The following is a 57,671-nucleotide window of genomic DNA, read 5'->3' on the forward strand; positions in this document are numbered from 1 at the left end:
CTCCATGATTAAACTGTTGGGTTTGCTATTGTTTGGCATGGGCTCACCTTCTTTCTATTAATATTTGTATGTTTAACATACCACAATCCTCTAAAAAAATTCATACACTCAACTTTGTGAACCAAACCCAATTCATTAAAAAAGGAGAACTGCTTATGACTCTATTTTCAGGGTTAAACTTCATCCACCTTATTGCTTTTTAGATAAGAAATAAGGATTTAAAACCTTTATCATTTTATTTACTGTTAGATAGGTGAAACACACCCCGGCGACTGTAACCATCCCGCCTGTCAGTGCAATAAACGCAGGTACCTCACCTAACCACACCCAAGAAATGGCCAAGGCTACGGCTGGTGTTAAATAAAGTGAAATGGCTGCTTCTGAAGCACCGACGAGTGAAGTTACATACGCAAGTGCAAAGTAAGGCACAACCGTTGGTAATAAACCTAAGTAAACGATAGACAATGTTGAGTTCATTGAAGCGTTCAAAAACTCTTCCCCTAAGCCAGGCAGAAATACAAGCATAGGTATTGTCCCGCCCCAAATAGTGAATGTAACGAATGGAATAAATCCATATTTTTTTATATAGCGAGCTTGAAAAACGAAATAAATACTCTCCGAAAAAGCTGCCAGCAGGATTAACAAAATGCCGTTCACTGAATTTGTATAGTTTCCTGCCCCAAATGAAATGATCGACACACCCAATAAACTTATGATAGAGCCAATCCATTTATAAAGCCCAAAATGTTCACCAAAAAACAGACGAGATAACATGGCAGAAAAAATAGGTGTCATGGTCACGAGTAAGCTTGCTGTCCCTGCACTGACTGTTTTTTCTCCGATATTCAGCAAAATGTGATATAGTGCAAAACCTAAAAATCCTAACGATAAAATAGCAGGGATATCCTTCATGTCAGGTAAACGCATATGAGTCAAAACAGCAAAAACCAACAATGCCATTGACCCAATCAACAAGCGAAACAAAGCGAGGTGTTCCGGCGTGTAACTCTCCAAACCCGCGCGAATTCCCGGGAAAGCTGATGCCCACAACCCAATCATCAGAATGTAAGCTATGCCGATTCGAACTGTTTGCTTTCTCATCTTTCTCACTCCTCTTTACAAAAACCAACCAGTTATTTAATGTGTTTCTATATTAATAAAGATTTGATGATATGACTTCAACCAGTTAAATAGATTTTGACCCAACCACTTTAAGGAGGATCCTTTTTATGAGCGCTCCAGAAGAAAAAAAGATGAAAAAGCTTCCTAAGTACATACAAATCATTCAATTTATAAAAGAGAAAATAGGAAATGGAGAATGGCCGATTGGAAGTAAGATTCCAAGCCAGCGCACGCTTGCTAAACAATTTGAGGTGAACAGGAGCACAGTCATTACAGCTTTAGAGGAATTGACGGCGGATGGATTAATCGAAGGCAGAATGGGCAAAGGGACAGTTGTTACGAACAATACATGGACACTTTTGGCTAAGAATTCCGCCCCCGATTGGGATCAGTATGTAACCTCCGGAATCCAGCAGCCAAGCCAAAAAATCGTTCAAGAGATCAATAAATCAGAATCGAATTCTGATCTTATACAGCTCAGTAAAGGAGAACTTTCACATGAGATTTTTCCTTTAGCTGTTATGAAAGAGATCATGGGAAAGGTATCTCAAAACATAGAGGCATTCGGGTATGAGGAACCAAAAGGCTATTTGCCTTTGAGAGAGGCATTAAGCGGCTATTTAAGAACAATCGGGATTCAAGCTTCTCCTTCTTCCATTCTTATTGTTTCGGGCGCACTGCAAGCCTTGCAGCTGATATCAATGGGGCTTTTGCAAAGGGGATCGACCGTTTATCTTGACCAGCCGTCCTATCTTTATTCATTACACGTATTTCAATCAGCCGGTATGAAGCTGACTGGAGTTCCTATGGATAACGATGGGCTTTTGCCGGAACACATCCACATGGCAAGGGGGGAACGGGGGAGGGCTATCTTATATACAAATCCTTGTTTTCATAATCCGACAGGTATTTTAATGTCAAAAAAGAGACGGGAAGAAATCCTTGCGGCAAGTGAGAATGCACAGCTTCCCATTATTGAAGATGACATTTATCGGGAGTTATGGATAGATGAGATTCCTCCAGATCCTATTAAAACAATAGATAAAAATGGGCATGTGCTTTACATAGGCAGTTTATCGAAAACGTTAAGTCCGGGTTTGAGAATTGGATGGATCGTCGGTCCGGAACCAGTGATTGAACGTTTATCCGACATAAAAATGCAAACAGATTACGGCTCCAGTTCGTTATCTCAGAGAGTAGCGGCAGAGTGGTTTACATCCGGTGAATACCAGCAGCATCTAGAACAGGTGAGAAGTCAATTAAAGGTGAGAAGGCAATTGGTCATGAGTCTCTTAGAAACCAATTTGAAGAATGTCGCTGCATGGAATATGCCGAAGGGAGGATTCTTTGTCTGGGTAAAAATATTGCCTTCACTATCTATGAAATTACTTTATACAAAAGCTTTGACAAAAGGGATACTTCTCAATCTCGGCAGTATCTATGCTCAAGAAAAAGGGAATTATATTCGCTTATCATATGCTTATGCATCTCTTGAAGACCTTCAAAAGGGAATTTATGAATTGGGTTTGATGATTAAGGAATTGGCAAGCAGATAAATATATAAAAGACATGCTATCAATGACAAGAATCGGCTTGTTTTCGCGTTTCGCTTTTTCAAATGCTTCTTTCCCCCCTCATGAAAACCAGTAAAAAAGCCGCCAACAAAGCGGCTTTTCTTAAGTTAAGATGCCGAATGTCAAAAAATGTTAATTACTGCTCTCCTTGTTTTTATTCAAACTTCAATCTGTATGGCTATGTCTCTCCTAGAAGAACAGCGGCTTGGTTCTTGAAGAGTAAATCATTTAATCCAAAGCGCTATGACTCCTGCAGATGAAATTCAGATCATTGGGCCGTATAACCGCCATCCATTACGACTGCCTGCCCTGTAACGCCTTTCGCTTTGTCACTGGCGAGGAATACTGCGTAATCAGCGATTTCTTGCACGGCTAACAAACGTTTTTGAGGAACCAAGGGGTAAATGACTTCTTCAAACACCTTTTCTTTAGAAATGCCTCTAGTCTCTGCAATATCTTTTAACTGGTTTTGCACCAATGGAGTGTCGATATATCCCGGACACAAGGCGTTGACGGTAATTCCGTATTCCGCTCCTTCCAATGCTGATACTTTAGTTAAACCGATCAAACCGTGTTTAGCGCTGCAATAAGCCGCTTTCCCTGCAAAACCAATTAAACCATTTATGGAAGCCATATTGATGATGCGGCCAAATTTTTGTTTTTTCATCAAAGGGAATACTCTTTTTGTCGCACTAAAAGGAGCAGTAAGCATTAATTTCAGCATAAATTCAAACTTATCAGTCGGGAAGTTTTCTATATCCGACACATGCTGAATCCCCGCATTGTTTACCAGAATATCCAATCGTCCAAAGGTTTCAAGTGTCTTAGAGACACTTTTTTCTACTTGTTCTTCGTTTGTTACATCACAAACCGCAGAGAGGACTTCGTATCCTTGTCCCTTAAGTTCCTCAGCTGCATGATGCACGGCTTTTTCGTTCAAATCGGAAATTACCACTTTTGCGCCTTCTTTAGCGAATTCTCGTGCAATTTCTAAACCAATTCCACTCGCCGCGCCTGTAACAAGAGCAACTTTACTTTCCAATAATTTACTCATAGTAACCCCTCCAGGATTCATTTTGGTCTCCTAAAAGTTTACACCCAGCAGTTGTATAAGTAAAATGAATAAAAAGAATATAATGTATTCGTTAAACTTATGGAATGGAGATCATACGATGGATATACGCCAAATCACTTACTTTCTTGAAGTTGCTAAATCCAACAGTTTTACTAAGGCATCAGAAAATTTGCATTTGTCACAGCCTGCCTTAAGTAAGATGGTGAAAAGTTTGGAAGAGGAATTAAAGGTTGAGCTCATTGATCGTTCAGCTAGACAAATCGCTTTGACAGATGCAGGCGAAATTGTATTTGAGCAAGGCCAAATGATTATGAAGTCAATAGATGACTTGTCGACGAACTTATACGATCTTTTACATTTAAAAAAAGGAAAAGTGAAAATTGGAATACCGCCGCTTATCGGTGTCTTGTTTTTTCCTAAAATCATTAAAGGATTTAAACAATTGTATCCTGATGTGAACATCAAGCTGATAGAACATGGGGGAAACAAGGTGAAACAGGAGGTTGAAGATGGGGTACTGGATCTTGGCGTGGTTATTGAACCAGTGGACGAAGAGCAGTTTGATATCATTCCATTGCTTAATGAAGAACTGATGCTCTTCGTTCATTCCGCTCACCCGCTTGTTCATAAAGAGATTGTGGAAATGCAAGACTTGAAAAATGAGCCTTTCATCCTGTTTAGTGAAGACTTCTCTCTTCACGATCGGATTATTCAAGAGTGTATTAGAGCCGGTTTTCGTCCAAATATCGTTTATGAAAGTTCTCAATGGGATTTTATCAGCGAAATGATTGGAGAAGAACTAGGTATTTCCATTTTTCCTCAGTCTATAGTGAAAAAGACTGATCAAAGTTTAGTTAAGGCAATTTCCATTGTCAATCCATCAATTCCTTGGAAAGTGGCGATTATTTTAAAAAAAGGCAAATATGTTTCACACGCAGTACGCGAATTTATCCGGTATATTTCATTTTTTTGTAAGAGTAATTACGTAAATCAAGATAACTCATGAAAAAAATGAATGATTTTTATAGTTTTTATGTATTTTACGGTTAGAGAGGGCTGCGATATATTATCTTATGTCAGAAAATAAGTACCTTTCAGGAGGAAATTCAAATGGATCAAAGCCGTTACCAACAAGGTTTAGACAAATTAATGGAGTACACTTTAACAAGCGATGATAAAATCTCTACGCATTTAAAGATTTCTGAAGACTTGAAAGATATCGCCCCAGATGTAAGTAAGTACATGATAGAATTTGCTTATGGAGATATATATTCACGACCGGGGTTAACCAATCAACAACGTGCGCTTGTTACCATTTCATCCCTTGTAACGCAAGGAACCGAGCCGCAGCTTGAACTTCATATCAATACAGGGCTTACATCCGGATTAACGCCGACTGAGATTGTAGAGAGTATCACCCAATTGGTTCCTTATACAGGATTCCCGCGTGTACTTAATGCTCTTTCAGTGGCTAAGAAGGTGTTTGCACAACGACATGTAGAAAACCATTGAGAAATAAAGAGCTTGTATGGAATGCGGGTTGAATTAGTATAAACTCATCAATAGAACATACACAAAACGACAGCCTATAAGGCTGTTTTTTAATAGTCTCGCTTATCATAAAAAATGTCGTGCCAGACCTATATATGGTCTCTTTTTTGTTTTCGGTTGATCATATGTAAAAGCGATTATATTAATCGCTTTTTGATACTTCGAAACATGCTAAGCTTTGACCTCTTTATCAGTAAGAACTTTTAAAGCATCTCTCACTTTTAAGGCGAAGTTGACAGGTTTATCAATCGCTTCGAAATGAATATACATCAGTCTCGGTTTATCAAACAGCCAGTGATTGTGAAGTGACGTTACAATCAGATCATGTTTCCGAAGGACGCTGATAAATGGATTGATTTCTTTTTGCAGAATGACAGTTTCTCCGCTGCAAAGAGCACGGCCGTCTTTTGTCATTGATTCAAATGAAAACATTTGCGGAATGAGCAAGAATGATCTTCCGGGCCGTCCCAGTACTACTGGTTTTATATTCGTTCGTGATCTCATTACTGTACAAATTCCATTTTCAAACGTATGCATGGTTCCGCCTAGAATATCGTTGAACTCGTCACAAAGACCATGCCGTTCAATCATTTCCCCGTCAGTTTTTGGTACCGCACGCACAGTTTTAGTAGTTAGAACTCTCAGGGCCTCTCTGACTTTTCTTGCAAAATTGAGAGGTTTATCAATTGATTCAAAATGCATAAACATCAGACGCGGTTTATCAAACAGCCAATGGTTATGAACGGCAGTTACGATGATACCGAATTTGCGCAGCTCACTCATTAACGGGTTCACTTCTTCTTGCAGTAAAACAGTCTCACCTAAACATAAAGCTCTGCCTTCCCGATCCATGCTTTCAAATGAAAAGGCCTGAGGAATAAAAGGAAATGCCTCGGCTCTTCTTCCGAGTACCACCGGATGAATGTTGCTTCGAAATCTTGTCGCCGTACATACGCCATTTACGACACTGGGCGTTGAATTGAGAATTCTAGCAAATTCTTTGCAGAGCCGTGATGGCTCCATACTCGTTTCTTCCACTTCATATCTCCTCCTGGAATCTATTTATAACGTACGTAGTATTAAAGATATGTGAAGATAGAAAAAATGTAACGCGTCAGCAGTCCATATTAGAGAGAATCAGCCTTTCTTGTATAATTTGAGATTTTCTTCCCTTTTTATAATCTCTTTAACTGTTAATTTTTAATAGATTAAAAGCTTAAATTGGTAGTTTTATTCCAGCTTTGATTTTTTTGTGGCGGTCATTTGTGACAAGCACCGGCTGAGCACACATACCTTTTAATTTGAGTTTCAGGCTAAGAAAAAAAGCCTTTATACAAGGCTTTCGGTAAATAATTCATACAGCCGTTTGGCTGCTCATTCAGTGACAGCTCACAGCTCTTTTGTCATCAAGACATGCGGGATGCCGTCTTCCATAAATTCCGGTGAATCTGTCTGATAGCCCAGTTTGTGATAAAAGCCTTCCGCATGTGTTTGTCCATGCAGTTTACATTGGGTGATGCCTTTTTCTTTTACCATGTTTTCTAATTCGCTTATGATTACTTTGCCCAACCCGTATTTACGGTAAGGCTTCAGGATGCAGATTCGTTCGAGCTTGCCTGTATGGTTTACGATGCGGACGCGTCCTGTGCCGGCAGGCTGATTTTCATGATAAACCAAGACATGCCCGCACTGATCCTCAAGCGTATCGAACTGATCAAATTCATCGGTTTCAGGTACTTGCTGTTCCTCAATGAATACTGCTTTTCTAATCTCAAGCGCTGCTTGTAAATCAATTTCCGTTGTTATTCTTTTTATCCTCATAATCAACCAATCCTTTTCACATGTTAGTCTGGACTGCACGGCTTGCTTGTGGTCTTATAGAAGTAACGATAAAATAATTATATTGTAAATGCAACAAAAAATGAAGGGTTTGAAAAGATATGACTGATATTTTGCGGGAAATCGGCATGATCGCACGGGCACTGGATTCCATCAGCAATATTGAATTTAAAGAATTAGACTTAACAAAAGGGCAGTATCTCTATCTTGTGCGTATATGTGAAAACCCGGGAGTGATACAGGAAAAAGTGGCGGAAATGATTAAAGTCGACCGAACAACAGCGGCGAGGGCAATCAAAAAACTGGAAATACAGGGGTTTATTGAAAAGCGTCCTGATGATCAAAATAAAAAAATAAAAAAACTGTTTCCGACTGAAAAAGGGAGAAAGGTTTATCCGTTATTGCAAAGAGAAGGAGAGCATTCTGCGGAGGTAGCCCTGTCCGGCTTTACATCTGAGGAAAAAGAAACCATTTTCAGCCTTCTTCAGCGGGTGAGAAAAAATATAGAACATGATTGGGAATATGTGAAGAAGGGGAATAAAAGAGATTATTAATGGTTATTAATTCCTTTTAATGAATGATTACGTTGTGAATGATTAAAGTCATAAATGGATACGTTATCTGTGACATCTCCTTCCTCGGTTCCTGCTTCAACATAGCCGATAGGCTTATTTTTAACGAAAAGTATCAATTATGGTATATTTAAATAAGAAAAAATAATTGAAGCGGGGAATGATATGAGTACAATCGAAAAACAAAGACGTAAGAAATTCAGAGTGAAATCAATCGTACGGGCCATCATGGTCATCATCGGCGGAATTATTGCCGCGTATGGACTGGAAACCGTATTGATTCCGAATAGTGTATCTGACGGCGGTGTAACCGGACTCAGCATTGTCGGTTCACAGCTGTTTCATTTGCCTCTTGGGATCTTAATTGCGGTGATCAATATACCGTTTGTCTGGTTAGGATATAAGCAAATCGGTAAAGGTTTTGCGTTTCTATCAATTATCGGTATTGTCTCACTTGCCGCAGGCACGAGTTTTTTCCACCACACACCGGCTATCATAGAGGGAGACACCCTGTTAATCACCGTTGTCGGCGGGATTATTCTCGGCTTTGGAATGGGATTGGCATTGCGCAACGGCGGCGCATTAGATGGAATTGATATGCTGGCTGTGCTTCTGTCACGGAAATTGCCGTTTGGCACGAGCGACCTCATTTTATTTTTAAACATGTTTGTGTTTATTTTTGTTTCTTTTGTATTCGGGCTGCAAGGCGCATTGCTTTCCGTCATTGCTTACTACATTGCGTCTAAGGTGATTCATGTGGTTGAGGAAGGCTTAAGCGGTTCTAAAACATTTCAGATTATCACCAATGAGCCTGCATTAATGGTAGAGACCATTCGTGAAGAATTGGGCCGGAGCGCTACGTATAAAGAAGCATACGGCGGTTTTTCTCATGAAAAATTCAAAGAAATCACGTGTGTTATCAACCGTTTAGAAGAAACCAAACTGAAAGAAATTATTAATGACATTGATAAACAAGCCTTTGTGACGGTATATGATGTCGCAGAAGTAAAAGGCAGTAATTTCAGAAAAGTCCATAATCATTAAGAAGCGAGCTGCCGTTAATCGGCAGCTTTTTTTAAAAAAGGAGAAAAAACTTGCAAAAATAGAATGACGGCTGTATATTATTGATATATCAAACGTTGACTAGTCAATTAATTGCGCAAAAGAAAGTGGGGATGGGTTTTGACAGCATGTTGTTCAGAGGAAGGCGAGATTTTATATCAGCTCCAATCACTGCATAAAGTGATCGGCACGAAGTTTGAAGCGTGCACCGGAATCAGCCAATCCCGTCTTGAGCTTCTCGCCGTGCTTTTTTACGTCGATGAGATCAGCCAAAGCGATCTTCAGAAAAAGGTGAATATTGATGGTGCAGCTGTTACGCGACACTTGAAACAGCTTGAAGCCAAAGAAATGGTTACGAGAAGGCGGAAGCCCGAGGACAACCGAATTATACTTGTCCGGCTTACTGAACAGGGGCGGGAGAGAATTGAGGCTTCCAAAAAGGAGAAGGAGCGTTTCATAAAGGAAATGCTTGCCGGTGTCAGCGCGGAAGAACGCAGTATGTTAAAAAACGTATTGTCACAGATGCAGAATAATATAGAAAATATGAAAGCATAGGAGTGTTTTACACATGAAAACAGAACTGAAAACAAACGACTTTATGGACATTATGAAAGGCCGCCGTTCCATTCGGAATTACGATCCGGCTGTTAAAATCAGCAAAGAAGAAATGACTCAAATCCTGGAAGAAGCAACGACAGCACCGTCTTCAGTCAACGCGCAGCCGTGGCGTTTTCTCGTCATTGACAGCCCTGAAGGAAAAGAAAAACTCGCGCCGCTTGCCAGCTTTAACCAAACACAAGTCAGCACATCATCTGCGGTGATCGCGGTTTTCGCAGATATGAACAGTGATGACTATTTAGAAGAAATTTATTCAAAAGCGGTCGAACTGGGCTACATGCCGCAGGAAGTAAAAGACAGACAAATCGCTGCGTTGACGGCGCATTTTGAAAAACTGCCGGAGCAAGTGAACCGTGAAACGATTCTGATTGACGGAGGACTCGTTTCCATGCAGCTGATGCTTACGGCACGCGCGCACGGCTATGACACAAACCCGATCGGCGGCTACGATAAAGAAAAGATTGCCGAGGTTTTCGGAATGGATAAAGAGCGTTATGTACCGGTCATGCTGCTATCAATCGGAAAAGCGGCAGACGAAGGATATGCTTCCTACCGTCTTCCTATCGAAACAATCGCACAATGGAAATAAGGTTGAAGTGAAGCTGAGGGGAGAGGGACAGTGGGGATTATTGCAGCTGTTTTCGTCGGAGTTGTAGCTTTAGAACATGTATTTATCATGATACTTGAAATGTTTTTTATCAATTCGAAGGCAGCTAAGCGGTCCTTCAAATTGCCGAAGCATTTAGAAGGTGATCGGAATGTAGCGGTCATGTTTGCAAATCAAGGTCTGTATAATGGATTTCTGGCTGCCGGCCTCATTTGGGGGCTGATCCTCGGAGCTGATCCGATTGGCCATATGATTCAAACGTTTTTCGTCATCTGCGTGGTCATCGCGGCCATTTTCGGAGGCTTTACTTCAAACAAATCAATTATCGTAAAACAAGGACTTCCGGCTGTTTTAGCGCTTATTTTTCTTTTATTGGCGTAGCAGACGGAAAGAGGGCTTCCGGAAAGGAAGCCCTCTTTTTTTATTCTGTTTTGAAAATCATTCCTTAGGCGGATCTTTTTTGAATTACAGATAAATGCTTACCGCAGAATAGATGAGCAGCAGACACATCACGATGCGAAACGCTTTATCGTGTTTCTCAAAGAGATGTTTAAAAACAGAGCCGAACGCCGACCACAGCAGTAAAGCCGCCCAGCCCAGGAGAATAGCCGACGCGAGCCAGAACGCAATCAATGGATACGTGTGCTGAAATGGCAATATAAAAGCGCTCATTAAGGTTAAAAAGAATAAAATACTCTTTATATTGATCATTTGAAACAGAAATCCCGATAGAAAAGACGATCGGGTTTTTTCAGAATCGCCTTTTGATGTTTTGGGCAGCGAGATCTGCCAAGCCAAATAGAGCAAATAGACGGCTCCGGCAATTTTAAAGTAAGGTTCCACGACGGGAATCCAATGATAAACACTCATGGTAAACAGACCGCTGAGAATGCCGAGCACTGCAAATCCCGTCAGGATGCCGCCGTTAAAACGCCATGAACCGATAAAGCCGGCTCTGCGCGCTTCATTCATCATTAAAATATTGCTCGGCCCGGGCGTAATAGATGTCATCAGGACATAAGAAAGAAAAGCTATGATACTCATTAAATCACCTTCATTTGCTAATGTGATGGAGCCGTTTTTTATTGTATGATAAGAATAGGTATAAATAAAATTGAAAAATAAAATCGCATTATTGATTTTTTCGATACATCTTAGAGGTGAATTCATATGGAGATCAGACATCTTATTACATTTCAGGCCATTGTAGATAAGGGAAGCTATACAGGGGCGGCGGCGAAGCTGGGATACACGCAGTCGACGATTACGACCCATATTCAGGCGCTTGAACAGGAGGTCGGCGGCGCATTATTTACGTACGAAAAAAGGCGTCTGAAACTGACACCTTTAGGGAGAGAGCTGATACCGTTAGCCGAGGATTTACTTTCCGCCCATGACAAGATCAAAAATATGCAAAGCATTCACGAGGTGAAGGGCGTTTTAAAAATTGCGGCGCCGGAGTCTTTGACCATTTCCAGACTGGGGCCGATTATCAGAGAATATTCAATGAAGTATCCGAACGTCAATATCATATTGAGCAACGGAACATGCGGGCAGAATCAGGTGGAATTAGTAAGTGGCCGCGTGGATATCGCATTTATGGTGTATCCGGAGATACAAATGGAAAAATGCATACATCATTCTTTATTGGAGGAACGCATCGTCCTCGTGGCGGGCAGTGACGCACCGGAACATTTTGACGACTATCAACAAAGCGGCAAGCACTTTTTTATTACAAATGAAGAAGGATGCAGCTATCGGACTATGTTTGAACGATTTCTCGTCAAGCATGATATCAGTCATTTACAAACAATGGAATTGTGGAGTATAGAAGCCATTAAGCAGACGGTGATGAGCGGACTCGGTTTCTCCGTTTTACCTTATATTACGGTAAAAGAAGAGGTAAAAGCGGGGAAGCTGAAAATTCTTCAGCAGTCTGAGCCGTTCGAGCGGCTTTATTCTCATATGCTGGTCAAAAAGAAAAAATGGCAGCTTCCGGCCGCTGAAGCTTTTGTTTCGCTTGTTCTTGAGATGATAGGTTAATTTGAAAGCCGATGCCTGCGCGCATCGGCTTTTGTTTTTGTCCGGAATCTTAATGACATTTTCGATGTCAGCCAGCTGTTTTTTGACTCCATACCTACCTTTTTTAAAAAAAAGAGAGCTGATCAGCAAATATGGTATGATTTACATAATCAGGGAGTGAGAAGATGAATATGAAGAGAGCGTATTACGCTATTTTATACAGCCAGACCGCTATCAACTTGGGGTTCTCACTTTATACGATGGCTGTCATCTTGTTTTTGTTTACAAAAACCGGTTCGACGGCGATGGCCTCTCTTATGACGTTCGTCAGCATTGTATGTCGCGTATTGGGCAGCGCCGTTTTGCCGCTGGTCACCGGCCGGTTCACGCTTCGGTCTTTGTTAATCGGTTCTCAATTGATACAGATCACACTGTTAGTCTGTTTGTTTTTTGTCATCCAAATCGGTTCATCCGCATTCTTTTTACTGCTGTTTTGTCTGATCGGAGGCATTTCTTTTTGCAACGGATGGTTTGCTCCGATAAAAAGCGCGCTGATTGGGGAAATCATTCCTCCTGATCGAAGGGCGAAAGCGAACGGTTTATTATCTGCGGCCGATCAGACCGTTCAGTTTGCGGGGTGGTCTCTGGGCGGCGTCATCATAGCGTTCTTGGGAGAGAGCGATACAATGATCGTCACTGTCATGTTATTGGTTTCTTCGGTTTTGGGCATCATTCTGTTTCTTCAAGTACGCTTGTGTGCGCCGGCAGCAGTCAGGGAACGTTCCCTTTTTGCAGATGCGGCAAGCGGCTGGGTGTATTTATTTCAGCAAAAACAGCTCAGGGTTCTCATTGTGATGGATGTGATCGAATCGTGGGCAGGCATGATATGGATTGGGTCTGTGTCCTTGACTTATGTGCATGACGTCCTTCATAAAGGAGAGGCTTGGTGGGGGTATGTCAACGGAGTCTATTATGCAGGGACGATGATCGGCGGACTGATCATCTATAAGTTATCCGGTAAGTTTCAGCATCATCTCATTCCGCTTATGCTGACGGGAGCCTTGGCATATGGAATGTTCACGTTTATTTATGGGTTGATCACAAGCGCCGTTACGGCCCTTTTTCTGGTGCTGTGTATGGGGCCGGCTTGTGTATTACGAGATCTCACGCAGGAAACATTCCTTCAAAACATCACGACCGAAAAGACACGGGTCAATATATTAGCGGCGAGATCAGCTTTAGTTCAGTTCATTTTTATGTTTTCCATTATCGGAACGGGGGTTATCTCGGATGTATTCGGCGTGCGGTTTATTTATATTGGCGCAGGCCTCCTCTTATTAATTTCGGCTTTTATCGGATTTTCTCAGCTGCGAATGAAGAAGATGGTACAAAGCCGCATGTAGTGTAGTATAATGAGGAACGTACGTTCTATATCGAGAGAGGAGAGGGTAATGTGGGACATCTGGCACTGCAATTGTATGATTATCATCTTTGGGCAAATCAGCAAATATTCACCCGGCTTAAAGAGCTTCCGGAGGATGTGTATCGTAAGGAGATTCAAAGTGTCTTTCCGTCGATAGCCGGTGTATTGACTCATGTGTATCTGTCGGATAAGGGGTGGTTTGATGTGTTCTCCGGAGAGCGTCTGGAGGATACGCTGAAATCAGCTGAACAGCAAAAAGAGGACATCTTGTCTAAAGAGATAGAAGAGCTGGAAGATATGTTCTCGGAATTATCAGACCGGTATCAATTATTTTTGCAAAAGGAAGAAAATATCAGTCTCCCTCTTGAAATAGAGCATCCGTCAGGTGACATCATGAAAACCGCAGCGGCCGATATGATCCTCCATGTTGTGAACCACGGAACGTATCATCGCGGGAATATAACAGCCATGCTCAGACAGATGGGGTATGCTTCTGTGCCGACGGATTACGGTATGTATTTATATATAAACAATAAGTAAACAAGACAGCCAACGCGGCTGTCTTGTGATATCCGTAAAAAAGCCAAATCATATGAGTGATTTGGCTTTTTCGTTTGCTATGCCATGTTCTGCAGCCGTTCTAAACTGTTTTTCCAATTCGCTTCAAGCGCTGTAAAAGCAGCGGCGGCATCTTGCTGTTCTAATGCGTGAATGATATCAGAGTGTTCATTATATGATCTGTTTAAAGCGCCGTTTTCACTGAAATAGCAGATTTCCAGTCTCTGAATTTTGACTTTCAGGCTTACTAGCAATTTGTGAAGTTCAGCGTTGTCCGCAAGCAGAATGATGCGATGGTGAAATGCATTGTCCGCTTCCAGGATAGCCAGTTTATCGCCGTCTTTCATTGTTTGAAGAAGATTTTCATTCAGCTGTTTCAATTCCTGAATCACGGCATCGTCCACATGCGGGAGAGCTTGCTGCAATGCGAGTTTTTCAAGCGTCCAGACGATGGAATACAAGTTTTCCGCTTCTTTTAACTCAATCGGAGCGACAAGCGTCCATCTGTTCGCTTTTGTTATCACCAAGCCGTCATCTTCCAGCCGCAATAAGGCTTCCCGTATCGGGGTGCGGCTGATTCCCAATGTTTCCGACAAATCCTTGTCCTTTAACTTTGTTTCCGGTTTGAGCTTGCCCGTTATGATCCAGTTTCTGAGTGTGCGATACACTTCGTCCCGCATGATGGTTCTTTTCAGCACAGGTTCTTTGTTTTGATTATCCAATGGAACACCTCATGAATCGTAGTATACATATTTGCATTTTACCACAGTCCGGGCGCTGGTTAGAAATGAAGAGGGACGTCTAAGAATGAATCGAACCGAGATGCTTCATCTCAATATGCTGAAAGTCAGCGGAGCCGCCTTCAGAAAAGAGCGTGATTCCCTGATCTTCGTGTTTTGGGAACACTTCATTTGTCAAAACGGTTTTTCCGTCGTCTGCAAATACTTCAATACTTGTTTTATCCACGAGAATTTTCAGATGGACGCGCCCTTTGTTTCCGTCAAATGGGGCTTTGCTTTCGGCGTATGCACCGGTTTTATCAGGCTGGTCTGTAAACGATCTGTTCACATAGGCATAGCCGTCTTCTGCCGAAATACCGACATCAATATGCCGACTTTGGTCTGCTGATTCTCTGAGTCTGACGCCTGCATTTTTGATATCTGACCAAGCGATATCCATATCAAGCTGATATGTATCACCTTTGATCGGCAGTGTCTCTGAACCGTTCACCTGTTTGTGTTCTATGCTGTCAGTTGAAGAGGTTAATTGGTTCAATGCTTCAACCGGCTCTGACACAAGGCTGTATGTGCCGCCGTCCTGCTGCTGAAGGCGGATTTCACGGACGATAGAATCCGTGCCGTTAAAGCCGTTTTTTAGTGTCGGTGTTTCATTCGGATAATCCCAATTGTTCATCCATGCCAGCGCATAGCGTTTTGTCAGCGGATCTTCGCTTTTACCGTCTTCAAATGTGACGCCGCCGTACCAGTCAAAGCCGTAATCGAGCCATTGCGGTTCTTCTTGATCGGCGGTAAATTCCTTCCCGTCAAAGTTTCCGGTCCAATACGCGTACGTATTCGGTTTGCCTGCGGGTTTGCCGTTTGCGCTTACGCCTAGAACCCATTTGGCTGTTCCGTCATCTGCACGCATCATATAAAGGTCGGGGCATTCGACGAGGCCGATCTGCTGAGTGATAAAACCGCCCGTGTATGTCCAATTTTTTAAATTGGGTGATTCATAAAAACCGATTTTTTCGCCTTCGGCCATAGCCATCACCCATTTGTCATCCTGTTCATCCCAGATCACTTTCGGGTCCCGGAAATCCTTAGTTCCCGGGTTTTTCATCACGGGCTGATCACTATAGGAAGTAAACGTTTTTCCTTTATCCGTGCTGTACCATAAATATTGTTCCTGGGCTTTTGTTTTGGCTGTCGGCTGCGTTGTGACGGCGACCAGCGCGTTTTTGCCGAAGCCCGCGGTATTGTGTTTATCAATGACGACAGAACCGGACCATATATCGCCGTTTTCGTTGGTGTATTTCGGAATAGCCGTGCCTTCGTCCGTCCAGTGCACCAAGTCCTCTGATACGGCGTGCCGCCATTCTGTGCCGTTGCCGTTCGGGTAATCCCGATTATAAAGATAGTAGTAATGATATTTCCCCTCGAAAAAAATGGGCTTTTGAGGGTCGTTTTTCCATTTGTCCGGGGTCGTAAAATGATACGCCGCCCGGTAATCCTTCTTGTGCTCCGTGTTTGTGTCAGAGGAATTGTGGCTTTTGTTCGGCAGTAAGCCGACAAACAGGAACGCACCCAAAAAGATCAATATTACAACGGGCCATTTTCGTGCCATGATTGAGTTCACCATCTTGTTGAGAAATAAAAGAAAATGCCAATGAAGTATCGGCATTTTCTTTTTGTTGTTATTAGTTGTTAACCGTAAGCTGTCCTTGTTCAAGGATGCTGTTTTTAACAACGGATGTTTTCTTGCCTTTGATGTTCATTAAGAAGCTTGGCGCAAATGTTGCCTTTTTATCCTCAAAGAAGCCTCTGTTTGTCATGTAGCTTGTGATCACGACATTGTTGCCTTTGGCTTGCGGCACTGCGAAGTGAGAGTAAGTGAACGTTACATCGTTAGGATCAAGACCCATTTGCAGTACAAGACCAGTTTTGTTCAGCGGCTTGTAAGGACCTGTTAAAGAGTTTGATACATAACCAAGCATGTAAATATCGTTTGAGTTAATACCGTCGATCGTCATTTTTGAACCGCGTGAATCAGTGAACAGGTACCATTTGCCGTTCATTTTGAAAACATTCGCGCGCTCGATTTCATCAGTTACCGTGTTTGAAGTGATCAGCGGCTTCATGACTTTTTTCAATGTGTAGTCATTGTTTAATTCTACGATACCGAGGGCGCCGTTCGCTAATTCAGCATCGCGTTTTTTAGCACTTTGCTGAAGCTTCTGACTTTCTTTACGGAAGAAGTTTGTGCTGCCGCCGTAGTACGCTTTGTTAAATAAAGATTCTTCGCCTTGGTATCCGTTATCTGTTCCCGTGTTGGCTTCGAATACAAGGTATTTATGGCCTTTGTCTTCAACGTAGTGAGGGTCTCTCAGCGTATGGTTGTCGCCGGATGTATAGTTCCCTTCATCGATAAACTGCTGAACGTTTTGATATGTTTTTCCGTCACCGTCAAAAATCGTTTTATGATCTTCCACTCCGTTGATCTTGAGCGTGTCATCAGATTTTGACACATTTACCTGCGCCGTTGTCAGGCTTTGTTTGCCGTAATGTTTACCGGAAAAGTCAGTGTAGAATAAACGGATTTTTCCGTCAGATGTAAAGGTTGCAGAACCGGACCATTCTTGTGTCTGTTCTTTCAGGATTTCATCGTTGGCGTCGAACTTATCGCTGTCTTTAAAGACACGGCCCGCGTTTTTCCAGCTGTCGATCGAGTTGTCGCCGACTTTTTGATAAAACATGTAGATGGATGTGTCATCAGCGTCTTTCGGGCTTCCGGCAAGAGCAAACACGACGTGATAGCCGTTGTATTCAGCTACTGTTCCGTCAGCGTTTTGGAGCGGCCAGCTGTCCCACACATCCAGTCCTTTCGCGGACTCGATATTTTTAATTGTTGATTGGTCGAATTGAGGCACTTGGTATTTTTCATTTTGCTGCTGTTTAGGGATCTTCAGCATATCATGGCGTGTGATATGAGAGACGCCGTACGTTTCTTTGTAAGGTTTTTGGGTATTTTCTTTCGCGAAGGCTTGAGTCGCTCCCCCTGCCAGAAGTGCAGTCGTAAAAGTTAGAACTGTGGCTTGTTTTGCAAATTTTTTGATGTTCATGTTCATGTCTCCTTTTGTATGTACCTTTTTTTGCGATCTGCCGATTCGGTCCTCCTGCATTCATGGATGGCAGGTTTGTTACAGAAAAAAAGACCTAAAATATGTAAGGGGTGACGCCAAAGAATACACTTTGCCCTTAACACATTTTAGGTCTTGCCTGCTTTATCAGTAACAATCCTGCGTAATTTACTTTTCGACATCATTCTATTAGACTCTGATTCTATTGACAACTGGTCTATTTTCCTCTTTTGGATGATAGCAAAATGAAAAAAGGCCTTTTAATATATGGGTAATTGAGACTAAGGGGTGCTCTGGGCCCAGGAAAAAACCTCTCTAAAAAAGAGAGGTTATTTTTTCTTGATAGATAATAAAGCGATGGTGGCTAAAATCAGCAAAGTACCCAGCCATTCTGATATTCCGAAGGGAACATGCAGCCAGATAACAGCTAAAAAAGCTGCCGACAGCGGCTCTGCACAGGCGAGCAGGCTGGTTTCAGAGGCACTCAGATATTTCAGGCTTTCCAAGTAGCAATAAAAAGCGATGAGCGTTCCGAAAATGATGATAAACACGATTGCGGCATATGCCGGCAAGGACCACTCGCCTTCAAATTTCCAGGGCGGGCGGATCAAGCTGAGGGCGGCTCCGCCGATCAGCATGCCCCATCCGACAATAATGGCCGATCCCCATTTCTTCAGCAGACGATGCGGCTGAAGGGTGTAAAACGCCAATGCAAACGCCGAACTGATGCCCCAAAAGACAGCCAGACCGGATATGGACAGGCTTCCGACATTCCCGTGCGTGACCAAAATGAATGTGCCGGCAACCGCCAATAAGACGGCGAGAAGCTCTTTTGCTGAAGGAATTCTCTTTGCGCGAATCGCTAAAAAGCATGTAATGATCGCTGGTCCTAAATACTGAAGAACGGTAGCAGCGGCCGCGTTGCCGTACTCAATTGCCGCGAAGTAGGTGTATTGAACGCCTAACATTCCGAAAATCCCGAATAAAAGAAGGGGAATTCTGTCCCGTCTGTCTTTCCAAACAGCCCATATCCGTCCTTTTTCTTTGCGGTACGCAATGCCGAGCAGAAGCGCCCCTGACACTAGAAGGCGCACCGAAGTCAGCCATTCTGTATTAAAATGGCGGTGCTGGAACAGATACTGGGCAACCGTTCCCGAGACCCCCCATAAGATAGCTCCTGTCAGCACAAGCCAAATGCCTGTTGTTCGTGAATAAGAAAGAGCAGCGTGTTTTTCCAGGATAGACACCCCCGATTCTGACGTTGTGATAGTAACTAACAATAATTAGGAAATGAACGTCCTCCATGTGATATATTATATATTGTATATTAAATTCCGTCAAAATGATTTTCGGAGGAAAGCGCTTACGAAACGGCCGTCTGATGAATGAGCAATAAAAAAACACCCCGGCTGGTTTCCGGGGTGTGTTGGTTATTCTGCAATCGCGTCTGTTAAAACAGGAACGACTTGTTTCTTTCTGGATACGACGCCTTTTAAAAGAGCCGTGTTGTTTTCTAAAGTCACGTTGAATGCTTTTTCCACTTTTGACGCTTGATCACCGATGGCAAGCGCAAGGGAATCGTTTTCCAGAATATCCGTAATCACGAGAAGGAACAGGTCAAGGTTCTTCTCAGCAATTACTTTTGAAAGAGCCGCTTCTAATTCCGGCTGCCGCTTTTTAACATCTTCAATATCAACTGTGTTGACTTGGGCGATTTCGACTTTTTTGCTGCCGAGCGTGAACTCTTTCGCATCAAGAGAAATCAGTTCTTCCACAGTTTTTTTGCTTAAGTCGGCGCCCGCTTTCAGCATGTTTAAGCCGTACTCTTCCGCATCTACGCCGGCAATTTCAGCAAGCTCTTTTGCCGCTGCGATATCTTGCTCCGTGCAAGTCGGAGATTTAAATAACAGAGAGTCGGAAATGATTGCTGACAGCATGAGGCCCGCAATTTCTTTCTCGATTTTCACGTTATTTTCTTTGTACATTTTGTTTAAGATCGTAGCCGTACAGCCGACCGGCTCAGCACGGTAGTAAAGAGGTTCCGCTGTTTCGAAGTTGGCGATACGGTGGTGGTCGATAACTTCAAGAACCTGAACGTCTTCGATATCCTTGATGCTTTGCTGGCGTTCATTGTGGTCAACAAGGATGACGCCGTTTACTTCGTTTGCGGCTGTTTCCACCAAACGCGGGCTTTCCTGCTTAAAATAATCAAGCGCGTATTGTGTTTCGCCGTTGACTTGTCCGAGGCGGACGGGCTCAGCATTGAAGCCGAGTTTATTTTTTAGATCAGCGTAGGCAATGGCAGAGCAAATGGTATCTGTGTCTGGGTTTTGATGTCCGAAAATAAGAATTTTTTCCATAATAACTCCTTGTCCTTTTTTGTAGTGTAAACAATCTTTTTATAGTTTAACACGTCTTGAGGAGGGTGTAATCTTCAAAACCTTAAAAATTGATGTGAAAAAGAAGCATTTTTGTTGAGAGGTGGGGAGGGTTGCGAGTAAAATACTGGGTAAGTCAGATGCTAATCAGCATATAGTATCAAAAAAGGTACTATGGAGGATGAAAAATGAACATATATCCGAATAAAGAAGGTTGTCCGGTTGAACTGACGCTTTCCGTTATCGGCGGAAAGTGGAAGGGTATTTTGTTTTATCATATGATCGGCGGAAAAAAGCGGTTTAATGAGTTTCGGCGCATTTGCCCCAGCATTACGCAGCGTATGCTGACGCTTCAGCTTCGCGAGCTTGAGGCGGACGGCATCGTGCATCGGGAGGTATATCAGCAGGTGCCTCCAAAGGTGGAGTATTCTCTTACCGAATTCGGCAGGTCGCTGGAACCGATCGTTTTGCAAATGAAGAAATGGGGAGATGCCAACCGGGAGTTTCTCGAGGCATACCGGGAAAAAACGTCTCCTCAAGATCAGTCCGCTCAAAAATAAGAAGCAGCAAAGGATTAAATTCCTTGCTGCTTTTTTTTATTTCATCGCGATGGCTTTTCTGGCATTGCGTACATCATTTTTCAGCAATTCGCTCAGGTTGTAAGCCGGATATTGACCCCGTTCTTCCATATACTCAAAGACCATTTGGTGCCACTTGATGGCCGCGTTTAAGTGCTTGACGAAGACGTGTCTTAATTGAGGTGTGGCCGTCTCTGTAATGGCTCCGGCATAATTGCGGACAGATGTTTTGGCCAGAATGAGCAGGCCGCCGCTGTAAAAGGAGGAATCAGCGCGCTCTTCTGTTTCATCCTCACGAAAAGCGGGAGCTTCAGGGAAGAAAGGAAGCAGTTCACGCAGATTTTGTTCCAGCGAATGGATGGAAAATCTGTAGAGCTGTTTTAATCTGGCATCGCTTACGTCCCGCTCTGTTCTTTTTAATTTCACAAGTCCGTTTGCCTGGAAAGCTACTAACTCATGCAGTTCTAACGTTTCATGCCATGCTAATGTTCTCCGCTCAGTCATGGTGTAAGAATCTCCTTTATCCTTCATTTTCACTTTCAGCATATGCCCCGGTCCCGATGTTGTTCCTGATGTTTTGAAGTTTCCAGAAAGGGAAACTCAATGTAAAGGAAATACGAAATAGAGGTGAAACTATATGTGGGACATGATAAAGAACTTCTTCCTTTTCAGCAGCGGGGTTTTGCAGGCGACCACTCTCTTACTTATCGTTATCGTCTTGTTATATGTACGAAAAACCAAAAAGAAAAACAGAGATACTTCTGGTTTCATGGATGATCAGGATCACTGATACAACGGGCATTCTTTCACTGGGATGTCCGTTTGTCTGTTTTCATGTTTCACATGGAACATTGCGGCTGTCCGCGCTCATTTTACTTGCGATTTCGACTTATGTTAAAATATATACGTGTATTTTGGAGAGTTTATGGAAAATTCAGGTCTTGAAAGAGACATTGCGGCGTCAAAAGAGCAGTCGTCTAAGCTGCTCTTTTCTATTCGTATGTTCGAATGATACAAGGTTTGAGGTGAGTAAGTGAAAAATACAAGGGCTCTAATAGAAGGCGCCATTTTGATCAGTATTTTTGCAATCATTTCCCTTTTGGTCGTGTACCTCCCTTTACTGGGGGCAATTCTTCTCTTTGCTTTGCCGCTGCCGATCATTCTTTACACCATTCGGCACGGTCTGAAGCCCGGGGTATGGATGGGGCTTGCCAGCCTTCCTGTCAGCTTTATTGTAAGTTCGTTTACCGGGCTTACAGGCGCTTTTACGGCGGCCTGTACGGGAATCGCCATGGGATATTATTTTAAAAAGAAACAGCCCGGCTATGCGGTTGCTGCCGGCGCTATGGCGTATGTGCTGTGCGGCGTCGTTTTTTTTGTGGTCAGCATCGTGTTCCTTAACATGAATGTGGTTGATACCACCATGTCCCAGCTTCGGGAGTCGCTGTCTGTGGCTGATACCATGTCAAAACAGTTCGGTTACGGAGACCAGTTCGGGAAGCAGATCAAGCTGATGGAAAGTCAGCTGAGCACGGTTCAATATCTTTTTCCGACAGTGCTCGTATTGACCGGCATCGTTTTTTCTTTCCTCAGTTATGCTATGGCAAGGCCGCTTTTACGGCGATTTTCCCCTGATCTTCCGAAGATGAAGCCTTTTAGAGAGCTCAAACTCCCGCAAAGCGTTGTCATTCTGTATTTTATTGTGACGATATTAGGGTTTCTGCCTTTAGAAAAAGGGCATATGCTGTATTCGGTTTCATTGAATGGGGGATTTATTCTCAGCTTGCTGATTTGTATTCAAGGATTAGCGTTTATTTTTTTCTATTGCCGCGAAATGGAGATGCCGAAAGCCGTTCCTGTATTAGCAATTGTGCTGGGGGTGCTTTTTCCGCTCATCTTGTCCGTGTATCTCCTCTTAGGCATCATTGACATAGGCTTTAACATAAGAAATAAGGTGACGCGAAATTGAGTGTGACTTACAGGTGGGGAGTTGATAGAAATGCCTAGTTTTTATGAAAAACCGTTGTTTCGGTATCCCATCTATGCATTGATTGCATTGTCAATCATCATAATTCTCATCAGCATTTACTTTAACTGGCTGATAGGAGCCATCGGCGTTGTACTGCTCGCCGTGATCTTGTTTTTCATTAAGCGTGCGGATTCTCTGATCAGAAAAGAAATTGACGATTATATCTCCACGTTATCGTATAGATTGAAAAAAGTAGGCGAAGAGGCATTAATGGAAATGCCTATCGGAATTATGCTGTTTAATGATCAATATTACATTGAGTGGGCGAATCCGTTTTTGTCTTCCTGTTTTAATGAAAGCACGCTCGTCGGACGCTCACTGTATGACACATGCGAGGCCGTCGTGCCGCTGATCAAGCAGGAGGTCGATTCGGAAACGATCACCTTGAATGAGCGGAAGTTTAAAGTAGTGATTAAAAGAGATGAGCGCCTGCTTTATTTCTTTGATGTGACAGAACAGATTCAGATTGAAAAGCAGTACGAAAATGAGAGAACCGTGCTGGCATATATCTTCTTAGATAACTATGATGACGTCACACAGGGGCTGGATGACCAAACGAGAAGCACGATGAACAGCCAGGTCACCTCATTATTAAATGCGTGGGCGCAGGAGTACGGCATTTTCCTGAAACGGACGTCCTCGGAGCGGTTTATCGCGGTGTTAAATGAACACATTTTAACGGAGCTTGAAAACGCGAAATTTTCGATTTTGGATGAAATCCGAGAAAAAACATCCGTTCACACTGTATCTTTGACCCTCAGCATCGGGATCGGCGCATCGGTTTCTTCCTTGAAGGAGCTTGGAGATCTGGCGCAGTCCAGCCTCGATTTGGCTCTCGGCCGCGGAGGCGACCAAGTGGCGATCAAAATGCCGAACGGCAAGGTGAAATTTTACGGCGGCAAAACGAATCCGATGGAGAAGCGCACAAGGGTGCGCGCCCGGGTGATTTCCCACGCGCTCAAGGAAATTGTCTCAGAAAGCAGCAATGTCATTATCATGGGGCACAAATTTCCTGATATGGACGCAGTCGGAGCCGCAATCGGAATATTGAAGGTGGCGCAGGCCAACGGCAAAGAAGGCTACATCGTCATTGATCCGAACCAGATCGGATCAAGTGTTCAGCGTCTGATTGAAGAAATTAAGAAATATGAAGAGCTGTGGTCGCGGTTCATCACGCCGGAAGAGGCGATGGAAATTTCAAATGACGACACGCTGCTTGTCGTCGTTGATACACATAAACCATCCCTTGTGATGGAAGAGCGTCTCGTGAACAAAATCGAGCACATCGTTGTGATTGACCACCACCGCAGAGGCGAGGAATTTATTAAAGACCCGCTGCTCGTTTATATGGAGCCATATGCTTCATCCACCGCAGAACTCGTGACGGAGCTGCTTGAATACCAGCCGAAGCGGCTCAAAATCAATATGATTGAAGCGACGGCCCTGTTAGCTGGTATAATAGTGGATACGAAGAGCTTTTCCCTTCGCACGGGCTCGCGGACGTTCGACGCCGCTTCTTATTTGAGAGCGAAAGGCGCAGATACGGTTCTGGTGCAGAAAGTTCTCAAAGAATCGGTCGGTTCTTATATCAAGCGGGCGAAGCTGATCCAGCATACGTCTCTTTATAAAGAACATATCGCGATTGCTTCTCTTCCTGAGAACGAAGAGGAGTACTTTGACCAGGTGCTGATTGCGCAGGCGGCTGATTCCCTCTTATCGATGAGTGAAGTGGAAGCTTCATTTGCGGTAGCCAGACGGGATGAGCATACGGTGTGCATCAGTGCGAGATCGCTGGGCGAGGTCAATGTGCAGATTATTATGGAGGCGCTGGATGGCGGAGGGCATTTAACCAATGCGGCAACCCAGTTATCGGGCATTTCTGTCTCAGAAGCGCTCGTCCGGCTGAAGGAAGCCATTGATGAATATTTTGAGGGAGGCGTTCAGAGATGAAGGTTATTTTCTTACAAGATGTAAAAGGTAAAGGAAAAAAAGGCGAAATGAAAAACGTAGCAGACGGTTATGCACATAACTTTCTCATTAAAAAAGGCCTCGCTGTCGAAGCAAATGCGACGAACATCAGCGCATTGAAAGGACAGAAAGAAAAAGAGAAAAAAGAAGCGATTGCCGAGCTTGAAAGAGCGAAAGATTTGAAAGAAACGCTTGAACAGCTGACTGTTGAGCTGAGTGCCAAATCCGGTGAAGGCGGCCGTCTATTCGGATCTGTCACAAGCAAACAAATTGCAGAAGCGCTGCAAAAAACGCATAAGATTAAAGTGGATAAACGGAAACTGGAGCTCCAAGACGGTATCCGCACACTGGGATATACAAACGTTCCTGTAAAGCTGCACCCTGAAGTTCAGGCTGTGCTGAAGGTTCACGTAAAAGAAGAAGCGTAATACACAATGAAAAACCCGCCGATCCGGCGGGTTTTTTTTCATGTCAGCAGACCGCGCAGCGCAAGAAAATGATGAGATTGTTTCATTTCCGATCGTTACCAGATTGCATATTATATTACATCATAACGAAGGATGTGTCGGTATGAAACGATTTTTTTCTGAAACATATTTTAATAATCCGGAGAATAAAAAGGCGCTGGAGCACTATCCGCTGATCGGAGACGGAAAAGACGGGGAAGTCTACCGCTTAACACACAACAAATGCGTAAAATACTTCTTTGAAAAAGGGACATGCAAGAAGGAATTGGCGGCTTTAAAGACCGGACAAGGTTCCCCGGTGATTCCAAGACTGTATGAATACGGAGATCATTATATTGTGATGGAATACATCCAAGGCACCTCTCTTGCCCGCCATATCAGAAAAGAAAAATCCCTGTCCGTCAAACTGACTGCTGATATTTTAAATATGCTGGATGAATTAAAAAGAATCGGTTTTACCAGATGGGATGCCGAAATCAGGCACATTCTGATCAATGAACACGGAAATCTTAAAGTCATCGACCATAAAAGAGCTTTTTCGACCATTACCCGGTTTCCCGTAAAACTATTAAAAGGACTGGACAAATACGGCTTGGCGGATGAGTTTTTGAACACTATAAAAAAATTAAATCCGTCACGTTACCTGGAATGGCAGCCGCACATGTAAGTTTCTGAAAATCCGCATATGTAAGTTTCCTTTTTTTAGGGTCGTCATATGATATTTGTAACATTTGTTTGGTGGAGTGTGGAAAAAATGGCAGAATACATTATGGTTATCGGCGCTCATCCCGATGATGAACTATTGGGAGCAGCGGGCACCATAAAACGGCTGATCAATGAAGGATATAAAGTGGTTTCCATTATTACGGCATTAGGAAGAAAAGAAGAAGCTCATCATATTAAACAATTAGGCGAACGCGCGAATCAAGAGCTTGGAATTGAGAAAGTCATCTTTTTGGAGCATACGAATTTAGAGCTGGAATGTATCCCTCTTCATAAGCTTGTCAAAGAATTAGAGCAGCTCATTCGCGTCTATCAGCCTGAAAAAATCTTTACACATCATTACGGCGATATCAATATGGATCACCAGAGAACATTCCAAGCAGTTTTAACAGCCGCCAGACCGCTTCCGAATCAAAAACCTATCGAACTGCTTACGTTCGAAACGCTATCTTCAAGCGAGTGGGAGAGGAATACGGCTGATAAACTCTTCAAGCCTAATTACTTCGTCAATATCACAGACACAATGGATGCCAAACTCGCGGCGCTTCACCACTATGACGTAGAAATGAGGGATTACCCTCATCCCCGTTCATATGAAGGCGTAAAACATTTAGGAAGAGTCAGGGGGATGACGGCGGGTGTGGAATACGCCGAAGCTTTTGAAGTCGTGCGGAGGATCTGGAAATGATCAAGACATTTTCCGTCCCCTATCCGTATATGGTCCAGACGCTTGACCGCTACTACGGGGTCAAAACGCGCCCGCGAAAAAAGGCGGCAGTAAAGACACAGTTGAAACATGAACATCATATTCCGCGGTTATACAGGAAAAAAAAGAAGTTATCCATTTTGATTGCCACGTTTTGGGACTACCCGCACACGGGCGGTTTATCAAACTATATTAAAACGCTTAGTGAAGGACTGAAAAAAAGAGGTCATAAGGTCGATGTCATATCCCCCAATCAGTTTCCTTCCGCACAGGTAAAAGAACTGCGGGCGGATGTTGTTCCGAAATTAAAAGATTTCTTTAGTGACAGATACGGGGATTACAGTGATCATATTTTGAAGAATAATCGGCTGATGTTTATATACGAGCAAATGCTTCAAAAGATTCATCTGGAAAAATATGATGTGCTTCATGCACAAGATTTATTTACAGCCAATATATTAGGCAGATTCAATCAAATCTATAAGAAACCTTTATTTTTCACACCGCATGGCATGTTTACTTTCAACAGACTTAAATTTCACATCTTTAAAAAAGGATCGGTAGAAGAGTTTTATTATAAAAAACTAGAGATGAAAGCCATTGAATATGCAGATCGCCTGATTATTATCAGCGATACGTTCCGCAGCCCGCTCATGAAGCTCGGAGCCGAACAGAAAGACATGACAACGGTGATCACAGGAATCGATTACGATGCAAAAACAGGCGGGAAAAGAAAAACCCCGGTACCGAAAAATAAGATCATCATCTCGTGTATTGCAAGATTAGGCCCGAGAAAAGGACATAATCATTTGCTTGACGCACTTTCACGAATTCCGTCTGATCTACTTGAACATGTTGAAGTGCTGATCGCGGGCGACGGAGAGATGAGGAGCGCCTTAGAGGAACAGGCTCGAAAACTGAATCTATCTATGGTCTCCTTTTTAGGAAAAAGAGATGATGTTCCCGCTATTTTGAATATGACGGACATATTCGTACTGCCGACCATTAATGATAGTCTGCCTATTTCGATTATTGAAGCGATGTTCAGCGGCTCGGCTATCATCGCGACCGATTGCGGGGGTATTCCGGATCTGATCCGCCATAACAAAACGGGGCTTATTGTCGAGCCGGGAAATGCAAAGGTTCTTGCCCGGGCTTTAGCGTTTTTTATCTCTAACAAATCTGCGCGGGAGAAGGCTGCTTCAAACGCAAAGGCCTACGCGGAGAAATATTTAAGCAGTGAGACGATGATAAAAAATATCGAATCGATTTATCAAAATACCAACAGCTCGGAGGGAGATCATGAAACATGAACATGCAGCCGTTGTACTTGATTTCAGTGCAAACGGGATTGGGATCATTCGCAGCCTGGCCCGAAGAGGAATCGATGTTTACGCGTTTGACACGGAGGGACCTTATCGTATCGGAAAATCAAGATTGGCAGATTGCGGGATATGTCCCAGCCCTTTAACACAAGAGGAAGAACTGCTGACATTTCTGACTGATTTCGGGAAGCGGTTCCAAGCAAAGCCGGTTCTGTACGCAGGATCTGATGATTATGCGGGATTTATATCTAAATTCCGCGAGACATTAGCCGGTTTTTTTTTATTTTTGCTCCCGAGCCGCTCTCTGTTAGAAACGGTTTTAGATAAAAGCAAAGCATATGAATTAGCGGTCAAGCATCACATCCCCTGCCCGAAAACCTTTTTTCCGAACAACCGGGATGAGCTGGAAGAGGCCATCGCTAATATTGACTTCCCGTGTATTTTAAAACCGGTGGCCGGCCATGAATACAGAAAAAAAGTAAACAAAAAAGCAATTGTAATGAAGGATGCCGCACAATTGCGCAAGGAGTTCAGCTCCTACAGAGAAAATGGAGAACTGCTCGTGCAGGAGATCATCCCCGGAGACAACCAGTGTTTTTATAAAGTCGCCACTTTTTATGATGACCAAATGAAATTAATGGGCCTATTCTCTCTGCAAAAGAACCATCAATTCCCTGCTGATTTTGGCGCGGGGGCCCACGTCGTCAGCAAACGGCTTCCTGATTTAATCGAGAAGACCCTGCCGTTTTTTGAAGCGATTCAGCTGAAGGGAGTAGGCATGGCGGAATTTAAAAAGGATCCCCGGGACAATGTTTACAAGTTTATCGAAATTAATCCGCGCTTTTGGCTCAGCCATAGCCTGACAGAACCGGCAGGCGTTCATTTCGTTTACATGTACTATCTGTATTTGACCGGACAACATGTGAAGCCCCAGCTCGAACAAAAAGACGGAATCAACTGGATTTATGAGGTGCGTTATTTCTTAACATTTTTGAAGAAACGAAAAAGAGGAGAAATGACGTTCCGGGATTTTTGGAAAGGGTGTAAAGGAAAAAAAGAGTATGCTCTTTTTGCTTGGAATGACCCGATGCCATTTATCAGAAACACTTGGTCTCATCTCAAAAACAGCTGGAAACGGAAGCGGAAGGAAGATCGGCATGTATGAAAAGGAGATTTTGTATGGCGCATTTCAAAAACTGAGAATTGACGAAAAACTGTCGTATTCGTTCGGTGAAAGGGCTGCGTTGAATCCGGATGACATCACATGCCTGAAATCGACGGACAGAAGCGCCATTTATAAACTGTCTGTAAAGAAAAAATCCGGCACTGTTCCGCTGATATTGAAAGTATATAAATCTTCCCGTGAAAAAAATAAGGTCGAGATTAATATATACGGCAAAGCCCGTTCCGTTTTAGGGGATTTGCTGCCGGATATCTATCTTATAGAAGAAAGTGACCATGAAACGTGGATATTTATGGAGTTTGTCAGCCAGATCAGGGGACAGCTTACATTTCACCCGAAGCATTTCAAGTATATTATTCCGTCTGTCGCAGAACTGCACAGCCGCACCTTTGAAAACAAGAATATTTCTGACGGTAAATGGCGGTCGTGGCTGCCGGTATATGGATCGGAAACCATGAGAAAAGGGCGTAAAAAGCAGATCAAAAAGACAGCGGAATTATTGGATAGGGCTCTTAAAGATGAGCGCACAAAAGATATCGTGAAGCCTCATTATTGGCAAATCACAAACTTGCTTGAGCAGGAGGAGCCGGATTTTTTCCCTGAATTGATACAAAACGGCTCAGCCATCACACACGGTGATCTTCATATGCAGAATATCTGCACCCACGATGCGTCCGGACATGAACCGTGGGATATTCAATTCATCGATTGGGAATCCGCAAAATACGCGCCGGTTTGGTTTGATATGACGGTGCTGGTTGAAATTCTGCTTGGCTTCAGAAAAGATTGGAGCCGGCACGCAGAAGATATTCGGACGTATTGCGTAAAAGTGTATACGAAAGAAATGAAAAAGCGGGGCATTCATTTTCAGACCCCTCCTATGACGCTTTACAAAATGGCTTATTTGCAGAGAACACTTGAAAAAGGGCTTCATACCCAATTGCGGAGAATCTTCGACAATCGGGGAGGAGAACTGCTGCCGTATCATGTTGACAAAGTGTCAAAATGGGGACGGGAATTAGGATTATAAGTTTGAGAGAGGGGGAGCGGATGTGAAAGAAGAGATCGGCAAGCCGAACGGTCTGGTGCCTCTAGCCTTATTGCGCGTCATGGATCAATTTTACGGGATCGAACATCAAGGTGAGCCAGAGATGCTGTATTCGTTCTGTGCGGAAGGAAAAAGCTCCCCTAAACGAAAAAAGCCATTGCGTATTCTGTACGCAACTTTTCTCCGTTACCCGAATGTCGGAGGGTTGGCGAGTTATATCACATCAATTAAGACGGGTTTTGAGCGCATCGGTCATCAGGCGGATGTCATCTCGCCGCTCCAAATGCCGCCAACTTTTTTTCAGGAAGATATCCCGCGGGCCGCTGACGAGATCAGAGCGTTTCTTGTTGGCAGATACGGCGCCGCAAACGAAAAGTTTGTGAAGAATCTCAGCTATTTACATGTCTTTCAAAGATTTTTGAAGGAGAAAGACTTAGAACAATATGACCTGTTTCACGCGCAGGATTTATTTGCGGTATTTTTGCTGGGATACCTTAATCAAACGTACCAGCGTCCTCTTTTTTTCACGCCGCACGGACATTTTACGAAAAGCCGGATGAAGTTTCATAAAATCCAAAAGGGTTCAATAGAAGAGGCATATTTCAGTGAAATAGAAAGGCAGGGTATTCGGGCTTCGGATAAAATCATTACAATCAGCGACTCCTTTCACGAGCCCTTGCTGGAGTACGGAGCGAAGGAAGCCCAGCTGAAGACTGTTCATACCGGTATTCACATTCAGGATGCCCCTGAGTCAAAACGTGCTGAAAAGCTCGTGATCGCGTGCGTTTCCCGTCTGACCGAGCGAAAAGGACATGATGTGCTGCTGGACGCTCTCGCCCGCATCCGGCACCATTTATCCGGAGTTGATATATGGATCATCGGAGACGGAAACATGAGAGGGTTTCTGGAAGAGAAGAGACGGAAACTGGGCCTCTCAAATGTGTTTTTCCTCGGAAAACGACGTGATGTGCCGGCGCTTTTGGCTGAATCATCTATATTTGTCCTGCCGACATTGAATGATAATTTCCCTATAGCGATCATCGAAGCGATGTTCTCAGGTCAAGCCATTGTCGCAACTGACTGCGGAGGAATCCCTGAGATGATCCGGCATGAGGCCACAGGGCTTATCTGTCAGCCCGGCAACAGCCGCGAACTTGCTGATGCTCTCGTAATGCTGATTACGGATCAGTCTCTCAGGAAACGGCTTGGAAAAGAAGCGCGCTCCTATGCCGGCCGGCATCTGCGTCAGGAACTGATGGTTTCAAAAATAGAAAGGATTTATCAATCATTTTTCTGAATGATACCGGCGCCGCATGGCAGGTGCTTCAAGAGCAAAATAAAGAGGCCGGCGTTTAACTATCCAGCCTCTTTCCGAACTATTTTTTCATCTCATACAGAGTCTGCTGACTTTGTCCGCCCGGGCCGCCTGTCATTCCTTGCCGGGCTGAGCTTGTTTTTCCGGTGCTGTATCGATCAGCTGAGATTTTTGTGCCGTTCTTTTTCATCCATGAGACAAGCTTTGTGTTGCCTGAATTGTTTCCGGATAATAAGAAATGTTTCACTTTTCCTTCGTCAACAAGTTTTTTCAGATGTGAGAAGGTTAAAATCGGATCGGTTCCGTTCAAAGAACGTTTTACCAAAATTTTCTCCGCGAAAAAAGAGGCGGAAAGCCATCGCTTCCGCCTCCCGCACATATATATGAGAGAGCAGCCTTTATTTGTGATCGTTCTCTTTTTGGACTTCAGCTAATTTGGCAAGCAGAATGTGCTGAGGCATGTGCATGATTCTCTCAAGCGGCATATTCAGTGATTCTGCGAGTTTTTGCGCCGTTTCGGCGGAAATTTGCAGCGGTTTCATGTGATCACTCCTTCCGTTTCTTTATTGTACTAAAATCAGAAATCTATCGTAAGAGGATATGACAAAGGAATGGAGGTTTGAAAAGCGGGGCTTTATAACAGAATGGGGGAGGTTTTTTATGCAATCGTCATTGATGTTATTACAGCTGAAGCTGGCTGATTATCAGAAAAAAGCCGCAGAACTGCGGACAATTGACGAATTTATCATACTGAAACAGACATTGCAGGACATGATGAAAGTATTCGCCGCCTGTGAAGAATGGGAGCTGTATCAAAAAACGGCCGATCTCATGGCGCAGACGGTGCTGCACATCCGTTTCATCGAATAAGAAAAGCCCTCGCTCGGGCGAAGGCTTTTCTTAAAAGGACCGTTCTTCTTCAATGTTTTTATGCTGATCATAAATGACAAGCTTAGACGGGCTGTTCTCTTTAGCCGTCTGCTCCGCTTTCTCGATCGCCGCGTCCTTTGATGTATAAAGAGCCGTCGGCGCCACATTTTCCACCTTCACAAACCATCCGTCCGCATCAACATTGGGTGTTACTGCATATGTTTTCATCCTTCTTACCTCCTGGTTTCGATTTATTTATTTGTTTCCCAGCATTCGGAATGGTGAAACACACAGCCGCTGTTTGACAAATACAGGGAAAGTGATGTTTTTCTATTCTTTTTCTTGAGAAATGGTAAAATGGAGTTTGGATATTTTTTAAGGAGAGGACGGTGCTTAGCATGACAGACCTTCTGAATGATCGGCTGCCGCCGCAAAACATAGAAGCTGAGCAGGCCGTGTTAGGTGCTGTTTTTTTACAGCCGTCTGCGTTAACACTGGCTTCTGAAGTGTTGATTCCGGATGATTTCTACAGAATGTCACATCAAAAAATTTACAATGCCATGCTCGTGCTCGGAGACCGCGGTGAACCGGTTGATTTGGTCACGGTAACGTCAGAGCTTGCGAATACCGATTTGTTAGAAGAGGTGGGAGGCGTCTCTTACCTGACGGACATCGCGAATTCCGTTCCGACAGCGGCTAATATAGAATATTACGCGAAAATCGTTGAGGAAAAATCGATTCTCCGCCGTTTAATCAGAACGGCGACCTCAATCGCTCAAGACGGGTATACGCGCGAGGATGAAGTTGAAGATTTATTAAGCGATGCGGAAAAAACGATTATGGAGGTCGCGCAGCGAAAAAATTCGGGCGCCTTCCAAAATATTAAAGACGTGCTTGTGCAAACATACGACAACATTGAGCAGCTTCACAACCGGAAAGGCGATATTACCGGGATTCCGACTGGTTTTATTGAGCTTGACCGGATGACGGCGGGGTTTCAGCGGAATGATTTGATCATTGTCGCGGCCCGTCCGTCTGTGGGGAAAACGGCATTCGCCTTAAATATTGCGCAAAACGTGGCCACCAAAACGGATGAGAGCGTCGCGATATTCAGTCTTGAGATGGGTGCCGAGCAGCTTGTCATGCGTATGCTCTGCGCTGAAGGGAATATTAACGCCCAAAATCTCAGAACGGGTAATCTGACGGAAGAAGATTGGGGCAAGCTGACGATGGCGATGGGAAGCCTGTCAAACAGCGGTATCTTTATAGATGACACCCCCGGCATCCGCGTCAGCGAAATCCGTTCAAAATGCCGCAGGCTGAAGCAGGAAAACGGATTGGGCATGATTTTAATTGACTACTTGCAGCTCATTCAGGGAAGCGGCCGTTCAAGCGACAACCGCCAGCAAGAGGTATCGGAAATTTCACGGGCGCTAAAAGCGCTGGCGCGGGAGCTTGAAGTCCCGGTCATCGCCCTGTCTCAGCTCTCCCGGGGTGTTGAGCAGCGGCAGGATAAACGTCCGATGATGTCAGATATCCGTGAGTCGGGAAGTATTGAGCAGGATGCCGACATCGTCGCCTTCCTGTATCGTGATGATTACTATGATAAAGAATCCGAAAACAAAAACATCATCGAAATCATTATCGCCAAACAGCGTAACGGCCCGGTGGGCACCGTCTCACTGGCTTTTGTGAAAGAATACAATAAGTTCGTAAACCTGGAAAGGCGCTTTGATGACGGCGGTGTTCCGGCAGGTGCGTAAAGCCTCAAGCAATGTCTTGAGGCTTTTTTTCATCCGAAAGAATGAGAGAATGCCGTCCGTTCGGCAGACGAAAAAAGGAAAGCGCTTTTATATAATGGAATTAAGGGAGGGATGATGATGGCAATTGAATTTCCGCAATTTCAAGCGGCGCAAATCCGGATTGCCCGGCCGACCGGACAGCTTAAGGAAATCATCAGGTTTTATGAAGAGGGCCTCGGGCTGAAGAGGGTCGGCAGTTTTTCCGGACATGAGGGCTACAGCGGCGTCATGTTCGGCCTGCCCCATACGCAATATCACTTAGAATTCACCGAAGAAACCGGCGCGTCTCAGCCGGCGCCCGTTCCGCACGGCGACAGCCTGCTTGTCTTTTACATCCAGGATCAGCAGGAGGTCATTCGCATCAGCACGAAATTAAAGCAGATGGGATATGAGGAGAAAGCACCCGAAAACCCGTACTGGAAAGAAAAAGGCGTGACCATCGAAGATCCTGACGGCTGGCGGGTCGTCCTGATGAATACAAGCGGCATATAAATGACTGTTTGAAGAACCCTGATTACGGGTTCTTTTTCTTATTAAAGCATGAAAGTTTCGGGAGTAATAGATAGCAAATGAAAGAGAAAACGCTTTTAATTATGTTTAAGGCGAACAAATATAGATTAATAAGATTTAAACGTTCGGATTTACGATTGACTTTCTGTTTCGGCACTGATACACTTAATTTGTTTGAATGAGATATCGTTTTGAAAGGTTAACGGAGGTGCACGGATATATGTCTTCAGTAGTCGTAGTAGGTACGCAGTGGGGCGATGAAGGAAAAGGTAAAATTACAGATTTCCTATCAGAAAATGCAGAAGTGATCGCACGTTATCAAGGCGGAAACAATGCAGGACATACCATCAAGTTTGATGGCGTCACGTACAAGCTTCATTTAATCCCATCAGGAATTTTTTATAAAGAAAAAGCGTGTGTCATCGGGAACGGAATGGTTGTTGATCCGAAAGCGCTCATAACGGAGCTTGCGTATCTTCATGAACGCAATGTGAGCACGGATAACTTGAGAATCAGCAACAGAGCCCACGTCATTCTTCCATACCATCTGAAACTGGATGAAGTAGAGGAAGAACGCAAAGGGGCCAACAAGATCGGCACAACGAAAAAAGGCATCGGACCTGCTTATATGGACAAAGCGGCGCGGATCGGCATCCGGATCGCAGACCTGTTAGATCGTGACGTGTTTGCAGAAAAGCTTGAACGGAACCTTGAAGAGAAAAACCGTCTGCTTGAAAAAATGTATGAAACGGAAGGCTTCAAAATTGAAGATATTCTGGATGAGTATTATGAATACGGCCAGCAGATTAAAAAGTATGTATGCGATACATCCGTCGTCTTAAATGACGCGCTGGATGAAGGCCGCCGCGTTTTATTTGAAGGCGCTCAAGGGGTTATGCTTGATATTGACCAAGGGACATACCCGTTTGTCACTTCATCCAACCCGGTCGCCGGAGGGGTGACGATCGGTTCAGGCGTAGGCCCGACAAAAATCCAGCACGTCGTCGGTGTATCTAAAGCGTACACAACCCGTGTCGGTGACGGCCCTTTCCCGACTGAGCTGAAAGATGAAATCGGGGATCAAATCCGTGAAGTCGGACGCGAATACGGCACAACGACAGGCCGTCCGCGCCGTGTCGGCTGGTTTGACAGCGTTGTTGTCCGCCACGCCCGCCGCGTCAGCGGAATCACAGATCTTTCTCTGAACTCAATCGATGTGCTGACTGGCATTGAAACATTGAAAATCTGTGTCGCTTACCGCTACAAAGGTGAAGTGATTGAAGAATTCCCGGCAAGTCTGAAAGCTCTCGCAGAGTGTGAACCGGTATATGAAGAAATGCCTGGCTGGACGGAAGATATCACAGGTGCAAAAACATTAAGCGATCTTCCTGAAAATGCGCGCCATTATCTGGAACGCGTGTCTCAGCTGACAGGTATTCCGCTTTCTATTTTCTCTGTCGGTCCCGACCGTTCCCAAACGAACGTCATCCGCAGTGTATACCGCGCTAACTAAGAATTTGCAGCAAACAAGCCTCCGGTCACGGAGGCTTGTTTTTTTATGTAGGAAAAAAATAATAGATTTTTTTCAAAAAAGTAGTTGCCACTTTCGAATGTTCTATGATATTATAAATCTCGTTGTTACGGAACAGCTTCAATAGAGTACTGCAAGAAAGCTTTTGTCTGAATGCTCTATGATACATAATCCGACACATCAGGAGCCATTAGCTCAGTTGGTAGAGCATCTGACTTTTAATCAGAGGGTCGAAGGTTCGAGTCCTTCATGGCTCACCACTTTTTATGGCCCGTTGGTCAAGCGGTTAAGACACCGCCCTTTCACGGCGGTAACACGGGTTCGAATCCCGTACGGGTCATTGATTTACTTTAGCGTTATTGCTAACTCCTTATTTGTCCTCGGAGGGCCGCCACGATACGGCTCTCCGGACAAATTACTGTAAGGTCCGGTAGTTCAGTTGGTTAGAATGCCTGCCTGTCACGCAGGAGGTCGCGGGTTCGAGTCCCGTCCGGACCGCCATTTTACTTTACTTTATAGTATAGAAAAGAAACATCTGGCTCGGTAGCTCAGTTGGTAGAGCAACGGACTGAAAATCCGTGTGTCGGCGGTTCGATTCCGTCCCGAGCCACTTACCCAAACGCATCTGCAATAGTAGGTGCGTTTTTTCTTTTGTTATAAAAAAAGGGAGAGCCGGCTTTTCAGCCGGCCCAGAAGAAGACGTCAAACACTAGACGGCGTTTTTTTTCGTGAGGTTTCAAAAAAATATTATTTTTTAAAAGAAAATAAAAAACATGACAAAAGGATGGCAGTTCAATACGTTTTTGCGCTGTTCTCTTTAATTTTTTTATCTTTTGACCTGAAACCGTTATAATAGACGGGGAACGTTTTTCACGATCCGAATTGTGATCATCATGAAACATCAATAGATGAAATGAAGTCATTCTGGCAGGAGGAAAATCAAGATGATGGATAAGAAAATCCTTGTAGTCGATGATGAAAAACCGATTGCAGATATATTAGAGTTTAACTTAAGAAAAGAAGGCTATGACGTGCATTGTGCGTACGACGGAAACGAAGCCGTGGAAATGGTGGAGGAGCTTCAGCCTGATTTAATTCTTTTAGATATTATGCTTCCGAATAAAGACGGAGTTGAAGTGTGCCGGGAAGTCCGGAAAAAATATGATATGCCGATTATTATGCTGACGGCAAAAGACTCGGAGATTGACAAGGTCATCGGGCTTGAAATCGGAGCGGATGACTATGTCACGAAGCCTTTCAGCACGCGTGAGCTTCTGGCCCGCGTCAAAGCGAACCTGCGCCGCCAGCTTACGGTTGCGCCGGCTGAGGAAGAATCAGCTTCTAATGACATTCATATCGGTTCTCTCGTCATCTTCCCTGACGCTTATGTCGTATCAAAAAGAGAAGAAACGATCGAGCTGACTCATCGTGAGTTTGAATTGCTTCATTACTTAGCCAAACATATCGGACAGGTTATGACGCGTGAGCATCTGCTGCAGACTGTGTGGGGCTATGACTATTTCGGTGATGTGAGAACGGTGGATGTAACAGTGCGCCGTCTCCGTGAGAAAATCGAGGATAATCCGAGCCATCCGAACTGGATCGTCACAAGACGGGGTGTCGGTTATTACTTGAGAAACCCTGAACAGGACTAACCGGCGATGAATAAGGTTGGTTTTTTTCGGTCGATTCAGTTTAAGATCACGCTGATCTATGTGCTTCTCATTATCATCGCCATGCAGATTATCGGTGTGTACTTTGTGAAACAGGTGGAGAATTCTCTTCTCAAGTCCTATGAATTATCGTTAAATCAGCGGATTGACAATCTATCCTATTATATTGAGCAGGAATATAAAGGAGATAATGACAGCACCGTCATTAAAGATGACGTCAAACGGATTTTGAATGATTTTACGAAGAATAATGAAATACGGGAAATTACATTTGTTGATAAAAGCTATGAGGTCGTCGGTTCTTCGAGGCCTTATGGCGAGGAAATAGCGGGGAAACAGACGACTGACCCGATTTTTAAACGGATTTTCTCAACAAAACAGGCCTATTCAAAAAAATATTATGATCCTAAAAGTAAAAACAGAGTGCTGATTTCAGCAAAACCTGTCGTCACAGAGAATCAGGAAGTTGTCGGCGCGATTTATGTCGTGGCCAGTATGGAAGATACCTTTAACCAGATGAAAACCGTCAACTCGATTCTTGCTTCAGGAACAGGCTTAGCCCTTGTTCTGACGGCTCTTCTCGGTATATTTCTCGCCCGCACCATTACCCATCCGCTGTCGGATATGCGTAAGCAGGCGATGGAATTGGCAAAAGGGAATTTCTCCAGAAAGGTGCGGAAATACGGGCATGATGAAATCGGTCAGCTCGCAACGACGTTCAACCATCTGACGAGAGAGCTTGAAGATGCCCAAGCCATGACGGAAGGGGAGAGAAGAAAGCTTTCTTCCGTTATCGCGTATATGACGGACGGCGTCATCGCAACGAATCGCAATGGAGCTATTATTCTTTTAAACAGCCCTGCGCTTGAGCTGCTGAATGTTTCACGTGAAACGGCTTTAGAGATGCCGATTACGTCTTTATTAGGCATAAAAGAGAACTTTACATTTGAGGATTTAGTAGAACAGCAGGATTCAATGCTGCTGGAGATCGAACGTGACGATGAAACGACTGTACTGCGGGTGAATTTTTCCGTTATTCAGAGAGAGCACGGAAAAATCGACGGTTTAATCGCGGTTCTTTATGATGTCACCGAACAGGAAAAACTCGATCGGGAACGCAGAGAGTTCGTTGCCAACGTGTCTCATGAGCTGAGGACACCGCTGACGACCATGCGAAGCTATTTAGAGGCGCTTGCGGAAGGCGCGTGGGAAAACAAAGATATCGCTCCGCGTTTCCTAATGGTGACCCAAAATGAGACTGAGCGCATGATCAGATTGGTGAACGACCTGCTTCAGCTTTCTAAATTCGACAGCAAAGATTATCAGTTTAATCGGGAGTGGATTCATATGATCCGCTTTATGTCACTGATTATCGATCGTTTTGAAATGACGAAAGAACAGCATGTCGAATTTATCCGCGAGCTTCCGGACAGAAATCTGTACGTGGAGATTGATCAGGATAAAGTGACGCAGGTTCTCGATAATATCATTTCTAACGCACTGAAATACTCACCGGAAGGCGGACATGTCACTTTCTCAGTCGATGTGAATGAGAAAGAAGAGCTGCTTTATATCAGCGTAAAAGATGAAGGTATCGGCATTCCGAAAAAAGATGTGGAAAAAGTTTTTGACCGTTTCTACAGAGTGGATAAAGCGCGCACGAGAAAACTCGGCGGCACCGGACTCGGCCTTGCGATTGCAAAAGAGATGGTTCAGGCGCACGGCGGAGACATTTGGGCCGACAGTGTAGAAGGCAAAGGAACGAAGATTACATTTACTCTTCCATATAAAGAAGAGCAAGAGGATGATTGGGATGAGGCGTGAAAATATAAAAACAGTCATACTGTCAGTGCTGGTCGTCATTAGTCTTGTTTTAACATGGGGAATTTGGACATTCCAGCCCAATTTTTCAGAAGGCACGGCCTCAACCAAATCGACTGTCCGGGAAAAGCATAAAATTGATAAAACGAGCCAAAAAGTGTCGCAAACGGTAAAACCCCGGGATATGTTTATTCATACAAACGGCTCTCATTATAAAGTGGATGATGAGACGCTCTTTAATGACCTGTGGGCGGATTTGCCGCAATGGGAAGTAAAAGGGATGAAGGATATTTCCGATCAATACGACAAGCTCGGTTTTAAAAATTGGCTTTACGGCAGAAACGGCAATTCGGCAAAGCTCGATCTGCAATTCAATGACACCATTCCGATTGATTTTTTCCAAACGATGTTTAAATGGTCGAATCCATCAATGGAATACAGCTCATTTGACCATATTGTCATTCCGTTTAATGAGAATAAGACAAATAAGAAGATTTACATGGTCTCATACAGCAAGCAGCTGATTTTGGAAGTGACTGTGGAATCGGCGAATTACCGCAATCTGATGAATGAGCTGTACAGCAAAAAGTCGAGTATGCCGTTATACCACCTCTATTCGGTCGGAAAAAGCAAAGAATTTCTCATGCCGAATGCGCGGTTTAATATGAAGGAAAAAGAATTTATCACTGAAACCATTAAGACGAACCTGTTTAAGCAGACGCTTTTTAATGATCCGAGCACGGTCAGAGAAGACCCGAATTACAATCGGAATGTGCTGACTGACGGAATCAGCCGTCTGGAAATCAATTCGACACAGCGGCAGATTCAATTCCAGCATCGGAACCTGGCACAAAGCGCTTCTTATCAAACAGGGGAGCTGATTAAGAAAAGCTATAAATATTTAGAGGATACGGGAAGCTGGACGGATCATTATCAATTTTTCAATGTGAGTGATAACCAGCAGCTGAGTTTCTACATGTTTAAAGACCAAATGCCTGTGATCAACAGCACGTCTAAGCCTTTCGGATCCGGACCTGTTTTGACCCTGCAATGGGCCAATGACGAGGTTCTCAGCTACAAGCGGCCGAACTATGTTCTCGGGCCGAATCCGATTAAAACAAAAGACGTAAAAATGATGAACGGCAATGAGGTTGTGTCTCTGCTGGAGCAGCAGGATAAATACGACGTGAATAAAATCGACCAGATCTTCCTGTCCTATCAAATGGTCTCTTCATCAACGAATGATCTCGTTGAACTGGAACCCGTCTGGAGTATGAAAATCAACGGGAAGATCGTCCCGATTACGAAAGATCTGCTGGGGAAGGAGGAGGACGATAATGGAGTGGAATAAGACAAAAACGATCTTCATCATTGCCTTCCTCATCCTCGATATTTTTCTCGGCTATCAGTTTTTTGAAAAACGCTCGAGCAGTGAATACGAAGTGATTAAAAATTCAAATGTGGAAAAAGACATGGAGATGGATCATATCACTTTCGGCAACCTGTCTTCTGATTCCGCGACGGGCTACCGGCTGACGGCGGGCCAAAAGGTATTTACCGCCGAAGATATTGATGCTTTGAAAGATCAAAAGCCTTTAATGGAGATGCCGGCGGATGATCACAAGGTTACCACACTGAAAATGAAATTTACCAATCCGGTCGGTTTATCGAAGCAAAAACCGCAGGAGGATGCGGAATCGCTCGTCAGCTCTAAAATAACCGGCGGTGAAAAATATAAACTGTGGAAAGTCGACAAGGATAAAAAACAGATCACTTTTTACCAGATGTATGACGGCCAGTTTATTTATCAGGATTTTGACTCGTCCACGGATGCGATCGGACAGGTGATTCTGCATCTGAACGATAAAAACGAGGTCGTATCTTACGAGCAGACCATGCTGGAGTCATTCAAGCGAATCCAGACGGAGAGCCTGATTCCTGAGCTTGATGCGGTCGAATTATTGTATTCTCAAAATTACTTAAAAGCGAATTGCGCCGTTAAAAGCGTTAAGTTCGGCTATATTGCCCAATATCCGCTGACAAGTACGCAGGTGCTGGCGCCGGTATGGAGAATTACAATTGAAGATAAGTCAAAAGGGACGAAGAAAAAGACACAGCAAACGTACACTGTGAATGCATTGGAAAGCACAGTCATTGATAACAATCAAAATAAATAATGGAGTGAGACACAATGGGCTTGCAATTTAGCGTGCTTGCGAGCGGGAGTACCGGAAACGCGTTTTATCTGGAGACAGAGGAGCACTCTTTTCTGGTGGATGCCGGCCTGAGCGGTAAAGCGATGGACGGGCTGATGGAGAAAATCGGCCGCAAGATAGACGACGTCGACGGCATCTTTGTCACTCACGAGCACAGCGACCATATTAAAGGGCTCGGCGTCATTGCGAGAAAGTACGGACTTCCCGTCTACGCCAATGAAAAGACGTGGAAAGCGATGGAGAATCAGATCGGCAAGCTGGATACCGGACAAAAGTTTTTGTTCCCGATGGAAAGCGTAAAATCCTTCGGCGGGCTTGATGTTGAGTCATTCGGCGTCTCCCATGACGCGGCCGAGCCGATGTTTTATGTTTTCCACTACCAAGGCAGAAAGCTCGCGCTGATGACGGACACCGGGTATGTGAGCGACAGAATGAAAGGCATTATCCGTTCGGCCAATGTGTTTGTGTTTGAAAGCAACCATGATGTCGGCATGCTGCAAATGGGCAGATACCCATGGAGCATTAAGCGGCGGATTTTAAGCGATGTCGGCCACGTCTCCAATGAAGACGCGGCGCTCGCCATGACTGATGTCATCGGCGACGGCACATCGCGCATCTATTTGGCGCATCTGAGCCAAGACAACAATATGAAGGAACTGGCGAGAATGTCCGTGCAGCAGACATTGGCTGCGAAAGGATTTGTCGCCGGGGAAACGTTTCAGTTATTTGATACCGATCCGAAAATCCCGACGCCGCTGTGCGCCGTGTAATTTTTCCAAATGAATCATGATTATTAATCCGCGATCTGACCCACACTATAAGCAAATCAAGTACTCTTGAAAGGATTTGAGATAGGGTGGATTATAATCGCGATGATGAACAGTACGCCTCCGAACAGCCCCGCCGCAGCAAGAGAGGGTACTTTCTATCAAGTCTGATCGGCGTCATCGTCGGGGCCGCGCTCATGGCTTTCCTGCTGCCGTACTGGACAGGCGGAGACCATGGAGAAAGCAGCAAAAGCACCAGCCAGCGTCTCGGCAGCGAACAGGTGAAAACAGTCAACGTAAATGTCAATGACGCTGTCACGAATATGGTCAGCCGTGTATCAGATTCGGTAGTCGGCGTTCTCAATATCCAAAAGACCGATATTTGGGGAGAGGGCGGCGAAGCGGGAAGCGGGTCGGGCGTCATTTACAAAAAGAACGGAAACACTTCCTATATCGTAACCAATCACCATGTCATTGAAGGTGCGACTGAGATTGAGATCAGCCTGAAGGATGGCTCACGCGTGCCTGCTGAGCTGATCGGGAGCGACCGTTTGATGGATCTCGCCGTGCTGAAGGTGAAGTCTGATAAAATCAAATCGGCCGCCCAGTTTGGCAATTCTGATCAGGTCAAAGTCGGAGAACCGGTCATTGCGATCGGAAATCCGCTCGGGCTTGAATTTGCGGGATCAGTGACACAGGGGATCATTTCAGGAACGGAAAGGGCGGTGCCCGTTGACTCAAACGGCGACGGACAGCCGGATTGGAATGCGGAAGTGCTGCAGACCGATGCCGCGATTAACCCCGGCAACAGCGGCGGCGCTTTGATGGATATATCGGGCAAGGTGGTCGGCATCAACTCAATGAAGATCGCTGAATCCGCCGTTGAAGGCATCGGCCTGTCCATCCCGTCAAAGCTTGTCATTCCCGTTATTCAGGATTTAGAAAAATACGGAGAAGTCCGACGGCCTTTCCTCGGTATTGAGATGAAATCCTTAACGGATATTGCGAGCTACCATTGGAGCCAGACGCTGAAACTTCCGAAAGGCGTTAAAACCGGGGCGGTCATTATGGGTGTCGACGCGTTTTCACCGGCCGGAAAAGCGGGTTTGAAAAAGCTCGACGTGATTACCGGGTTCGACGGACATAAGGTCAATGACGTTGTTGATCTCCGTGAGCGCCTGTATCGCAAAAAGATCGGCGACCGTGTAAACATCACGTTCTACCGTTCGGGAAAGAAAAAAACAGCGGAAGTCAAACTGACAGAAGCGGATCGATTACAGAAATAAAAAACAGCCCGGACATCCGGGCTGTTTTTTATTGATTTATTTGTTAATATTATACTATTGTGAAAACGGGAGGTGAAACACATGAAAACGGCTGATGTGATCATCGTATTGAATGAAATTGAAGGTGAATGTGAAGGAAGAATTATTTTAGAATGCAGAATTTAAGAACATGAAACATGTCATATTAAACGTCCTTTTTCAGGGCGCTTTTTTTATGCCTTTTTTCAGAAGCCATAAAAAAGAACTGAACGCGGGTCACAACACGTTCAGTTAAAAATGGGTATATGTAGAAAAAGGAGACGTGAACCTAGAACTGGTGCTGCTGAATTGAAGCGTAGATAATGATTTTTACTTGCAGATGGCTCCGTTTTCAGCGTTTCCTTTCACCAATTCAGCTTAGATTCCGTTTTGTTTCAGATAAAAGCGAATAATAGAAGGGGAAGCGAAAAAAATAAACACAGGCTGATACATCTAAGGAGAGACTGCATCATGGAAAAGTTGAAAGGCATCAAGCTGAGTGCAGACGGCGAGTCTGCACTCATTGATTCTTTAACGATGGGGCTTCATTACGGAACGGTCCTCGGGGAAGACAATATCGTCGAGGTGTACACCCGTTCTTTGCGCGAAAAGCTGAAGGACAAAGAACACAAGGTGATTCGCACGGTTCGGGGCGCCGGGTACAGGGTGGATCTGGCATGAAACGGCTGTACAGAACCCTGCGATTCCAGCTCCTGTTCAGGTCACTGGCGATTTTGGCTTTGCTGTTATGTTTCATCGGCGGCACTCAGTACATGTTTATGACACGGACGATGTATGAAAATCAGGCGATCAGCATTCAGAGTGATATCAATTCAATGGATCAAAGCGTATGGAGGTCAATCAAATCCCTTGCCCGTTCCGAAACACCGGCTCATCCGAATTTGATTTACCCCGGGGTGACGGTTGCTTTTATCAATCAATCATACAAGATGTCTGTTTTATCAGAAGACCCGAACGCGGGGGCCGCTCCTTCTTTCCCGAAAAAAGTGTACCGGGATGCGCTGACAGATACAATGGCGCTTCACTATCAGGTGGCTCACAATAAGGCGGGTGAGGAAATCATCGTCGTGTTTCAGGCGATTTCCGTTGACGGAAGGCAGGCGGGAGTTGTGCAGATGAGCACGCTGACCCAGCCTCTGAATGATTCGCTTTTCCGCCAGATCAGCATTTTCGCGGTGCTTTCCTTTGCCGCTTTGGTCATCGGCCTGTTTGTTTTTTTGCCGGTGATCCGGCTCACACTCAAGCCGCTGTCCCGCATTGTGCGTTTGATGGGTGACATTCATGCCGGCAGTCTCGATAAGCGGCTGCCGATTGATAAAAGGCAGGCAGAAATTGAGTCGCTGGGCATCTCCATCAATCAGATGCTGGAACGGATTGAAACCTCTTTTCAGGCGGAAAAAGAAGAGAAGGAACGAATCCGGCAGTTTGTATCAGACGCATCGCATGAGCTGAGAACGCCGCTTACCTCCATTCACGGCTGTATCGAAATGTTAATGCGAGGAGCGGCGGAGAAGCCGGAGCAGAAAGAAAAAGCGCTTCAAAGCATGTACGCGGAATCCGCCAGGGCGAATAAGCTGATAGAGGATCTTTTGTTTCTCGCGAAGATTGACCGGGTGCCGAGCTTTGAAATGAAAAAAGGCGCATTGGGAGACGTCATTTTGGAAATGGAGGCTCAGCTGAAGCTGCTCGCGAGAAACCGGAAGCTCGAGTTCTTTGTCGATCAAAAGATAGAAGCCGTTTTTGACAAAGACAAAATGAAGCAGGCCATTCTCAACCTCTTTTACAATGCGGTGCAGCATACGGATGAAGACACGGGTGTCATCACCGTCTCCCTGCAGAAAGACGGAGGAATCATGCTTATGATTGCGGATAACGGAACGGGAATCGCTCCGGAGCATGTGCCTCATTTGTTTGACCGTTTTTACAGGGCGGAAACCTCCCGATCCCGTCAATCCGGCGGCGCGGGGCTGGGTCTTGCCATTACAAAAACCATTATCGACAGCCATAACGGAACAATTGAAGTGAAAAGTGAGCAGGGAAAAGGCTCCGTGTTCATCATCCGGCTGCCGGGATAAACCGTGAAGAAGGAAGAAATATCACAATTTATATATAAATTCTAAATTTTCAAAAAATTACTTGTCCTTTTCCAATATTGATGATAATATCTAGTTATTGGTAAAGGGGGTGTGTACTGATGAAGATTGAAGAACTTGATCTTGATACAGAAACAGCAAGCTTGGTGCATCGCTGCTAGTAAAGCCGTGACTCCCCTCATTGGGGAGTTATTATCTTTCAGGGGGTATGTCATGATGTCAACGGACTGTAAGCGCTGGAAGTTTAAAGACAGCGTGCAGGTGCTGACCTACACGGCGCATATTATCATTCAAAATCGAAAGGCGATTAAGCTTGCGCATACGAGTGAGATCAAAGAGGCGGTTGAACGGCTGATCATCGGCTGTGAAAAACAAGAGCTTTCTGATCTTCTGGGAGAGGAAGCGGGAAACCATTTTTTCGATGCATTAATGAAATTGGATGCTTTAATAGAGCCATGGCAAAACGGCCGTGAAGGCCGCATCACTGAAAAGCAGCTGTACCATTTTGAGAAATACAACCAAAACCCCAATCTGATCCAAAAGAGATTAGACGGCAGCAGGGCAGCGATCGTGGGTCTGGGGGGCGTCGGAACGATCATTCTTCAAAATCTTTTGGCGGCGGGCATGCAGCATTTTATTCTCATTGATTTCGATGCCGTATCAGTACATAACCTGAACAGACAATTCGTCTATAATCAATCTTCTGTAGGCAAATTAAAGATCTCAGAATGCAAAGATTATATTACGGGTATCAATCCCCATGCGGACGCAGCACTTTACCATCAGGAAATTACACAGCCGCAGGACCTGCGTGTGTTAGATCCGTACGAAATTGATATCGTCATAAATGCCGCTGACAAACCCCATAACATTTCTGAATGGGTTTACCGGTATTGTAAGGAGCGGAATATTGCATTTATGACCGGGGGTGTCGGCAGCTTCAGCGGCCAATGGGGGCCTCTGCTCACGCCTGAATCCTATCAATCCGGCGTCACCTATGAAAAAAACTTGCCGGCCGGACTTCTGAACTGTTACCCCGATGAACCGATCAAAGGTTCCTTAGGAGCGACAAACGGTATTATATCCTCGTTTATGTCTCATGACATTATCACATACCTTGCAGGCGGAAGCCCGAAATCCCTGAATACCCGCATCGGCCTGGACTTTGACGGCCTTCATATTACAGAAACGAAACTTTCTCAAAAGGAAAGCGCTTTATGAAGACGATGCATCGTACGGCGAGAAAACCGGGCGACCCTCTGAAAATAGAAATCGACACAAGCCCGATACGCTTGAACCCATTAGATACGCAGGATTACACAAGCAAGATGATTTGCAGCATTATGTATGAAAGTCTGCAGGACGGCTATAACTGCCGGATCATCCGCAAAGATCCCCGCACCTGTCAGGTGGACATTCACCCGGACTATTTAGGTGACGCCGAGGGTGTGGTTCAAACGATCATCTATCATCTGACGAAAGAAAATCAAAGCCCCCATCTCGGCAGTTTCCTGAACATAAAACAGGCCGTTCCGTATGTAAAAGGCCTCGTCTCATCCGATCAGCTCGGGGTGAACGTAACAGGCGAAAAACGCTTTGAAGTCACCTTGGACGAGCCGTCTGATGAAATAGAAGCCGTTTTGCAGAGCAGCTTTCTGATTCCGGGGACCGCCGGGGGCGATGTGCCGGAAAACGGCCCGTACCGATTCAAGCGCACGTTTGAGAAGGGGCTGGAATTTGAGCGGAATCCGCAATATAAAATGACGCCCGCGGATCACCGCACGGTTCAGACCATCCAATTTATTTTGAATGATGATCTGGAAAAAAGCATCGGGCTGTACGAAGCGAATCAAACGGACGTGACCTGCCACACCCAGTTTCATCATTCAAACATGAGGTATCGGCAGTATGCTGATTTTAAAGAAAATCATTTGCCGATGTTATTTACCTTCAAGGTAAAGGACGACATGCTGAGAACTTTCATTCAGCATTATTTTAATAAACAAAAGCTGGCCGGCGATTTGGGGCATATCATCACACCGACTGATTCACTGATCGGTATATGGGAAATCGGGAGGACACCGCAGAAAGATCCGCCCCTTTTGACAAGAGAAGAACCGATCCGAATCGTTTATGCCGATTATTATCCCAACGGAGAGATCATTGAAAGGCTGGCTGATTTGTTTCGGCGGGCCGGAGCGGACGTGTCCGTCTCCCGCGTCAGTCATTTCAATGATTATTACCATATGGATAAAAGCCGGTTTGATATTGAGCTCCATTTGTTCCTGCCGGCTTACATGCATGAGCTGAGCTATATCAAATATTTCATCCGCGACATCAGCGATCCAGGGAAGAAAAAAACGATCATTGATGCCGTAGGATCTGAAAAAAAGAAGGAACTTTTTGGGTTATTCGAGAATACAACTCATTATTGCCCAATTTGTTTTGGGAAAAGTCTGTATCTGCAAGATCCATGTATAGAGGGTTTTAGTGTAAAGACTGACGGGCTCCTTTCTGTTCATGATGTTAAATGCAGATAGCTGGAAAGGGGTATTCATTTGCGGAATCGAAATTTGCTTTACTTCTCCGGTTTTTTCGGAAACTTCTTTTTCGAACGGGGAATTTGGATTTTATATTTAACAAGCATGAATTATTCATTATTTCTTGTGGGCATCCTGCAATCGGTCCTGAATTTGGCGATGTTTCTGGCGGAAGTGCCGAGCGGCGTCATCTCGGACAGAATCGGGAGAAAAAAATCGCTCTTGCTCGGCCATTTTATGGTCATTGTCTATTTGGTGATGTTCCTGAGCTTCCACAACTTCATCGCCCTCTTCATCGCCCATATTATATACGGTATCGGGCTGACGTTTATATCAGGAACGGATCATGCCTTTTTGTTTGATTCACTGAAAGAACAAGGGAAAGAAAAATGGTACGGCAAATCCATCGGAAATTATAACGGACTTGTCATACTCGGTCTTGCGATCGCCATGGGCATCGGCGGCTACTTGCAGGAAATATCATGGTCGTATGTGTTTATCGCCGGGATTGTCACTCAGCTGATTGCAATGGCGGTCATTACACAGCTGACGGAAATCAAATTTGAAAACAGTGAACACGAAACGCAGACGGTCGGTGACATCTTAAAAGAAGTCAAAGATTTCTTCAGGCTGAACAAAGCCTTTAAATATCTGGTGCTGTCACTCTCCGTTTTCTTTGCGATTACATCGGTTTTTTATATGTACGGACAAGATTTGTTAAGTCAGGAAGGGCTGTCCGTGCGCAATATATCCATTATTTTTGCGGGACTGTCCATCTTGCAGGCGCTGTGCTCCATCTTTTCTTCCAAGCCGGCGGAAAAATTCACGCCGAGGCGCGTGCTTCTGCTGACATTCTGCATCATCGGGGCGGCCTATCTGTTTATACCTTCGGGCAGTCTGTACGTGACGATTGCAGCTTTTGTCGTCATTAACGCGCTCTATGATGTGATAGAACCCGTATCCAGTCAGGTGGTGAATAATGAGATTCCGTCCAGAACGAGAGCCACGCTGCTGTCCATTATCAGTTTGATGACCTCGCTCTTCATGTTCATTGCCTTTCCGTTTATCGGATTCTTAACGGACTATTTTGATTCAGCTTTGCTGCTGACCGCAATCGGGTTATTATCCATCTTATTGTCGCTGTTTATGATGCTCAGCTTTTACAAACTGAAAGCGAGCGTCGCCATCCAGAATAAAGTCGAGCTTTGAACCAGAATGACAAAGGGATGATGTGAGTTGCTGAATATTCATAATCTTACGGTAAATTTAGCGGGAGATACCATTTTCAAACAAGTTTCTTTTTTCATCAATGAAGGCGAAAAAGTGCTTGTGGCCGGGCCGAACGGTTCCGGCAAAAGCACGCTGTTCAGGGTGCTTTCCGGAGAGCTTGAGGCAGATGAAGGAACGATTGCGATCAACAAAGGGGCGAAGGTCGGTTTGCTGAAGCAGATCGCTGATCCCAATGAGGATCTGACGTTGTATCAATATCTGGAAAAATCGTTTGAAGCTCTAGCGGCGATCCAGAAGGAAATGAAGGCCATTGAGCTGAAGCTTTCGGAACCGATGAGTGATGATGAGCTGACTGCTTTATTAGAAAAGTACAGTCAATACACGGAAACATTTGAGCGGAACAACGGCTACCAGATGCATGCGATGATTGACGAGGTATGCAACGGGCTCAGCCTCAGCGAATTAAAGGATCAGCCGTTTTCAAAGCTGAGCGGCGGCGAAAAAACAAAAGCCGGCCTTGCCGAAATTTTAATCCGCAACGACGACGTTATACTGCTGGACGAGCCGACCAACCATTTGGATGTCCATGCGATTGAGTGGCTTGAAGGGTTTATTAAAAAATCGAACAAAACCATTCTGTTTACGACCCACGATAAAACGTTTGCCGACCAAACGGCGATGAAGGTGCTCGAGATTGACGATACCGAGGTGAAGATTTGGCCTTACGGATTCAGCGAATACTTGAAAAAGCGGGAAGAATTCATCATCGCCCAGTTTGAGAAATATGAAGAACAGCAGAGAAAAATACAGAAGATGAAGGAATCCATCGCCCAGCTGAGAGAATGGGCCAACCGCTCAAATCCGCCGTCTGTCGGCCTGCACAGACGCGCGAATAATATGGAAAAGGCGCTGAAAAGGATCGAGCTGATCAATAAGCCGGTCCGGACGGAGCAAAAATTAAAAAACGCATTTCAGGAAGCGGGCGCCGGTTCAAAAGATATTGTGTTCATTGAAAACGGAAAGGTGACCAACGGATCTTCCCTTTTATATCAAAATGTGAATCTGCGCATAAAGCATAAAGACAGAATCGGCATCGTCGGCAGAAACGGCGTCGGCAAAACAACGCTGATCCGCTGTATCATCGGGGAAAGAGAACTGTCGGACGGCACCATTAAAGTGGGAGAAAATCTTAAAATAGGCTACATTGATCAAAAGAGCCATGTAGGAGATTCGAGTCAGACGATTCTGCAATTTTTTAAAGAAAATCTGCTGACTGAAGAGGGCATGGCCCGGAATATGCTGGCCAAGTACGGATTTTACGGGTCGTCGGTCTTTAAAAAACTTTCCGTCCTGTCGGGCGGTGAGAGAATCAGGCTGAAGCTGTCCATCTTAATGGAAAAAAAGCTGAATGTCCTGATCCTGGATGAGCCGACCAACCACTTGGATATTGAATCTCAGGAAATTCTCGAAAACAGTCTGATGCAGTTTCAAGGCACTATCATCTGCGTTTCTCATGACAGAAACCTGCTGGAGAAGTTCAACAAGATTTTCTGGCTTGAGAATCAAAACGTCACCATCTTTTCAGGTCCATACAGTTACGCCAAACAAAAAAAACGGCAGATTGCCGAATAAAAGGGGAATGGATATGACCATTGACAGACTGACAATCAATGAGTTATCGTACGATCTTTTTGTAAGCGAGTATGCTGATAAGAAACCTTTTATTTTGACGGGGGCAATGGATCACTGGGAATGCAGGCCGTGGACGCTTGAATACATTGATGAACACTATGGAGACAGAATGGTCACCATCCGGAAATCAGATATCGAAGGGGTCAAAACGTTTAAACAAGTAAAGCTTTCCAACTATATCGAGTACATTGATCAGAATGATGACAAATGGTACTGTGACTGGAATTTTACGCAGCTGAACCAAAATGACTTAGACCTTGTCTATTCCGCACCTGAGTATTTTACAAAAGACACATTGAGAGCGGATGAAGAAACGGGACGGGACTGGAAATGGTTCTTTCTCGGTTCTAAGCAGACGGGCACACCGCTGCATCAGGATTTTAACAACACGCACGCGTGGAACGGCGTCATTTTCGGGGAGAAGGAATGGATCTTCTATCATCCGGACGACTCTCCGTATTTGTACGAAGGAAATATCAATGTCTTTGATGAAAAAGACATTGAGCAAAAACCGCTGGTGCAAAAGGCGTCTCCTATCCGCTTCAGACAAAAGGCGGGAGAAATCATTTACGCGCCGCGCCATTGGTGGCATCAAGTCGAGAATACGGAACATACATTGGCAGTGAGTGAGAACTTTTGGTTTACCGGAGAGCGGCTTGCCAATCAGATATAAACGAAAGGCTGAGGAGCATCTCAGCCTTTTTTTGTATGGATTCATTTCATCCGGTCCAGACCGAATTTTTTCAGGCGGTATTGCAGGCTCTGTCTGCTGATTCCGAGCTCGTTTGCCGTTTTGGATATGTTATTGCCGTGTTTTCTCAGGGTTTTTTCGATCATGTATTTTTCGAAGTTTTCCATTTTGTCTTTTAAATCGGTGCCGGGCTGGGTGCTTGCGGCGGCTTTGGTTTCCGTGTCAGCCGGTTTGATTTTCATCCGGTATTGGTAAGGCAGGTGGGCCGCCGTAATCGTCGTTTCATCCGTCATAAAGTTCATGGCGCCTTCAATCATATGTTCAAGCTCGCGGATGTTGCCCGGCCAGTCATATTCCAAGAAGAATCGCTGCACATCGTCACTGATCGAATCGACATGCATTTGGAACAGGTGATTGTTTTTCTGGATAAAGACTTCGGCCAGAGGCAGAATATCCTCCTTGCGCTCCCGGAGCGGGGGAATGATCAGCGTGACAACGCTTAAACGGTAGTATAAATCTTTGCGCAGCCGCTCTTCTGAAATGGCGGTGATCGGGTCTTCATTCATCGTGGCGATGATGCGGACGTCAATCGGTTTGTCCTGCGCTGATCCGATGCGCCTGATTTTCTTTTCCTGAAGGGCGCGGAGCAGTTTTGCCTGCAGGCTGAGATTGAGCGAGTTGATCTCATCAAGGAGCAGGGTGCCTCCCTGCGCCTGCTCAAATAAGCCGGGCTGGTCGATGGCTCCGGTAAAGGCGCCTTTTTTCGTGCCGAATAAAATACTTTCGACCAGGCTATCCGGCAGGGCGGCGCAGTTTTGTGAGATGAACGGGGCGCCTGAGCGCTGGCTGCCGTTGTGAATGCTTTGGGCGAACAGTTCCTTGCCCGTTCCCGTCTCGCCGGCCAAAAGCACCGATGATGATGTGCGGGTTGCCCGTTTCGCGTTTTCGATGACTTCCCGAATGACCGGGCTGTTGCCGAGAATACTGTCAAACGTGTAGCTGTTCTGTTCTTTCCTGTGCATGTTCTCCCTGATCAGCCGTTCGAGCTTGGTGACGTCCTTGGCGATTTCCACGGCTCCCTTGATCTCGCCGTTTTGCACAATCGGGAAGGTGTGGTTGATCGTCGTGATTTCCTGGCCTTTGTTATTGAAATAGCTTTGCTTCACGTTTTTAATCGTCTTGCCTTCTTGAAGGGCCTGAACGAGCGTGCTGTCCTGCTGATTGGAAAACATAAATACATCAGTCAGGTTTTTATGCAGGACGTCCCGTTCATCCATATCTTCAATCTGCATCATTTTCTTATTGTAAATGACGGTGCTGCCTTTTTCGTCCACCACATGCAGCCCGACATCAATCTCTTCCAGAATGCTTTGTAACACGAGTGTGTAAAATTCGCTGGTTGTGTGCAGGTCAATTCCCCCTCTCAATCGTCTTAACATTCATTATTTTAAAATAAATCGAACGGGAAACGCAAAAAATTTTTGCGCTTGGACAATGTTTAAAAATAAATGGAAATTGAGGTAATAAAACCATTGACTTTTTTAGGAAAATGGTTGATATTTAGATATATACTTAAATATCTAAATCATGTATGCGTGAGAGGGGGAAAGTTTTTGAATAAAGCTTTTAAAGCACTGGCCGATCCTACAAGGAGAAGAATTTTGGACTTATTAAAGAAACAAGACATGACAGCTGGTGAAATTGCGGAACACTTCGACATGTCAAAACCCAGTATTTCTCATCACCTTACCATATTGAAAAATACTGATTTGGTTCACGATGAGAGGAAAGGCCAATTTATTATGTATTCATTAAATACCACTGTATTACAGGATCTTATAGGCTGGTTCTTTTCTCTGACTGATTCAGAACATGATAATAAGAAAGGCGGGGAATCATGAAAAAATATCTCTTTTCGGCAGGAATCATAGTTTTAACTGTTTTCACATGGGTTTGCACATATTCATCTTTACCGGACAATTTGGCGACACACTGGGGATTAAACGGAAGTGCAAATGATTACCAAACGAAAGCTAATGCGATGATGATGCTTATTGGCATCATGATTATTCTATATATTTTAATGGTTATCATCCCTAAGATTGATCCTAAAAATAACTACAAAACGTTTATCCGGCCATATATGGCTATCTTTAATACAATGTTTGCGGTTCTGTTTGTCATTAATCTGATTACCATCTTGACCGGCCTGGGATATGATCTCCCTATATCTTATTTAGGAAACTTTATAGTGGGAGTCATTTTCATGGTGTTTGGAAACTTCATTCAGATCGTTAAGCCTAATTTCTTTTTAGGGATAAGAACACCTTGGACGCTGAGCAGTGAAAGAGTTTGGAAGGATACACACAGGGTTAGTTCGAAACTTTTTGTCTTAGCGGGCATGCTCATGATGCTTGCAGCTTTTTTGCCGCCGGTGTATAGAGTGTCAGTCATTTTCATGGCTGCAATCGGCTGTATCATATTATCTTTACTATATTCTTACATTGTATATCAGAGACAATTGAATAAATAACTGTTGAGTAGGAGCAATCTAATTGGATTGCTCCTATTTTGTCAGCGGGAAACGCAAAAAAATTTTGCGCTTGGCTGAAGTTTGCACGCAAACTGCCGGAAAATTTTGCGGGAAAAGAAAGAATGCTGGCGAAACATCCCGTTTTTTCGGATTGGCACGGAACTTGCTTTATAAAAAGGGAAAGCAAGATCTAATGTTGAATGATTACAAAACAAGGGGGAATCAGATTATGTCAGCTTTCACAAAATCTCAAGAAATTATCAGCCAAACTTCACATTACGGCGCGAACAACTATCATCCTCTGCCGATTGTTATTTCCGAAGCGCAGGGTGTTTGGGTAAAAGACCCTGAAGGTAATCAATATATGGATATGCTGAGTGCTTATTCTGCGGTGAACCAGGGGCACAGACATCCGAAGATCATTCAGGCGCTGAAGGATCAGGCTGATAAAATCACTCTGACGTCACGCGCGTTCCATAATGATCAGCTCGGTCCGTTTTATGAGAAAACAGCCAAGCTGACCGGAAAAGATATGATTCTGCCGATGAATACGGGGGCGGAAGCTGTTGAATCCGCTGTCAAAGCGGCGAGACGCTGGGCATATGAGGTCAAAGGAGTAGCGGATAATCAGGCGGAAATCATTGCGTGTATCGGCAACTTCCACGGCAGAACGATGCTTGCGGTATCCCTTTCTTCAGAAGATGAGTATAAACGCGGTTTCGGACCTATGCTTCCGGGTATAAAATTAATTCCATACGGAGACGCAGAAGCGCTGCGCAGGGCGATCACGCCGAACACAGCCGCTTTCTTATTCGAACCGATTCAGGGAGAAGCGGGCATCGTCATTCCGCCGGAAGGATTTTTACAAGAAGCGGCCGCCATTTGTAAGGAAGAAAATGTGCTTCTGATCGCTGATGAAATTCAGACGGGACTCGGCCGCACAGGGAAAACATTCGCGGTTGACTGGGAAAATATCGTACCGGATATGTTCATCTTAGGCAAAGCGCTCGGCGGGGGCGTCTTCCCGATTTCGTGCATTGCGGCGAACCGTGACATTCTCGGTGTGTTTAACCCGGGTTCCCACGGCTCGACATTCGGCGGAAACCCGCTCGCTTGCGCGGTATCGCTCGCATCTCTTGAAGTCCTTGAGGAAGAAGGGCTGGCAGAGCGTTCCCTTCAGCTTGGCCGTTATTTTAAAGAAGAGCTTGAGAAAATCGATAACCCGATCATAAAAGACGTGCGCGGACGCGGCCTGTTTATCGGCGTTGAACTGACAGAAGCGGCCCGCCCGTACTGTGAAAAGCTGAAAGGCGAAGGGCTTTTATGCAAAGAAACACATGATACCGTGATCCGTTTTGCACCGCCGTTAATGATTTCCAAGGAAGACTTGGACTGGGCGATCCAAAAGATCACAAACGTGCTTCAAAACGCGTAAAACCTTGATGCGGCAATGCTTTCCCTCGGCTTGTATGGAATTTACAAATAAAAAATTCAGCACACTCTATTTGCGCGGCGACAGTATTTTAGTATAATGTATCTTTATGTACGAAAATGAATTTCATATAACATTCATATACAAATAGAGGCTCTTTGGACAGCAAATCGGTTTCAAAGCACCGGCTTGGTTCCAATACAAGTTGCTGAAGGGGTGCAGAATAGTGAATACAAATCAAAAAGAGAATCAGCTTCAGCGCACAATGAAATCACGCCATTTGTTTATGATTTCTTTGGGCGGAGTGATCGGCACCGGGTTTTTCCTGAGTACCGGATTTACAATTAACCAGGCGGGACCGCTGGGCGCGGTTCTGTCTTATCTGGTCGGCGGTTTTATAATGTTTTTGACAATGCTCTGCTTAGGCGAGCTTGCGGTTGCCCTTCCCGTATCAGGGTCGTTTCAGACGTACGCAACCAAATTCATCAGCCCCGCTTTCGGTTTCGCATTCGGCTGGCTGTACTGGCTCGGCTGGGCGGTGACATGCGCCATTGAGTTTTTATCTGCGGGACAATTGATGCTCCGCTGGTTTCCGCATGTTCCCGTATGGGTGTGGTGCCTCGTGTTTGTCGGACTGATGTTTCTTTTGAACGCCATTACCACAAAAGCGTTCGCTGAGTCGGAATTTTGGTTTTCCGGTATTAAAATTTTAGTCATTCTGCTGTTTATTATTTTGGGCGGCGCCGCCATGTTCGGCCTGATTGACATGAAACACGGCGAGCAGGCTCCTTTCTTCTCTCATTTTTATGAGGATGGATTGTTTCCGAATGGCATTAAGGCTATGCTTATTACGATGATTACCGTAAACTTCGCGTTCCAGGGAACGGAGCTGATCGGGGTTGCCGCGGGAGAAAGTGAAAATCCCGAGAAAACGATTCCGCGCTCTATCCGGCAGACGGTATGGAGAACGCTGGTCTTTTTCGTTCTCTCCATCATCGTCATTGCCGGCATGATTCCTTGGAAGCAGGCGGGAGTGGTCGAAAGCCCGTTTGTCGTGGTGTTTGAACAAATCGGTATTCCATATGCCGCCGATATTATGAACTTTGTTATCTTAATTGCGCTGCTCTCAGTGGCCAACTCAGGCCTGTTTGCATCGACGCGTATCCTATATGCCATGGCGAACGAAGGACAAGCCTTTAAATCACTCGGCAAAACAAATAAACGCGGGGTGCCGATGAACGCTCTGATTGTGACGCTGGCCGTCGCCTGCCTGTCACTGCTGTCTAAAGTGGCAGCGCCGGAAACCGTTTATATGTTTCTCTTATCATTAGCCGGACTAAGCG

58 protein-coding genes, 4 tRNA genes and 1 pseudogene (2 of these 63 running past the window's edge) are annotated in these 57,671 nt (G+C 44.7%); 47 read left to right on the forward strand and 16 right to left on the reverse strand.

Annotation, left to right across the window (positions count from 1 at the left end; translation table 11 throughout):
* Together SB24_RS09860 and SB24_RS09865 are read right to left on the reverse strand one after the other, a co-directional pair.
* On the reverse strand, positions 1-39 hold the 5' end (the start) of the coding sequence (locus SB24_RS09860) for a thioredoxin domain-containing protein (protein WP_039253127.1). Its footprint begins 2,031 nt before the window's first position; the window shows 39 of its 2,070 coding nt (coding positions 1-39); it begins with the start codon at positions 37-39; its stop codon lies off the left edge, out of view.
* Between the two features lie 150 nt (positions 40-189).
* Positions 190-1,101, reverse strand: a complete 912-nt coding sequence (locus SB24_RS09865; protein ID WP_039253130.1) for a DMT family transporter — start codon at positions 1,099-1,101, stop codon at positions 190-192.
* Positions 1,102-1,229: 128 nt separating this feature from the next.
* On the opposite strand from SB24_RS09865, the gene SB24_RS09870 reads away from it, so the two are divergent.
* Positions 1,230-2,678: an aminotransferase-like domain-containing protein gene (locus tag SB24_RS09870; protein ID WP_039253133.1), complete on the forward strand. Its 1,449-nt coding sequence runs from the start codon at positions 1,230-1,232 to the stop codon at positions 2,676-2,678.
* Between the two features lie 286 nt (positions 2,679-2,964).
* Here the strand turns inward: SB24_RS09870 and SB24_RS09875 are convergent, their stop codons facing one another.
* Positions 2,965-3,750 (reverse strand): 3-hydroxybutyrate dehydrogenase, encoded by a 786-nt coding sequence (locus tag SB24_RS09875; protein ID WP_039253135.1) that lies wholly within the window; start codon positions 3,748-3,750, stop codon positions 2,965-2,967.
* Positions 3,751-3,868: 118 nt separating this feature from the next.
* Between SB24_RS09875 and SB24_RS09880 the strand changes: the two genes are divergently transcribed.
* Both SB24_RS09880 and SB24_RS09885 read left to right on the forward strand, forming a co-directional pair.
* Positions 3,869-4,777 (forward strand): LysR family transcriptional regulator, encoded by a 909-nt coding sequence (locus tag SB24_RS09880; RefSeq protein ID WP_032875365.1) that lies wholly within the window; start codon positions 3,869-3,871, stop codon positions 4,775-4,777.
* 104 nt (positions 4,778-4,881) lie between these two features.
* Positions 4,882-5,283 carry a carboxymuconolactone decarboxylase family protein gene (locus tag SB24_RS09885; RefSeq protein ID WP_007409882.1) on the forward strand — a complete coding sequence of 134 codons (402 nt, stop codon included), beginning with the start codon at positions 4,882-4,884 and terminating at the stop codon, positions 5,281-5,283.
* A 210-nt stretch (positions 5,284-5,493) separates the two neighbouring features.
* Here the strand turns inward: SB24_RS09885 and SB24_RS09890 are convergent, their stop codons facing one another.
* Together SB24_RS09890 and SB24_RS09895 are read right to left on the reverse strand one after the other, a co-directional pair.
* Positions 5,494-6,360 carry a DUF1259 domain-containing protein gene (locus tag SB24_RS09890; protein ID WP_012118923.1) on the reverse strand — a complete coding sequence of 289 codons (867 nt, stop codon included), beginning with the start codon at positions 6,358-6,360 and terminating at the stop codon, positions 5,494-5,496.
* 351 nt (positions 6,361-6,711) lie between these two features.
* Positions 6,712-7,143, reverse strand: a complete 432-nt coding sequence (locus SB24_RS09895) for a GNAT family N-acetyltransferase (protein ID WP_015418634.1) — start codon at positions 7,141-7,143, stop codon at positions 6,712-6,714.
* Positions 7,144-7,262: 119 nt separating this feature from the next.
* Here SB24_RS09895 and SB24_RS09900 point away from each other — a divergent pair, with 119 nt between their 5' ends.
* The 5 genes from SB24_RS09900 (at position 7,263) to SB24_RS09920 (ending at position 10,401) form a co-directional block, all read left to right on the forward strand.
* The gene (locus tag SB24_RS09900) at positions 7,263-7,715 is read left to right on the forward strand and encodes a MarR family winged helix-turn-helix transcriptional regulator (protein WP_007615031.1); all 453 of its coding nucleotides are present in this window, start codon (positions 7,263-7,265) and stop codon (positions 7,713-7,715) included.
* Between the two features lie 183 nt (positions 7,716-7,898).
* A complete protein-coding gene (locus SB24_RS09905) occupies positions 7,899-8,777 on the forward strand; it encodes a YitT family protein (protein ID WP_015418633.1) in 879 nt (292 codons plus the stop codon).
* A 111-nt stretch (positions 8,778-8,888) separates the two neighbouring features.
* Positions 8,889-9,350: a MarR family winged helix-turn-helix transcriptional regulator gene (locus SB24_RS09910; protein ID WP_172437936.1), complete on the forward strand. Its 462-nt coding sequence runs from the start codon at positions 8,889-8,891 to the stop codon at positions 9,348-9,350.
* A gap of 13 nt (positions 9,351-9,363) precedes the next feature.
* Complete coding sequence (locus tag SB24_RS09915) at positions 9,364-10,002, forward strand: nitroreductase family protein (RefSeq protein WP_004393039.1); 639 nt, start codon at positions 9,364-9,366, stop codon at positions 10,000-10,002.
* A 30-nt stretch (positions 10,003-10,032) separates the two neighbouring features.
* A complete protein-coding gene (locus tag SB24_RS09920) occupies positions 10,033-10,401 on the forward strand; it encodes a DUF1304 domain-containing protein (RefSeq protein WP_039253148.1) in 369 nt (122 codons plus the stop codon).
* Between the two features lie 84 nt (positions 10,402-10,485).
* Here SB24_RS09920 and SB24_RS09925 read toward each other — a convergent pair whose 3' ends face one another.
* Positions 10,486-11,064, reverse strand: coding sequence for a LysE family translocator (locus SB24_RS09925; RefSeq protein WP_012118916.1), 579 nt, complete (start codon positions 11,062-11,064; stop codon positions 10,486-10,488).
* 126 nt (positions 11,065-11,190) lie between these two features.
* On the opposite strand from SB24_RS09925, the gene SB24_RS09930 reads away from it, so the two are divergent.
* The 3 genes from SB24_RS09930 (at position 11,191) to SB24_RS09940 (ending at position 14,005) form a co-directional block, all read left to right on the forward strand.
* Positions 11,191-12,063 carry a LysR family transcriptional regulator gene (locus tag SB24_RS09930; protein ID WP_039253150.1) on the forward strand — a complete coding sequence of 291 codons (873 nt, stop codon included), beginning with the start codon at positions 11,191-11,193 and terminating at the stop codon, positions 12,061-12,063.
* Positions 12,064-12,227: 164 nt separating this feature from the next.
* The gene (locus SB24_RS09935; protein WP_039253153.1) at positions 12,228-13,445 is read left to right on the forward strand and encodes an MFS transporter; all 1,218 of its coding nucleotides are present in this window, start codon (positions 12,228-12,230) and stop codon (positions 13,443-13,445) included.
* 50 nt (positions 13,446-13,495) lie between these two features.
* The gene (locus SB24_RS09940) at positions 13,496-14,005 is read left to right on the forward strand and encodes a DinB family protein (protein WP_015240966.1); all 510 of its coding nucleotides are present in this window, start codon (positions 13,496-13,498) and stop codon (positions 14,003-14,005) included.
* Positions 14,006-14,082: 77 nt separating this feature from the next.
* On the opposite strand, the gene SB24_RS09945 is transcribed toward SB24_RS09940, so the two are convergent.
* The 5 genes from SB24_RS09945 to SB24_RS09965 all read right to left on the reverse strand — a co-directional run bounded on the left by SB24_RS09945 (position 14,083) and on the right by SB24_RS09965 (position 20,242).
* Positions 14,083-14,745: a GntR family transcriptional regulator gene (locus SB24_RS09945; RefSeq protein WP_039253159.1), complete on the reverse strand. Its 663-nt coding sequence runs from the start codon at positions 14,743-14,745 to the stop codon at positions 14,083-14,085.
* A gap of 79 nt (positions 14,746-14,824) precedes the next feature.
* Positions 14,825-16,381 (reverse strand): glycoside hydrolase family 32 protein, encoded by a 1,557-nt coding sequence (locus SB24_RS09950; RefSeq protein ID WP_099686895.1) that lies wholly within the window; start codon positions 16,379-16,381, stop codon positions 14,825-14,827.
* A gap of 61 nt (positions 16,382-16,442) precedes the next feature.
* Positions 16,443-17,864 (reverse strand): glycoside hydrolase family 68 protein, encoded by a 1,422-nt coding sequence (locus SB24_RS09955; RefSeq protein ID WP_039253165.1) that lies wholly within the window; start codon positions 17,862-17,864, stop codon positions 16,443-16,445.
* Positions 17,865-18,211: 347 nt separating this feature from the next.
* Positions 18,212-19,129, reverse strand: coding sequence for a DMT family transporter (locus SB24_RS09960; protein ID WP_278251236.1), 918 nt, complete (start codon positions 19,127-19,129; stop codon positions 18,212-18,214).
* 183 nt (positions 19,130-19,312) lie between these two features.
* The gene (locus tag SB24_RS09965) at positions 19,313-20,242 is read right to left on the reverse strand and encodes a manganese-dependent inorganic pyrophosphatase (RefSeq protein WP_004393053.1); all 930 of its coding nucleotides are present in this window, start codon (positions 20,240-20,242) and stop codon (positions 19,313-19,315) included.
* Positions 20,243-20,448: 206 nt separating this feature from the next.
* Between SB24_RS09965 and SB24_RS09970 the strand changes: the two genes are divergently transcribed.
* Complete coding sequence (locus SB24_RS09970; RefSeq protein WP_007615010.1) at positions 20,449-20,820, forward strand: winged helix-turn-helix transcriptional regulator; 372 nt, start codon at positions 20,449-20,451, stop codon at positions 20,818-20,820.
* A 36-nt stretch (positions 20,821-20,856) separates the two neighbouring features.
* On the opposite strand, the gene SB24_RS09975 is transcribed toward SB24_RS09970, so the two are convergent.
* Positions 20,857-21,342 carry a spore coat protein gene (locus SB24_RS09975; RefSeq protein ID WP_007407913.1) on the reverse strand — a complete coding sequence of 162 codons (486 nt, stop codon included), beginning with the start codon at positions 21,340-21,342 and terminating at the stop codon, positions 20,857-20,859.
* Positions 21,343-21,475: 133 nt separating this feature from the next.
* Here SB24_RS09975 and SB24_RS19980 point away from each other — a divergent pair, with 133 nt between their 5' ends.
* From SB24_RS19980 to SB24_RS10025, 10 genes are all read left to right on the forward strand, one after another.
* Positions 21,476-21,628 (forward strand): hypothetical protein, encoded by a 153-nt coding sequence (locus SB24_RS19980; protein ID WP_004393059.1) that lies wholly within the window; start codon positions 21,476-21,478, stop codon positions 21,626-21,628.
* Between the two features lie 243 nt (positions 21,629-21,871).
* Positions 21,872-22,807: a YybS family protein gene (locus SB24_RS09985; protein WP_031379202.1), complete on the forward strand. Its 936-nt coding sequence runs from the start codon at positions 21,872-21,874 to the stop codon at positions 22,805-22,807.
* Positions 22,808-22,837: 30 nt separating this feature from the next.
* Positions 22,838-24,817 carry a DHH family phosphoesterase gene (locus SB24_RS09990; RefSeq protein ID WP_007407911.1) on the forward strand — a complete coding sequence of 660 codons (1,980 nt, stop codon included), beginning with the start codon at positions 22,838-22,840 and terminating at the stop codon, positions 24,815-24,817.
* Positions 24,814-25,263, forward strand: coding sequence for a 50S ribosomal protein L9 (gene rplI, locus SB24_RS09995; protein ID WP_004393063.1), 450 nt, complete (start codon positions 24,814-24,816; stop codon positions 25,261-25,263). The genes SB24_RS09990 and rplI overlap by 4 nt, the downstream gene beginning before the upstream one ends.
* Positions 25,264-25,405: 142 nt before the next feature.
* Positions 25,406-25,969 carry a kinase gene (locus tag SB24_RS10000; protein ID WP_031379201.1) on the forward strand — a complete coding sequence of 188 codons (564 nt, stop codon included), beginning with the start codon at positions 25,406-25,408 and terminating at the stop codon, positions 25,967-25,969.
* 87 nt (positions 25,970-26,056) lie between these two features.
* Complete coding sequence (locus tag SB24_RS10005) at positions 26,057-26,713, forward strand: PIG-L deacetylase family protein (RefSeq protein ID WP_015418623.1); 657 nt, start codon at positions 26,057-26,059, stop codon at positions 26,711-26,713.
* Positions 26,710-28,044 (forward strand): glycosyltransferase family 4 protein, encoded by a 1,335-nt coding sequence (locus SB24_RS10010; RefSeq protein WP_039253173.1) that lies wholly within the window; start codon positions 26,710-26,712, stop codon positions 28,042-28,044. Before SB24_RS10005 ends, SB24_RS10010 begins: the two co-directional genes overlap by 4 nt.
* Positions 28,034-29,221 carry a carboxylate--amine ligase gene (locus SB24_RS10015; protein WP_015418621.1) on the forward strand — a complete coding sequence of 396 codons (1,188 nt, stop codon included), beginning with the start codon at positions 28,034-28,036 and terminating at the stop codon, positions 29,219-29,221. The genes SB24_RS10010 and SB24_RS10015 overlap by 11 nt, the downstream gene beginning before the upstream one ends.
* The gene (locus SB24_RS10020) at positions 29,214-30,269 is read left to right on the forward strand and encodes a phosphotransferase (RefSeq protein ID WP_039253176.1); all 1,056 of its coding nucleotides are present in this window, start codon (positions 29,214-29,216) and stop codon (positions 30,267-30,269) included. The genes SB24_RS10015 and SB24_RS10020 overlap by 8 nt, the downstream gene beginning before the upstream one ends.
* Positions 30,270-30,291: 22 nt before the next feature.
* On the forward strand, positions 30,292-31,584 hold the full coding sequence (locus tag SB24_RS10025) for a glycosyltransferase family 4 protein (RefSeq protein WP_031379199.1): 1,293 nt from the start codon (positions 30,292-30,294) through the stop codon (positions 31,582-31,584).
* A 79-nt stretch (positions 31,585-31,663) separates the two neighbouring features.
* On the opposite strand, the pseudogene SB24_RS10030 reads toward SB24_RS10025, so the two are convergent.
* Positions 31,664-31,912 (reverse strand): annotated as a pseudogene (locus SB24_RS10030) (hypothetical protein); the annotation flags it as partial.
* 88 nt (positions 31,913-32,000) lie between these two features.
* Positions 32,001-32,144, reverse strand: a complete 144-nt coding sequence (locus tag SB24_RS19570; RefSeq protein ID WP_007407902.1) for a YycC family protein — start codon at positions 32,142-32,144, stop codon at positions 32,001-32,003.
* A gap of 118 nt (positions 32,145-32,262) precedes the next feature.
* Here SB24_RS19570 and SB24_RS10035 point away from each other — a divergent pair, with 118 nt between their 5' ends.
* On the forward strand, positions 32,263-32,472 hold the full coding sequence (locus SB24_RS10035; RefSeq protein WP_039253181.1) for a hypothetical protein: 210 nt from the start codon (positions 32,263-32,265) through the stop codon (positions 32,470-32,472).
* Between the two features lie 30 nt (positions 32,473-32,502).
* Here the strand turns inward: SB24_RS10035 and SB24_RS10040 are convergent, their stop codons facing one another.
* On the reverse strand, positions 32,503-32,700 hold the full coding sequence (locus SB24_RS10040; protein WP_015418616.1) for a DUF2188 domain-containing protein: 198 nt from the start codon (positions 32,698-32,700) through the stop codon (positions 32,503-32,505).
* 170 nt (positions 32,701-32,870) lie between these two features.
* On the opposite strand from SB24_RS10040, the gene dnaB reads away from it, so the two are divergent.
* From dnaB to SB24_RS10145, 20 genes are all read left to right on the forward strand, one after another.
* Positions 32,871-34,235: a replicative DNA helicase gene (gene dnaB, locus SB24_RS10045; protein WP_004393100.1), complete on the forward strand. Its 1,365-nt coding sequence runs from the start codon at positions 32,871-32,873 to the stop codon at positions 34,233-34,235.
* 117 nt (positions 34,236-34,352) lie between these two features.
* Positions 34,353-34,766, forward strand: a complete 414-nt coding sequence (locus SB24_RS10050) for a VOC family protein (RefSeq protein WP_033574283.1) — start codon at positions 34,353-34,355, stop codon at positions 34,764-34,766.
* Between the two features lie 238 nt (positions 34,767-35,004).
* Positions 35,005-36,297: an adenylosuccinate synthase gene (purA, locus tag SB24_RS10055; RefSeq protein WP_012118894.1), complete on the forward strand. Its 1,293-nt coding sequence runs from the start codon at positions 35,005-35,007 to the stop codon at positions 36,295-36,297.
* A gap of 202 nt (positions 36,298-36,499) precedes the next feature.
* Positions 36,500-36,575: transfer RNA gene (locus tag SB24_RS10060), tRNA-Lys, on the forward strand.
* A gap of 8 nt (positions 36,576-36,583) precedes the next feature.
* Positions 36,584-36,655 (forward strand) — tRNA-Glu (locus SB24_RS10065).
* An 84-nt stretch (positions 36,656-36,739) separates the two neighbouring features.
* Positions 36,740-36,816 (forward strand) — tRNA-Asp (locus SB24_RS10070).
* A gap of 36 nt (positions 36,817-36,852) precedes the next feature.
* A tRNA-Phe gene (locus SB24_RS10075) sits at positions 36,853-36,925 on the forward strand.
* A 337-nt stretch (positions 36,926-37,262) separates the two neighbouring features.
* Positions 37,263-37,970, forward strand: coding sequence for a cell wall metabolism DNA-binding response regulator WalR (walR, locus tag SB24_RS10085; protein WP_004393104.1), 708 nt, complete (start codon positions 37,263-37,265; stop codon positions 37,968-37,970).
* Between the two features lie 6 nt (positions 37,971-37,976).
* Positions 37,977-39,812 carry a cell wall metabolism sensor histidine kinase WalK gene (walK, locus tag SB24_RS10090; protein ID WP_004393106.1) on the forward strand — a complete coding sequence of 612 codons (1,836 nt, stop codon included), beginning with the start codon at positions 37,977-37,979 and terminating at the stop codon, positions 39,810-39,812.
* Positions 39,802-41,160 carry a two-component system activity regulator YycH gene (yycH, locus tag SB24_RS10095; RefSeq protein ID WP_015418614.1) on the forward strand — a complete coding sequence of 453 codons (1,359 nt, stop codon included), beginning with the start codon at positions 39,802-39,804 and terminating at the stop codon, positions 41,158-41,160. The genes walK and yycH overlap by 11 nt, the downstream gene beginning before the upstream one ends.
* Positions 41,147-41,986 carry a two-component system regulatory protein YycI gene (locus tag SB24_RS10100; RefSeq protein WP_031379196.1) on the forward strand — a complete coding sequence of 280 codons (840 nt, stop codon included), beginning with the start codon at positions 41,147-41,149 and terminating at the stop codon, positions 41,984-41,986. Before yycH ends, SB24_RS10100 begins: the two co-directional genes overlap by 14 nt.
* Positions 41,987-42,000: 14 nt before the next feature.
* Positions 42,001-42,795: an MBL fold metallo-hydrolase gene (locus SB24_RS10105; protein ID WP_007407895.1), complete on the forward strand. Its 795-nt coding sequence runs from the start codon at positions 42,001-42,003 to the stop codon at positions 42,793-42,795.
* Positions 42,796-42,881: 86 nt separating this feature from the next.
* On the forward strand, positions 42,882-44,078 hold the full coding sequence (locus SB24_RS10110) for a S1C family serine protease (protein ID WP_007614967.1): 1,197 nt from the start codon (positions 42,882-42,884) through the stop codon (positions 44,076-44,078).
* Between the two features lie 489 nt (positions 44,079-44,567).
* A complete protein-coding gene (locus SB24_RS10115) occupies positions 44,568-44,777 on the forward strand; it encodes a winged helix-turn-helix domain-containing protein (protein ID WP_015418611.1) in 210 nt (69 codons plus the stop codon).
* On the forward strand, positions 44,774-46,192 hold the full coding sequence (locus tag SB24_RS10120) for a sensor histidine kinase (protein WP_039253191.1): 1,419 nt from the start codon (positions 44,774-44,776) through the stop codon (positions 46,190-46,192). Before SB24_RS10115 ends, SB24_RS10120 begins: the two co-directional genes overlap by 4 nt.
* A gap of 231 nt (positions 46,193-46,423) precedes the next feature.
* Complete coding sequence (locus SB24_RS10125; RefSeq protein ID WP_031379194.1) at positions 46,424-47,431, forward strand: ThiF family adenylyltransferase; 1,008 nt, start codon at positions 46,424-46,426, stop codon at positions 47,429-47,431.
* Positions 47,428-48,750 (forward strand): periplasmic substrate-binding domain-containing protein, encoded by a 1,323-nt coding sequence (locus SB24_RS10130; protein WP_039253194.1) that lies wholly within the window; start codon positions 47,428-47,430, stop codon positions 48,748-48,750. Before SB24_RS10125 ends, SB24_RS10130 begins: the two co-directional genes overlap by 4 nt.
* Before the next feature lie 18 nt (positions 48,751-48,768).
* Positions 48,769-49,959: an MFS transporter gene (locus SB24_RS10135; protein WP_025854057.1), complete on the forward strand. Its 1,191-nt coding sequence runs from the start codon at positions 48,769-48,771 to the stop codon at positions 49,957-49,959.
* 27 nt (positions 49,960-49,986) lie between these two features.
* A complete protein-coding gene (locus tag SB24_RS10140; RefSeq protein WP_039253197.1) occupies positions 49,987-51,612 on the forward strand; it encodes an ABC-F family ATP-binding cassette domain-containing protein in 1,626 nt (541 codons plus the stop codon).
* A 13-nt stretch (positions 51,613-51,625) separates the two neighbouring features.
* On the forward strand, positions 51,626-52,345 hold the full coding sequence (locus tag SB24_RS10145; protein ID WP_007407887.1) for a cupin-like domain-containing protein: 720 nt from the start codon (positions 51,626-51,628) through the stop codon (positions 52,343-52,345).
* A gap of 41 nt (positions 52,346-52,386) precedes the next feature.
* Here SB24_RS10145 and SB24_RS10150 read toward each other — a convergent pair whose 3' ends face one another.
* Positions 52,387-53,802, reverse strand: a complete 1,416-nt coding sequence (locus SB24_RS10150; RefSeq protein WP_050556574.1) for a sigma-54 interaction domain-containing protein — start codon at positions 53,800-53,802, stop codon at positions 52,387-52,389.
* Positions 53,803-53,976: 174 nt separating this feature from the next.
* Here SB24_RS10150 and SB24_RS10155 point away from each other — a divergent pair, with 174 nt between their 5' ends.
* The 4 genes from SB24_RS10155 to SB24_RS10170 form a co-directional block, all read left to right on the forward strand.
* On the forward strand, positions 53,977-54,264 hold the full coding sequence (locus SB24_RS10155; RefSeq protein ID WP_015240946.1) for an autorepressor SdpR family transcription factor: 288 nt from the start codon (positions 53,977-53,979) through the stop codon (positions 54,262-54,264).
* Positions 54,261-54,896 carry an SdpI family protein gene (locus tag SB24_RS10160; protein ID WP_015418604.1) on the forward strand — a complete coding sequence of 212 codons (636 nt, stop codon included), beginning with the start codon at positions 54,261-54,263 and terminating at the stop codon, positions 54,894-54,896. The genes SB24_RS10155 and SB24_RS10160 overlap by 4 nt, the downstream gene beginning before the upstream one ends.
* A 229-nt stretch (positions 54,897-55,125) precedes the next feature.
* Entirely contained in the window at positions 55,126-56,331 is a 1,206-nt protein-coding gene (locus SB24_RS10165; RefSeq protein WP_004393130.1) for an ornithine--oxo-acid transaminase, read from the forward strand.
* 223 nt (positions 56,332-56,554) lie between these two features.
* On the forward strand, positions 56,555-57,671 hold the 5' portion of the coding sequence (locus tag SB24_RS10170; protein ID WP_015418603.1) for an amino acid permease. The gene runs 284 nt beyond the window's last position; only the first 1,117 of its 1,401 coding nucleotides appear in the window; the start codon lies at positions 56,555-56,557; its stop codon lies beyond the right edge, outside the window.

It is taken from the genome of Bacillus sp. Pc3 (assembly GCF_000815145.1).
GTDB lineage: Bacteria > Bacillota > Bacilli > Bacillales > Bacillaceae > Bacillus > Bacillus velezensis.

Bases quoted from the DNA above. Each gene is read 5' to 3' on its own strand.
- SB24_RS10040 (WP_015418616.1), bottom strand. From the start codon at position 32,700: ATGAAAACATATGCAGTAACACCCAATGTTGATGCGGACGGATGGTTT.
- SB24_RS10150 (WP_050556574.1), bottom strand. From the start codon at position 53,802: ATGTTAAGACGATTGAGAGGGGGAATTGACCTGCACACAACCAGCGAA.
- SB24_RS09905 (WP_015418633.1), top strand. From the start codon at position 7,899: ATGAGTACAATCGAAAAACAAAGACGTAAGAAATTCAGAGTGAAATCA.
- SB24_RS09955 (WP_039253165.1), bottom strand. From the start codon at position 17,864: ATGAACATCAAAAAATTTGCAAAACAAGCCACAGTTCTAACTTTTACG.
- yycH (WP_015418614.1), top strand. From the start codon at position 39,802: ATGAGGCGTGAAAATATAAAAACAGTCATACTGTCAGTGCTGGTCGTC.
- walR (WP_004393104.1), top strand. From the start codon at position 37,263: ATGGATAAGAAAATCCTTGTAGTCGATGATGAAAAACCGATTGCAGAT.
- SB24_RS09930 (WP_039253150.1), top strand. From the start codon at position 11,191: ATGGAGATCAGACATCTTATTACATTTCAGGCCATTGTAGATAAGGGA.
- SB24_RS10105 (WP_007407895.1), top strand. From the start codon at position 42,001: ATGGGCTTGCAATTTAGCGTGCTTGCGAGCGGGAGTACCGGAAACGCG.
- SB24_RS09965 (WP_004393053.1), bottom strand. From the start codon at position 20,242: ATGGAAAAAATTCTTATTTTCGGACATCAAAACCCAGACACAGATACC.
- SB24_RS10005 (WP_015418623.1), top strand. From the start codon at position 26,057: ATGGCAGAATACATTATGGTTATCGGCGCTCATCCCGATGATGAACTA.
- dnaB (WP_004393100.1), top strand. From the start codon at position 32,871: ATGACAGACCTTCTGAATGATCGGCTGCCGCCGCAAAACATAGAAGCT.
- SB24_RS09900 (WP_007615031.1), top strand. From the start codon at position 7,263: ATGACTGATATTTTGCGGGAAATCGGCATGATCGCACGGGCACTGGAT.
- SB24_RS10000 (WP_031379201.1), top strand. From the start codon at position 25,406: ATGAAACGATTTTTTTCTGAAACATATTTTAATAATCCGGAGAATAAA.
- SB24_RS09915 (WP_004393039.1), top strand. From the start codon at position 9,364: ATGAAAACAGAACTGAAAACAAACGACTTTATGGACATTATGAAAGGC.
- rplI (WP_004393063.1), top strand. From the start codon at position 24,814: ATGAAGGTTATTTTCTTACAAGATGTAAAAGGTAAAGGAAAAAAAGGC.
- walK (WP_004393106.1), top strand. From the start codon at position 37,977: ATGAATAAGGTTGGTTTTTTTCGGTCGATTCAGTTTAAGATCACGCTG.
- SB24_RS10160 (WP_015418604.1), top strand. From the start codon at position 54,261: ATGAAAAAATATCTCTTTTCGGCAGGAATCATAGTTTTAACTGTTTTC.
- SB24_RS09880 (WP_032875365.1), top strand. From the start codon at position 3,869: ATGGATATACGCCAAATCACTTACTTTCTTGAAGTTGCTAAATCCAAC.
- SB24_RS10015 (WP_015418621.1), top strand. From the start codon at position 28,034: ATGAAACATGAACATGCAGCCGTTGTACTTGATTTCAGTGCAAACGGG.
- SB24_RS10125 (WP_031379194.1), top strand. From the start codon at position 46,424: ATGATGTCAACGGACTGTAAGCGCTGGAAGTTTAAAGACAGCGTGCAG.
- SB24_RS09885 (WP_007409882.1), top strand. From the start codon at position 4,882: ATGGATCAAAGCCGTTACCAACAAGGTTTAGACAAATTAATGGAGTAC.
- purA (WP_012118894.1), top strand. From the start codon at position 35,005: ATGTCTTCAGTAGTCGTAGTAGGTACGCAGTGGGGCGATGAAGGAAAA.
- SB24_RS09925 (WP_012118916.1), bottom strand. From the start codon at position 11,064: ATGAGTATCATAGCTTTTCTTTCTTATGTCCTGATGACATCTATTACG.
- SB24_RS19570 (WP_007407902.1), bottom strand. From the start codon at position 32,144: ATGAAACCGCTGCAAATTTCCGCCGAAACGGCGCAAAAACTCGCAGAA.
- SB24_RS10115 (WP_015418611.1), top strand. From the start codon at position 44,568: ATGGAAAAGTTGAAAGGCATCAAGCTGAGTGCAGACGGCGAGTCTGCA.
- SB24_RS09935 (WP_039253153.1), top strand. From the start codon at position 12,228: ATGAATATGAAGAGAGCGTATTACGCTATTTTATACAGCCAGACCGCT.
- SB24_RS10100 (WP_031379196.1), top strand. From the start codon at position 41,147: ATGGAGTGGAATAAGACAAAAACGATCTTCATCATTGCCTTCCTCATC.
- SB24_RS10010 (WP_039253173.1), top strand. From the start codon at position 26,710: ATGATCAAGACATTTTCCGTCCCCTATCCGTATATGGTCCAGACGCTT.
- SB24_RS09875 (WP_039253135.1), bottom strand. From the start codon at position 3,750: ATGAGTAAATTATTGGAAAGTAAAGTTGCTCTTGTTACAGGCGCGGCG.
- SB24_RS10130 (WP_039253194.1), top strand. From the start codon at position 47,428: ATGAAGACGATGCATCGTACGGCGAGAAAACCGGGCGACCCTCTGAAA.
- SB24_RS10035 (WP_039253181.1), top strand. From the start codon at position 32,263: ATGCAATCGTCATTGATGTTATTACAGCTGAAGCTGGCTGATTATCAG.
- SB24_RS09990 (WP_007407911.1), top strand. From the start codon at position 22,838: ATGCCTAGTTTTTATGAAAAACCGTTGTTTCGGTATCCCATCTATGCA.
- SB24_RS10050 (WP_033574283.1), top strand. From the start codon at position 34,353: ATGGCAATTGAATTTCCGCAATTTCAAGCGGCGCAAATCCGGATTGCC.
- SB24_RS09870 (WP_039253133.1), top strand. From the start codon at position 1,230: ATGAGCGCTCCAGAAGAAAAAAAGATGAAAAAGCTTCCTAAGTACATA.
- SB24_RS19980 (WP_004393059.1), top strand. From the start codon at position 21,476: ATGTGGGACATGATAAAGAACTTCTTCCTTTTCAGCAGCGGGGTTTTG.
- SB24_RS10145 (WP_007407887.1), top strand. From the start codon at position 51,626: ATGACCATTGACAGACTGACAATCAATGAGTTATCGTACGATCTTTTT.
- SB24_RS10020 (WP_039253176.1), top strand. From the start codon at position 29,214: ATGTATGAAAAGGAGATTTTGTATGGCGCATTTCAAAAACTGAGAATT.
- SB24_RS09970 (WP_007615010.1), top strand. From the start codon at position 20,449: ATGAACATATATCCGAATAAAGAAGGTTGTCCGGTTGAACTGACGCTT.
- SB24_RS09975 (WP_007407913.1), bottom strand. From the start codon at position 21,342: ATGACTGAGCGGAGAACATTAGCATGGCATGAAACGTTAGAACTGCAT.
- SB24_RS10165 (WP_004393130.1), top strand. From the start codon at position 55,126: ATGTCAGCTTTCACAAAATCTCAAGAAATTATCAGCCAAACTTCACAT.
- SB24_RS09865 (WP_039253130.1), bottom strand. From the start codon at position 1,101: ATGAGAAAGCAAACAGTTCGAATCGGCATAGCTTACATTCTGATGATT.
- SB24_RS10120 (WP_039253191.1), top strand. From the start codon at position 44,774: ATGAAACGGCTGTACAGAACCCTGCGATTCCAGCTCCTGTTCAGGTCA.
- SB24_RS09895 (WP_015418634.1), bottom strand. From the start codon at position 7,143: ATGAGGATAAAAAGAATAACAACGGAAATTGATTTACAAGCAGCGCTT.